Origin of the sequence: Albidovulum sediminis (assembly GCF_025380365.1) — a bacterium.
GTDB lineage: Bacteria > Pseudomonadota > Alphaproteobacteria > Rhodobacterales > Rhodobacteraceae > Albidovulum > Albidovulum sediminis.
Genome location: NZ_JAOCQF010000002.1, coordinates 514,710 through 570,748 on the forward strand (window position 1 = coordinate 514,710; position 56,039 = coordinate 570,748).

Annotated in this window: 52 protein-coding genes and 1 tRNA gene (2 of these 53 cut by a window edge); 35 read left to right on the plus strand and 18 right to left on the minus strand. The window is 68.4% G+C overall.

Annotation, left to right across the window (positions count from 1 at the left end):
* Window positions 1-349: the beginning of a tryptophan--tRNA ligase gene (trpS, locus tag N5I32_RS14225; RefSeq protein WP_261496536.1), read on the minus strand. It extends 686 nt beyond the left edge of the window; the window shows 349 of its 1,035 coding nt (coding positions 1-349); its start codon is at window positions 347-349; the stop codon falls past the left edge of the window.
* Window positions 350-436: 87 nt separating this feature from the next.
* Here trpS and N5I32_RS14230 point away from each other — a divergent pair, with 87 nt between their 5' ends.
* Window positions 437-1,123 carry a rhomboid family intramembrane serine protease gene (locus N5I32_RS14230; RefSeq protein ID WP_261496537.1) on the plus strand — a complete coding sequence of 229 codons (687 nt, stop codon included), beginning with the start codon at window positions 437-439 and terminating at the stop codon, window positions 1,121-1,123.
* Here the strand turns inward: N5I32_RS14230 and murJ are convergent.
* Genes murJ through N5I32_RS14245 form a run of 3 tightly spaced genes read right to left on the minus strand, consistent with a single transcriptional unit; the run spans window position 1,114 to window position 6,588 of the window.
* A complete protein-coding gene (gene murJ / locus N5I32_RS14235; RefSeq protein ID WP_261496538.1) occupies window positions 1,114-2,658 on the minus strand; it encodes a murein biosynthesis integral membrane protein MurJ in 1,545 nt (514 codons plus the stop codon). The genes N5I32_RS14230 and murJ overlap by 10 nt on opposite strands.
* Complete coding sequence (locus tag N5I32_RS14240) at window positions 2,658-5,444, minus strand: [protein-PII] uridylyltransferase (RefSeq protein ID WP_439648199.1); 2,787 nt, start codon at window positions 5,442-5,444, stop codon at window positions 2,658-2,660. The genes murJ and N5I32_RS14240 overlap by 1 nt, the downstream gene beginning before the upstream one ends.
* On the minus strand, window positions 5,428-6,588 hold the full coding sequence (locus N5I32_RS14245) for a penicillin-binding protein activator (RefSeq protein ID WP_261496539.1): 1,161 nt from the start codon (window positions 6,586-6,588) through the stop codon (window positions 5,428-5,430). The genes N5I32_RS14240 and N5I32_RS14245 overlap by 17 nt, the downstream gene beginning before the upstream one ends.
* A gap of 90 nt (window positions 6,589-6,678) precedes the next feature.
* Between N5I32_RS14245 and rsmI the strand changes: the two genes are divergently transcribed.
* The 3 genes from rsmI (at window position 6,679) to gshB (ending at window position 8,916) form a co-directional block, all read left to right on the plus strand.
* A complete protein-coding gene (gene rsmI / locus N5I32_RS14250) occupies window positions 6,679-7,539 on the plus strand; it encodes a 16S rRNA (cytidine(1402)-2'-O)-methyltransferase (protein ID WP_261496540.1) in 861 nt (286 codons plus the stop codon).
* Window positions 7,536-7,889 carry a YraN family protein gene (locus N5I32_RS14255; protein WP_261496699.1) on the plus strand — a complete coding sequence of 118 codons (354 nt, stop codon included), beginning with the start codon at window positions 7,536-7,538 and terminating at the stop codon, window positions 7,887-7,889. The genes rsmI and N5I32_RS14255 overlap by 4 nt, the downstream gene beginning before the upstream one ends.
* A gap of 79 nt (window positions 7,890-7,968) precedes the next feature.
* Window positions 7,969-8,916 (plus strand): glutathione synthase, encoded by a 948-nt coding sequence (gene gshB, locus N5I32_RS14260; protein ID WP_261496541.1) that lies wholly within the window; start codon window positions 7,969-7,971, stop codon window positions 8,914-8,916.
* A 7-nt stretch (window positions 8,917-8,923) separates the two neighbouring features.
* Here gshB and N5I32_RS14265 read toward each other — a convergent pair whose 3' ends face one another.
* Together N5I32_RS14265 and N5I32_RS14270 are read right to left on the minus strand one after the other, a co-directional pair.
* On the minus strand, window positions 8,924-10,438 hold the full coding sequence (locus N5I32_RS14265) for a YifB family Mg chelatase-like AAA ATPase (RefSeq protein WP_261496542.1): 1,515 nt from the start codon (window positions 10,436-10,438) through the stop codon (window positions 8,924-8,926).
* Between the two features lie 68 nt (window positions 10,439-10,506).
* Window positions 10,507-11,379 (minus strand): glutathione S-transferase, encoded by an 873-nt coding sequence (locus N5I32_RS14270; RefSeq protein ID WP_261496543.1) that lies wholly within the window; start codon window positions 11,377-11,379, stop codon window positions 10,507-10,509.
* 153 nt (window positions 11,380-11,532) lie between these two features.
* Between N5I32_RS14270 and coaBC the strand changes: the two genes are divergently transcribed.
* The 9 genes from coaBC (at window position 11,533) to N5I32_RS14315 (ending at window position 20,107) form a co-directional block, all read left to right on the plus strand.
* On the plus strand, window positions 11,533-12,735 hold the full coding sequence (gene coaBC, locus N5I32_RS14275; RefSeq protein WP_261496544.1) for a bifunctional phosphopantothenoylcysteine decarboxylase/phosphopantothenate--cysteine ligase CoaBC: 1,203 nt from the start codon (window positions 11,533-11,535) through the stop codon (window positions 12,733-12,735).
* 52 nt (window positions 12,736-12,787) lie between these two features.
* Window positions 12,788-13,255, plus strand: a complete 468-nt coding sequence (dut, locus tag N5I32_RS14280; RefSeq protein ID WP_261496700.1) for a dUTP diphosphatase — start codon at window positions 12,788-12,790, stop codon at window positions 13,253-13,255.
* 10 nt (window positions 13,256-13,265) lie between these two features.
* Window positions 13,266-14,336, plus strand: coding sequence for a HesA/MoeB/ThiF family protein (locus N5I32_RS14285; RefSeq protein WP_261496545.1), 1,071 nt, complete (start codon window positions 13,266-13,268; stop codon window positions 14,334-14,336).
* 64 nt (window positions 14,337-14,400) lie between these two features.
* Window positions 14,401-16,425 (plus strand): M3 family metallopeptidase, encoded by a 2,025-nt coding sequence (locus N5I32_RS14290; RefSeq protein WP_261496546.1) that lies wholly within the window; start codon window positions 14,401-14,403, stop codon window positions 16,423-16,425.
* 207 nt (window positions 16,426-16,632) lie between these two features.
* Complete coding sequence (locus tag N5I32_RS14295) at window positions 16,633-17,010, plus strand: hypothetical protein (protein ID WP_261496547.1); 378 nt, start codon at window positions 16,633-16,635, stop codon at window positions 17,008-17,010.
* Window positions 17,011-17,086: 76 nt separating this feature from the next.
* Window positions 17,087-18,166 (plus strand): NAD(P)/FAD-dependent oxidoreductase, encoded by a 1,080-nt coding sequence (locus N5I32_RS14300; protein ID WP_261496548.1) that lies wholly within the window; start codon window positions 17,087-17,089, stop codon window positions 18,164-18,166.
* Between the two features lie 2 nt (window positions 18,167-18,168).
* Window positions 18,169-18,831, plus strand: a complete 663-nt coding sequence (locus N5I32_RS14305; RefSeq protein ID WP_261496549.1) for a DUF938 domain-containing protein — start codon at window positions 18,169-18,171, stop codon at window positions 18,829-18,831.
* 95 nt (window positions 18,832-18,926) lie between these two features.
* Window positions 18,927-19,262, plus strand: coding sequence for a carboxymuconolactone decarboxylase family protein (locus N5I32_RS14310; protein ID WP_261496550.1), 336 nt, complete (start codon window positions 18,927-18,929; stop codon window positions 19,260-19,262).
* An 86-nt stretch (window positions 19,263-19,348) separates the two neighbouring features.
* A complete protein-coding gene (locus N5I32_RS14315; RefSeq protein ID WP_439648205.1) occupies window positions 19,349-20,107 on the plus strand; it encodes a glycoside hydrolase family 25 protein in 759 nt (252 codons plus the stop codon).
* Window positions 20,108-20,166: 59 nt separating this feature from the next.
* Here N5I32_RS14315 and N5I32_RS14320 read toward each other — a convergent pair whose 3' ends face one another.
* Together N5I32_RS14320 and N5I32_RS14325 are read right to left on the minus strand one after the other, a co-directional pair.
* Window positions 20,167-22,668, minus strand: coding sequence for a GcvT family protein (locus N5I32_RS14320; protein ID WP_261496552.1), 2,502 nt, complete (start codon window positions 22,666-22,668; stop codon window positions 20,167-20,169).
* Between the two features lie 125 nt (window positions 22,669-22,793).
* Window positions 22,794-23,426, minus strand: coding sequence for a TetR/AcrR family transcriptional regulator (locus N5I32_RS14325; RefSeq protein WP_261496553.1), 633 nt, complete (start codon window positions 23,424-23,426; stop codon window positions 22,794-22,796).
* 125 nt (window positions 23,427-23,551) lie between these two features.
* Between N5I32_RS14325 and N5I32_RS14330 the strand changes: the two genes are divergently transcribed.
* The 7 genes from N5I32_RS14330 to N5I32_RS14360 all read left to right on the plus strand — a co-directional run bounded on the left by N5I32_RS14330 (window position 23,552) and on the right by N5I32_RS14360 (window position 30,546).
* Window positions 23,552-24,802, plus strand: coding sequence for a Zn-dependent hydrolase (locus N5I32_RS14330; RefSeq protein ID WP_261496554.1), 1,251 nt, complete (start codon window positions 23,552-23,554; stop codon window positions 24,800-24,802).
* A gap of 132 nt (window positions 24,803-24,934) precedes the next feature.
* Window positions 24,935-25,447 (plus strand): hypothetical protein, encoded by a 513-nt coding sequence (locus N5I32_RS14335; RefSeq protein ID WP_261496555.1) that lies wholly within the window; start codon window positions 24,935-24,937, stop codon window positions 25,445-25,447.
* Window positions 25,448-26,902, plus strand: coding sequence for a dihydropyrimidinase (gene hydA / locus N5I32_RS14340; RefSeq protein ID WP_261496556.1), 1,455 nt, complete (start codon window positions 25,448-25,450; stop codon window positions 26,900-26,902).
* Window positions 26,903-27,700, plus strand: coding sequence for an ABC transporter ATP-binding protein (locus tag N5I32_RS14345; protein WP_261496557.1), 798 nt, complete (start codon window positions 26,903-26,905; stop codon window positions 27,698-27,700).
* Window positions 27,701-27,832: 132 nt separating this feature from the next.
* The gene (locus tag N5I32_RS14350; RefSeq protein ID WP_261496558.1) at window positions 27,833-28,696 is read left to right on the plus strand and encodes an ABC transporter permease; all 864 of its coding nucleotides are present in this window, start codon (window positions 27,833-27,835) and stop codon (window positions 28,694-28,696) included.
* The gene (locus N5I32_RS14355) at window positions 28,693-29,544 is read left to right on the plus strand and encodes an ABC transporter permease (RefSeq protein ID WP_261496559.1); all 852 of its coding nucleotides are present in this window, start codon (window positions 28,693-28,695) and stop codon (window positions 29,542-29,544) included. The genes N5I32_RS14350 and N5I32_RS14355 overlap by 4 nt, the downstream gene beginning before the upstream one ends.
* Window positions 29,545-29,565: 21 nt before the next feature.
* The gene (locus N5I32_RS14360; protein WP_261496560.1) at window positions 29,566-30,546 is read left to right on the plus strand and encodes an ABC transporter substrate-binding protein; all 981 of its coding nucleotides are present in this window, start codon (window positions 29,566-29,568) and stop codon (window positions 30,544-30,546) included.
* Between the two features lie 64 nt (window positions 30,547-30,610).
* Here the strand turns inward: N5I32_RS14360 and N5I32_RS14365 are convergent, their stop codons facing one another.
* On the minus strand, window positions 30,611-30,886 hold the full coding sequence (locus tag N5I32_RS14365; protein ID WP_261496561.1) for a YMGG-like glycine zipper-containing protein: 276 nt from the start codon (window positions 30,884-30,886) through the stop codon (window positions 30,611-30,613).
* A gap of 174 nt (window positions 30,887-31,060) precedes the next feature.
* On the opposite strand from N5I32_RS14365, the gene N5I32_RS14370 reads away from it, so the two are divergent.
* The 5 genes from N5I32_RS14370 (at window position 31,061) to N5I32_RS14390 (ending at window position 36,757) form a co-directional block, all read left to right on the plus strand.
* On the plus strand, window positions 31,061-31,207 hold the full coding sequence (locus N5I32_RS14370; protein ID WP_261496562.1) for a hypothetical protein: 147 nt from the start codon (window positions 31,061-31,063) through the stop codon (window positions 31,205-31,207).
* Between the two features lie 98 nt (window positions 31,208-31,305).
* A complete protein-coding gene (locus N5I32_RS14375; protein WP_261496563.1) occupies window positions 31,306-32,616 on the plus strand; it encodes a helix-turn-helix transcriptional regulator in 1,311 nt (436 codons plus the stop codon).
* 65 nt (window positions 32,617-32,681) lie between these two features.
* Entirely contained in the window at window positions 32,682-32,951 is a 270-nt protein-coding gene (locus N5I32_RS14380) for a YiaA/YiaB family inner membrane protein (RefSeq protein ID WP_261496564.1), read from the plus strand.
* Window positions 32,951-35,644: a sensor histidine kinase gene (locus N5I32_RS14385; protein WP_261496565.1), complete on the plus strand. Its 2,694-nt coding sequence runs from the start codon at window positions 32,951-32,953 to the stop codon at window positions 35,642-35,644. Before N5I32_RS14380 ends, N5I32_RS14385 begins: the two co-directional genes overlap by 1 nt.
* A gap of 57 nt (window positions 35,645-35,701) precedes the next feature.
* A complete protein-coding gene (locus tag N5I32_RS14390) occupies window positions 35,702-36,757 on the plus strand; it encodes a FliM/FliN family flagellar motor switch protein (protein ID WP_261496566.1) in 1,056 nt (351 codons plus the stop codon).
* Between the two features lie 99 nt (window positions 36,758-36,856).
* Here the strand turns inward: N5I32_RS14390 and N5I32_RS14395 are convergent, their stop codons facing one another.
* The 3 genes from N5I32_RS14395 to N5I32_RS14405 are packed head-to-tail and all read right to left on the minus strand — an operon-like array spanning window position 36,857 to window position 38,161.
* Window positions 36,857-37,282, minus strand: coding sequence for a protein tyrosine phosphatase family protein (locus N5I32_RS14395; RefSeq protein ID WP_261496567.1), 426 nt, complete (start codon window positions 37,280-37,282; stop codon window positions 36,857-36,859).
* Between the two features lie 10 nt (window positions 37,283-37,292).
* The gene (locus N5I32_RS14400; RefSeq protein WP_261496568.1) at window positions 37,293-37,724 is read right to left on the minus strand and encodes a DUF6691 family protein; all 432 of its coding nucleotides are present in this window, start codon (window positions 37,722-37,724) and stop codon (window positions 37,293-37,295) included.
* Window positions 37,724-38,161 carry a YeeE/YedE family protein gene (locus N5I32_RS14405; protein WP_261496569.1) on the minus strand — a complete coding sequence of 146 codons (438 nt, stop codon included), beginning with the start codon at window positions 38,159-38,161 and terminating at the stop codon, window positions 37,724-37,726. Before N5I32_RS14405 ends, N5I32_RS14400 begins: the two co-directional genes overlap by 1 nt.
* 169 nt (window positions 38,162-38,330) lie before the next feature.
* Between N5I32_RS14405 and N5I32_RS14410 the strand changes: the two genes are divergently transcribed.
* On the plus strand, window positions 38,331-38,654 hold the full coding sequence (locus tag N5I32_RS14410; protein WP_261496570.1) for a TraR/DksA family transcriptional regulator: 324 nt from the start codon (window positions 38,331-38,333) through the stop codon (window positions 38,652-38,654).
* Between the two features lie 131 nt (window positions 38,655-38,785).
* Entirely contained in the window at window positions 38,786-40,864 is a 2,079-nt protein-coding gene (locus tag N5I32_RS14415; RefSeq protein ID WP_261496571.1) for an enoyl-CoA hydratase-related protein, read from the plus strand.
* A 22-nt stretch (window positions 40,865-40,886) separates the two neighbouring features.
* On the opposite strand, the gene N5I32_RS14420 is transcribed toward N5I32_RS14415, so the two are convergent.
* Window positions 40,887-41,102 (minus strand): hypothetical protein, encoded by a 216-nt coding sequence (locus tag N5I32_RS14420; protein ID WP_261496572.1) that lies wholly within the window; start codon window positions 41,100-41,102, stop codon window positions 40,887-40,889.
* A gap of 144 nt (window positions 41,103-41,246) precedes the next feature.
* Between N5I32_RS14420 and N5I32_RS14425 the strand changes: the two genes are divergently transcribed.
* Window positions 41,247-41,507 carry a DUF2312 domain-containing protein gene (locus tag N5I32_RS14425; RefSeq protein WP_261496573.1) on the plus strand — a complete coding sequence of 87 codons (261 nt, stop codon included), beginning with the start codon at window positions 41,247-41,249 and terminating at the stop codon, window positions 41,505-41,507.
* A gap of 28 nt (window positions 41,508-41,535) precedes the next feature.
* Here the strand turns inward: N5I32_RS14425 and N5I32_RS14430 are convergent, their stop codons facing one another.
* Complete coding sequence (locus N5I32_RS14430; protein ID WP_261496574.1) at window positions 41,536-42,408, minus strand: hypothetical protein; 873 nt, start codon at window positions 42,406-42,408, stop codon at window positions 41,536-41,538.
* A gap of 89 nt (window positions 42,409-42,497) precedes the next feature.
* Here N5I32_RS14430 and N5I32_RS14435 point away from each other — a divergent pair, with 89 nt between their 5' ends.
* The 3 genes from N5I32_RS14435 (at window position 42,498) to N5I32_RS14445 (ending at window position 45,960) form a co-directional block, all read left to right on the plus strand.
* Window positions 42,498-44,186, plus strand: coding sequence for an ABC transporter permease (locus N5I32_RS14435; protein WP_261496575.1), 1,689 nt, complete (start codon window positions 42,498-42,500; stop codon window positions 44,184-44,186).
* Window positions 44,187-44,233: 47 nt separating this feature from the next.
* A tRNA-Thr gene (locus tag N5I32_RS14440) sits at window positions 44,234-44,309 on the plus strand.
* Between the two features lie 607 nt (window positions 44,310-44,916).
* Window positions 44,917-45,960 (plus strand): AraC family transcriptional regulator, encoded by a 1,044-nt coding sequence (locus tag N5I32_RS14445; protein WP_261496576.1) that lies wholly within the window; start codon window positions 44,917-44,919, stop codon window positions 45,958-45,960.
* An 18-nt stretch (window positions 45,961-45,978) separates the two neighbouring features.
* Here N5I32_RS14445 and N5I32_RS14450 read toward each other — a convergent pair whose 3' ends face one another.
* On the minus strand, window positions 45,979-46,935 hold the full coding sequence (locus tag N5I32_RS14450) for a formylglycine-generating enzyme family protein (RefSeq protein ID WP_261496577.1): 957 nt from the start codon (window positions 46,933-46,935) through the stop codon (window positions 45,979-45,981).
* Window positions 46,936-47,019: 84 nt separating this feature from the next.
* A complete protein-coding gene (locus N5I32_RS14455) occupies window positions 47,020-48,426 on the minus strand; it encodes an arylsulfatase B (protein ID WP_261496578.1) in 1,407 nt (468 codons plus the stop codon).
* A 236-nt stretch (window positions 48,427-48,662) separates the two neighbouring features.
* Here N5I32_RS14455 and N5I32_RS14460 point away from each other — a divergent pair, with 236 nt between their 5' ends.
* Window positions 48,663-49,607 (plus strand): helix-turn-helix domain-containing protein, encoded by a 945-nt coding sequence (locus tag N5I32_RS14460; protein ID WP_261496579.1) that lies wholly within the window; start codon window positions 48,663-48,665, stop codon window positions 49,605-49,607.
* Window positions 49,608-49,703: 96 nt separating this feature from the next.
* Here N5I32_RS14460 and N5I32_RS14465 read toward each other — a convergent pair whose 3' ends face one another.
* Both N5I32_RS14465 and N5I32_RS14470 read right to left on the minus strand, forming a co-directional pair.
* Window positions 49,704-50,816 (minus strand): BamA/TamA family outer membrane protein, encoded by a 1,113-nt coding sequence (locus N5I32_RS14465; protein ID WP_261496580.1) that lies wholly within the window; start codon window positions 50,814-50,816, stop codon window positions 49,704-49,706.
* A gap of 2 nt (window positions 50,817-50,818) precedes the next feature.
* Window positions 50,819-51,631, minus strand: a complete 813-nt coding sequence (locus N5I32_RS14470) for a hypothetical protein (protein WP_261496581.1) — start codon at window positions 51,629-51,631, stop codon at window positions 50,819-50,821.
* 593 nt (window positions 51,632-52,224) lie between these two features.
* On the opposite strand from N5I32_RS14470, the gene N5I32_RS14475 reads away from it, so the two are divergent.
* From N5I32_RS14475 to N5I32_RS14485, 3 genes are all read left to right on the plus strand, one after another.
* Window positions 52,225-54,261, plus strand: coding sequence for a DEAD/DEAH box helicase (locus tag N5I32_RS14475; RefSeq protein WP_261496582.1), 2,037 nt, complete (start codon window positions 52,225-52,227; stop codon window positions 54,259-54,261).
* Window positions 54,262-54,424: 163 nt separating this feature from the next.
* Entirely contained in the window at window positions 54,425-55,510 is a 1,086-nt protein-coding gene (locus N5I32_RS14480) for a transporter substrate-binding protein (protein WP_261496583.1), read from the plus strand.
* Window positions 55,507-56,039, plus strand: partial view of an ANTAR domain-containing response regulator gene (locus N5I32_RS14485; protein WP_261496584.1) — the 5' portion only. It continues 82 nt past the right edge of the window; the window shows 533 of its 615 coding nt (coding positions 1-533); it begins with the start codon at window positions 55,507-55,509; its stop codon lies off the right edge, out of view. Before N5I32_RS14480 ends, N5I32_RS14485 begins: the two co-directional genes overlap by 4 nt.

The following is a 56,039-nucleotide window of genomic DNA, read 5'->3' on the forward strand; positions in this document are numbered from 1 at the left end:
ACTGGGTCATGCGGCCCATCCAGCCCATCCGCGCGACGCAGTTGAAGATCCAGGCCAGTTGCGCGTGGCCGGGCACCTGGCTCTGGTTGAACAGGATCGACCGTTTCGGGTCGATGCCGGCGGCGATGAAGCCCGCCGCCGCCTCGCGCGTCTGGGCGCGCAGCTTTTCCGGGTCCTGCCAGACGGTGATGGCGTGCAGGTCGACGAGGCAGTAGATCGTCTCGATCCCCTCGTTCTGCTTCTCGACAAAGCGCTTGAGCGCGCCGAGGTAGTTGCCCAGCGTCAGCCCGCCGGACGGCTGGATGCCCGAAAAGATGCGCGGGGTGAATTTGGAGGTCGCCTCGGCCATGGTCCGTCCCACTCGTCCGTCTGGAAATTTTCGCCCCGCTCGCGTATCGCAGGGGGGAAGTCCCGTCAACGCCGTAAGGAGATCGCGATGCGGCCAGGATACGACGAAGCGCCGCTGAACCCTCTGCCGGGGGTGGTGTGGCTTCTGCTTCTGCCGCTTGTCGCGATGGAGGTGGCGGTGGGCCTCGGGGCCGCGGGCCTGGCCGGGGGCGCGGCGGGCGAGGGCTGGCGCAACGACGCGCTGCAACGCTTTGCGCTGCCGCCGCAACTGCTTGAGGCGATGATCGATCAGGGACAGTATCCGCCCGACGCGCTCTGGCGCTTCGTCACCTACATCTATGTCCACGGCAGCTTTACCCATGCGATCTTCGTCGCGGTCTTCCTGCTTGCGCTCGGCAAGATGGTGGCCGAGGTCTACAAGGCCTGGGCGGTGATGGTGATCTTCTTCGGGGCCGGGATCTTCGGCGCTCTCGTCTACTCCGCCGTTCCGGGCATCAGCTATCCGCTTTTCGGCGGCTATCCGGCGGTCTACGGGCTGATCGGCACCTTCACTTTCATGCTCTGGGCGCGGCTCGGGGCGGAAAACGCCAACCGCGCCCGCGCCTTCACGCTGATCGGGTTCCTTCTGGGCATCCAGTTGCTGTTCGGCATGCTCTTCGGCGGCACCCCCGACTGGATCGCGGATCTCGCCGGCTTCGGCTTCGGCTTCGGCGCCTCCTTCGTCGTTGGCCCGGGCGGGCCCGCCCACCTTCTGGCGCGGATCCGTCAGCGCTGACGCGAAAGCCCCGCGCGCAGGTCGGACGGACGGAAGGCCCCGGAGAGGAGCGCGGCGGCGCCGAAGCTGGCCATGCCGCCCAGGACCAGCAGGAAGAGTGCCAGGATGCGCACATGCTCCCTGCCCAGCATGTCGGCCATCAGCCAGGTCAGCGCCCAGAGGCATAGCCCCATGATCGCGGCGGACAGGACCGTGCGCGGCAGGCGCCGGCGCAGCCGGTCGTCGGCGCGCGCCGCCTCGCCCATTTGGCGCGTCCCCCACCACAGTTGCCCCGTCATCGCCCAGCCTGACAGCGTGGTGCCCCAGGCCGCCGCGCTGAACCCGATCAGCGGCGCAAGGCCGATGGCAAGTGCGGCATTGATCAGCATCGAGTGGACGGCAAAGCGGAAGGGTGTCCGCGTATCCTCGCGCGCGAAGTAGAGCGGTTGCAGCACCTTCTGAAGCACGAAAGCCGGCAGGCCCAGGCCGTAGATCGCGAGCACCTGCGCGGTGGGCAGCGTGTCGGAGGCAAGGAACTCGCCCCGCTCGAACAGGACGGCAATCAGCGGAACCGGGATGACGACCAGCGCGACCGCCGCCGGGATGGTAAGGAAAAGCGCGAACTCCATCGCGCGCGACAGAGCGTGGCGGCCGCCGCCGGTGTCGCCGTTCTTCAGCCGCCGCGACAGGTCGGGCAGCAGCACGATGCCGATGGCGATGCCGACGACGCCGAGGGGAAGCTGGTATAGCCGGTCGGCGTAGTTCAGCCAGGCGATCGCGCCGTCGAAGAAGCTGCCGACCTGCCGGCCGACCAGCAGGTTGATCTGCACCACGCCGCCGGCCAGCACCGCGGGCGCGGCGATGGTGAGAAGGCGCCTGAGTTCGGGCGTGAAGCGGGGCCGGCGGAAACGCAGTGCAAAGCCCATCCGCGCCGCGGCGAGCCAGACCAGCCCCAGTTGTGCAAGCCCGGTCAGCGGGGTTGCCCAGGACAGTGTCAGCCCCATGTCCCAGCCGCGGTGCCGGGCGAGGACCATGGCGGCGATGAAGATGAGGTTCAGGAGGACCGGCGCGCCGGCCGCCGCCATGAACCGCCCGCCCGCATTCAGAAGGCCGGAGAGGAGCGCGGTCAGAGAGATGAAGAGGATGTAGGGAAAGCAGATGCGCCCGAACTCGACGGCGAGGGGCAACCGCTCGTCCCCGGCAAAGCCGCCTGCCATGGCAAGGACAAGCCAGGGCATCGCCACCATCGCCAGAGCCGAGACGGCCAGCACGACGATGGCAAGCCCGGTAAAGGCATCCTCGGCAAAGCCCTTGGCGTCCTCGCCCGCCTCGAGCTTCTTGGAGAACATCGGCACGAAGGCGGTGTTGAAGGCGCCCTCGGCGAAGAAGCGGCGGAACATGTTGGGCAGCGAGAAGGCGACCAGGAACGCCTCCGCCACCGGGCCGGTGCCAAGGTAGGCGGCGATCAGCATGTCGCGCAGGAAGCCCACCACCCGGCTGAGCAGCGTCCAGGCCCCGACGGTCAGGAAGCCGCGGACAAGGCGGATCGGTTTCATCAGGCCTGCGCCCTTTCGGCGCCCTCGGTGATGGCCTGCCTCAGCTTGCGCTCCAGGCTGTCGCGCTTGGCCTTGGTGTGCAGCTTCAACCCGAACATGTCCTTGACATAGAACGTGTCCACGACCTGCGCCCCGAAGGTCGCGATCACGGCGCTGGCGATGTAGATGTTGTTGGCCGCCAGCGTCCGGGTCAGGTCGTAAAGCAGCGCCGGCCGGTCGCGGGTGTCGACCTCGACGATGGTGTAGATCTCCGAGCCTTCGTTGTCGAAGGTGATGTGGGTCGGGAAGCGGAACTGGCGTTCGCGCTTCTTGATCTTGTCGCGGGTCTTGAGCGCCTCGCGCGCGACGACCTCGCCCTTCAGCGTGCGCTCGATGGTGGTGCGCAGGCGCGGCAGATGCTCGGTCTCGTAGGGGTGCCCCTCGGCGTCCTGCACCCAGAAGACGGCGGTCGCGTAGCCGTCCTTCGAGGTGTAGGTGCGCGCGTCCACCACGTTGGCGCCAACCAGCGCCAACGCGCCGGCAAGGCGGGAAAAGATGCCGGGGTGGTCGGCAAGCGCGAAACAGGTCCGGGTCGCGTCCCGGTCAAGGTCGGGCTTGATGTCGATGCGGATCTCGTCGTCGCCGATGCCGCGCAGCAGGCGGGCGAAAACCGCCTGGGTTTCGGTCGAAAGCCCTTGCCAGTAGGGGCCGTAGTGGCGCGCCGTTTCCCGGCGCAGATCCTTCGCGTCCCAGTCCTTCAGCACCTCGCGCAGCGCGCGCTTCTGTTCATCCTCGCGCTTCTCGCGGTTGACCGATTCCAGCCCGGCCACCAGCGCGTCGGAGGTTTCGGCGTGAAGGCGGCGCAGCAGCATGGCCTTCCAGTTGTTCCAGGTGTTGGGCCCCACGCCGCGGATGTCGCAGACCGTCAGCACCGTCAGGAGGTCGAGCCGCTTCTTCGTCTTCACCACCTTGGCGAAGTCGCGCACCGTGCGCGGATCCGAGATGTCGCGCTTTTGCGCCATGTCGGACATGAAGAGGTGATAGCGCACCAGCCATTCGACGGTCTCGCATTCCTCAGCGTTCAGGCCGAGCCGCGGCGCCACCCGCCGCGCGATCTGTGCGCCCAGGATCGAATGATCCTCCGGCCGGCCCTTGCCGATGTCGTGGAGAAGCAGCGCAACATAAAGGACGCGCCGGTTCACCCCCTCTTCGAGGATGGCGGAGGACAGCGGCAGCTCCTCGATCAGCTCGTTGCGCTCGATCTGGGCGAGGGTGGAGATCGTCTGGATCGTGTGTTCGTCCACCGTGTAGTGGTGGTAGACGTTGAACTGCATCATCGCCACGATCGGCTCGAACTCGGGGATGAAGGCCGACAGCACGCCAAGTTCGTTCATCCGCCGCAGCGCCCGTTCGGGGTTGCCGTGTTTCAGCATCAGGTCAAGGAAGATGCGCGTCGCCTCGCGGTCCTCGCGCATGTCGTCGTCGATCAGGTGCAGGTTCGCGCGCACCACCCGCATCGCGTCGGGGTGGATCAGGTAGCCGGTTCGCAGGCCCTCCTCGAAGATCCTGAGCAGGTTCAGCTTGTCGGACAGGAATTCGCGCTCGTTGCCGATGGTGATACGGCCGCGGTCGATGCGGAAGCCCCCGCGCAGCTTCTTGCGGCGGCGGAACAGGCCCGCCAGCGTCGCCTCGCGCTTGACGTGGCGCGCCTCGAGCACGGTCAGGAAGACGCGCGTCAGTTCGCCCACGTGAGTCGCGTGGCGGAAATAGTCCTGCATGAAGTGTTCGACCGCCCGCCGCCCGCCGGTGTCGCGGTAGCCCATGCGCGCCGCGACCTCGACCTGTAGGTCGAAGGTCAGCTGGTCGGCCGCGCGCCCCGCGATCAGGTGCAGATGGCAGCGCACCGCCCAGAGGAAGTTGTCCGCCGCCTCGAAGGCATCGAATTCGTCGGCGCGCAACAGGCCGACGTCGACCAGTTCCGCCGGGCTGCGGACGCCGTGAATGTACTTGCCGATCCAGTAGAGCGTCTGCAGGTCGCGCAGGCCGCCCTTGCCCTCCTTCACGTTGGGCTCCAACATGTAGCGCTGACCGCCCTGCCGCTTGTGGCGCTCACCCCGCTCCTGAAGCTTCGCCTCGATGAACTCGGGGGCGGTGTTGCGGAACAGATCGTTGCGCAGGCGCTTGCGCAGCTCTTCGGCCAGGGGCTCGTGCCCGCAGATGAACCGCCGTTCCAGCAGGGCGGTACGAATGGTGTAGTCCTCGCGCCCGAGCCGGAGGCAGTCCTTCACCGTGCGGCTGGCGTGGCCGACCTTCAGGCGCATGTCCCACAGGATGTAGAGCATGGACTCGATCACGCTTTCGGCCCAGGGGGTCATCTTCCAGGGCGTCAGGAACAGAAGGTCCACGTCCGAGAACGGCGCCATTTCGGCCCGGCCGTAACCGCCCACGGCCAGGACGGCGATCTTTTCGGCCTCGGTCGGGCTGGCCAGCGGATGCAGGAGGCGCGTCGCAGCCAGAAAGGCCGCGCATACGACCGCATCGGTCAGGGCGGCATAGGCCTGCGTGATCGCACGCGCCTCGCCCGGGGATGCGCGGAACGTCGCCTCGATCGCGTGCAGGCCCTGCTGCCGGCCGGCCACCAGCGCCTTGACGATGGCCGCACGCCGCGCCCGCGGGTCGCTTTCGCCGGCCAGTTCGGTTGCGGCGGCGGCAATGAAGGCCTCGCCGTCCCAGAGCGTCAGGTGCCCGAGAAGCGCTTGGGCATGGGGGGCGGGCGGAAGGGCCGCCGCTTCAGAAACCGGCGCCACCGAAGCTTCTCGGCGCGGGGTCAAGCACGACGATCTGGCCGTTGCGGATCTCGGCCACCGCAAGGGCGCGCTGGTTGGTTCCGTCGGACAGCAGCCGGAAGACGCCGTTCACCCCGGCAAATCCGGCCCCCTGGGTCAGCGCAGAGGCGGAGAGCGCATTGGGCGCGCCGCTGCGGGCCAGCGCGCCGATGGCGGCAACGCCGTCATAGGCAAGCCCCGCGACCGGCAGCGGGATCGACCCGTAGCGGGCGGTGAAGCGCGCCTGGAAGCTGGACGAGGGCCCGGGGTCAGGCAGCGCGAACCAGCCGCCCTGCAATCCCGAAAGCGTCAGGTTCGCCGGCGAGGTGTCCCAGCGGGTCAGCCCGATCAGCTTGATCGCAGTGGTGTCGAGCCCGCTTTCCGGAAGAAGCTGCGCCAGAAGCTGCAGCGCACCGCCGCTGTCGGCCGTCAGGAACACCGCGTTCGCGCCCGCCGCCTTGATGCGGGCGACGATCTGCGGTGCGGCGGTGATGATGCCCTGCTGAGAGAACTCGTAGCTTGCCGTTCCCGCATGCGTCGCCGGGGACCGGGCGATGGCCGCCTCGATCGCCCGGCGGCCGGTGTCGCCCGCGGCGGTCTGCTCGTGCAGGACGAAGATCCGGTTGCGCCCCTGCGCCGCGGCGAAGCGGACCAGCCGTTCGGCTGTGTTGGGGAAGGTCTGGCCAAGGACAAAGACGTTGCCGCCCGCGATGTCGGTCACGTTCGAGAAGGCGAGCACGTTGACGCCCGATCCCGCCACGGCCTTGCCCGCGGCATTGGCCGATTCCGCATAGACCGGCCCGAGGATCACCGCGGCCCCTTCGCTGACCGCCCGTTGCGCCGCCGCCGCCGCGCCCGCGGCGTCCGAGCCGGTGCTGTAGACCCTCAGATCGACCGAGGCGCCTTCAAGGTCGGACGCTGCCATCTCGGCCGCTTGGCGCAGGTTCTGGGCCAGCACCTCGTCCGAGGCGTTGCCCGATCCGGACGGCACCAGAAGCCCGACCGGCACCGGCTTGCCCGGCGCCACCGAGCCGCCACCGGGCATCGGCCCGCAGGCTGCCAGCGGAAGAAGCGAGAGCGCCAGCCAGGCCATGGGCTTGCGGGCGAATCCTAAAACGGCGAACATGGAACCAACCTCATCCTGGCGCAGCCTGTCGTTGCGCCGACCCTATGCGTTTCGCGGGGTGAAGTAAACTTTGCAGCGGGCCCTGAAAGCATGACCGGCGAAATCCAGAAACTTGCGCCGGGGCTCTATTTCGTCTCCACCCCCATCGGCGCTGCCCGCGACATCACGCTGCGCGCGCTCGACATTCTAGCCTCTGCCGACGTGATCGCGGCCGAGGACACGCGGACCCTTCGGCATCTGATGGAGATCCACGGCATCCCGATTGCCGGCCGGCCGCTCGTCGCCTACCACGACCACAACGGAGAGGAGGCGCGCCCGCGGCTTCTGAAGGCGCTGGCAGAGGGCAAGTCGGTCGCCTACGCTTCCGAGGCGGGCACGCCGCTTGTCGCCGATCCCGGTTTTCAGCTGGGGCGCGCGGCGGCGGCGGCGGGGCATATGGTCACCGCGGCGCCGGGCGCGTCGGCCGTGCTCTGCGCGCTGACGGTCTCGGGCCTGCCAAGCGACCGCTTTCTCTTCGCGGGTTTCCCGCCATCGGCCGAAGGCGCCCGGCGACGCTGGCTGGCCGAGTTGGCCGCGACCCCGGCGACGCTGATCCTTTACGAGTCGCCGAGGCGCGTTGGCGATTTGTTAACCGAACTGGCCGCAGGATTCGGGCAGGACCGGCAGGCCGTCGTCTGCCGCGAACTGACCAAGAAGTTCGAGGAGGTGCGGCGGGGGACGCTGGCGGAACTGGCCGCCGACTTCTCGGCCCGGACGGTCAAGGGCGAGGTCGTCGTACTGGTCGACCGCGCGCCCGAACGGGCGGTCGACGCCGCCGACATGGAGGCGATGCTGTGCGAGGCGATGAAGACGCTTTCGGTGAAGGACGCGGCCGCCATGGTGGCAGAGGCGCTGAAACTGCCGAAGCGCGACGTCTATCAGGCGGCGCTGAAACTGCCGCGCGACGGATAAGGGGGCGCGTCGCGCATCTGGCGGGACACTCCGCCGAGGATCAGGTGGCGCGGCACTATTCGGCGGCCGGGGCGACCGTCGCGGCGCAGTGCTGGCGCGGCAGGGCCGGCGAGATCGACCTGATCGTGCGGGAAGGCGCCCGCGTGGTGTTCGTCGAGGTCAAGTGCTCGGAAACCACGGCGGGTGCGGCGCAGATGCTGCTTCCGCGCCAGATCGCCCGACTGTTCGCGGCCGCGCAGGAATTTGTCGCGGCGGAACCGGCCGGGCAGGACACCGAGATGCGCTTTGACGTGGCGCTTGTCGATGCCACAGGTCACATCGACGTGATCCGAAACGCGCTGGGCGCCTGACGCCGGGCGTTCGCGGGCGATTGCATCCCGCCGCCCCTTGCGCCATCACTCCGCCAGACGCTTCGGAACGGGGGACGCCATGGCTCTCAAGGTCGCAATCCAGATGGACCCGATCGGTCCCATCAACATCGACGCCGATTCCTCCTTCCGCATCGGGCTTGAGGCGCAGGAGCGGGGGCACACGCTTTTCTACTACACGCCCGACCGGCTTTCCTACCGCGAGGGGCGCATCCTGGCGCGCGGCTGGCCGCTGGCGCTCCGGCGCGAGAAGGGCAACCACTACTCGCTCGGGCCGGAAACCGAGGTCGACCTGGCCGACTGGGACGTGGTCTGGCTGCGCCAGGACCCGCCCTTCGACATGAGCTACATCACCAACACCCACCTGCTGGAGCGTCTGACGCCCGGCACGCTGGTCGTCAACGATCCCTTCTGGGTGCGCAATTGCCCCGAAAAGCTGCTGGTCCTCGACTTTCCGCACCTGACCCCGCCGACGCTCATCGCGCGCGACCTGGCGACGATCCGGTCGTTCAAGGCCGAGCACGGCGACATCATCCTGAAGCCGCTTTACGGCAACGGCGGCGCGGGCGTGTTCCGGCTGGACCCGAACGACCGCAACCTCGCCTCGCTGCACGAACTGTTCACCGGCATCAACCGGGAGCCGTTGATCGCGCAGAAATACGTCCCCGCCGTGGTGAAGGGCGACAAGCGCATCATCCTTGTCGACGGCGTGCCGGTGGGCGCGATCAACCGCGTCCCGGCCGAGGGGGAGACACGGTCGAACATGCATGTGGGCGGGCGGCCGGAGAAGGTGGGCCTCACTGACCGCGACCGGGAGATCTGCGACGCGATCGGCCCGACCCTGCGGGAGAAGGGCCAGATCTTCGTTGGCATCGACGTGATCGGCGACTGGCTGACCGAAATCAACGTCACCTCGCCCACCGGCATCCAGGAGCTTGAGCGATTCGACGGCACCAACACCGCTGCGCTGATGTGGGACGCGATCGAGGCGCGGCGTTTGGCGCGCTGAGCGGCGGTCACAACGCCTTGGCGAGCGTCAGGCGATAGCTCACCGCCTCGGCCACATGCGGCTTGCCGACCGTCCCCGCCCCGTCAAGGTCGGCGATGGTGCGCGCCACGCGCAGCACCCGGTGATAGCCGCGCGCGGACAGGCCGAAGCGTTTGGCGACCTTGACCAGCAGGTCGCGCCCCTCGGCATCCGGCGCGGCGATCTCTTCCAGCAGCGCGCCCTCGGCCTCGGCGTTGACGCGCACGCCGGGATGGCCGCGGAAGCGGTCGGTCTGGCGCGCCCGCGCTGCTGACACTCGGATGGCAACAGCGGCGGAACTTTCCCCGCCCGCCGGCAGGTCGAGGTCGGAGAAGGCAACCGGCGGCACCTCGACGCGCAGGTCGATCCGGTCCATCAGCGGCCCGGACAGCCGGCCCAGGTACTCCTCGCCGCAGCCGGGGCTTTTCGCGCAGGCGCGGGCCGGGTCCGACAGGTAGCCGCAGCGGCAGGGGTTGGCGGCGGCCACCATCAGGAACCGGCAGGGGTAGCGGACATGGGCATTGGCGCGGGCGACGACGACCTCGCCCGTCTCGATCGGCTGGCGCAGGGTTTCCAGGACGGGGCGGGGAAATTCCGGCAGTTCGTCCAGAAAGAGGACGCCGTTGTGCGCCAGGCTGATCTCGCCCGGCTTGGCACCCCGGCCCCCGCCGACGATGGCGGCCATCGAGGCGGTGTGATGCGGTTCTCGGAAGGGGCGGGTGCGGCTGATGCCGCCTTCGTCCAGCAGTCCGGCGAGCGAATGGATCATCGAGGTTTCCAGCGCCTCGACCGGCGAGAGCGGCGGCAGGATGCCGGGAATTCGCGCGGCCAGCATCGACTTGCCCGATCCGGGCGTGCCCACCATCAGCAGGTGATGCCGCCCCGCCGCCGCGATCTCGAGCGCGCGCTTGGCGCGTTCCTGTCCCTTCACGTCGCGCAGGTCGCGGGCGCCGGCCTCGGTGCGGACCTCGCCCGGGGTTGCGGGGGGGATCGGCGATTGCCCTGTGAAATGGCCCAGCACCTCGGCCAGCGAGGCCGCGGCGAAGACCGGCGTCGCGGACACCCAGGCCGCCTCGGGGCCGCAGGCCTTGGGGCAGAGAAGCCGCCGCTCCTCCTCGGCCGCGGCCATCGCTGCGGGAAGCGCCCCCGCGACCGCGACCAGCCGCCCATCGAGCGACAACTCGCCCAGCGACACCGTCGCCTCGGCGTCCTCGTGCGGGATGATGTCGATGGCGGCCAGAAGGGCGACCGCGATCGGCAGGTCGAAATGCGATCCTTCCTTCGGAAGATCGGCGGGCGAGAGGTTCACCGTGATCTTCTTCGACGGCAGCGCGATCGACATCGAGGTGAGCGCGGAGCGCACGCGGTCGCGCGCCTCGCTCACCGCCTTGTCGGCAAGGCCGACGATGGAAAAGGCGGGCAGACCGTTCGCCACCGCGCACTGGACCTCGACGATCCGCGCCTCAACCCCCTCGAAGGCCACCGTGAAGGTGCGCGCCACCATCGCTGCCGTCTCCCGTTCCGAATTGGTTAACGGGTAGGAGCGGAGAGTTGAGGAAAGGTTAACGCGCCTCAGGCGGCGCGGGTCATTTCCATGAACGCGGGCCAGGCTTCAGGGTCGTGCATCGTCTTGTCGCGGCAGAAGGCATTGCAGAAGCCCCAGACGCGGCCGTCAAGGTGCAGGAAGTGGGTCACCGGCTTTCCGGAATAGGGGCAGGCGGCGTTGACCGAAGGGCCGTCGCAGGCCACCGCCGGAAGCACCACAGGGCCAGGCCAGGGACGCTCGGCATAGGGTTTGTAGTAGCTTGGCTGCACCAGGTTCTCGGCCTTGCCCATCGCGCGCCAGCGGCGGAAGGACGGGTCAGAAAGGTGCGCGTCGACATAGGCCTGCGCGGGGGCGGACACCGGCAGGTTGTAGGTGGCGATCCGCGTGGCCACGGGGGCGAAGAAGGCGTCCGCCGCGGTGTAGCGACCGAACAGCCAGGGCCCGCCGGCACCGAAGCGGCTACGCGCGCGCGCCCAGATCGCCTCGATCCGCGCGAGGTCGGCCAGAACCTCGGCGCGCGGCGCGCTGTCGGCGTAGCTTTTCAGCAGGTTCATCGCACAGTCGCCCCTGAGCGCGGTGAAGCCCGCGTGCATCTCGGCCACCATGTAGCGCGCCATGATCCGCGCCGCCGGATCTTCGGGCCAGAGCCCCGCGTCGGGGTGGCGTTCGGCCAGCGTTTCGAGGATGGCGATGCTTTCGCCGATCACCTCGCCCTCGGGCGTACGCACCGCGGGAACCAGACGCGCGGGCGCGAAATCCGCCAGCAGGCGCTGCACTTCGTCGGTGTAGAGAACGCAGATGCGGACCTTCACCGGGATTGCGAATTTCTCGAAGAAAAGCCAGCCCCTGAGCGACCAACTGGAATAGCTGCGGTCCCCGATGGCAAGTTCGTAGGTCATCTGCATCTCCGTGTTTCGCGGCACCCTAGCGGCCGAAGGGCGTGCGCGCACGCGAGGATTTGTGCGCCCTTCCATCACGGAAGGTGATGGATGCCCCGGCTTGTCATCCCGCGCCCCCGCGCCTAATCCTGATGCAGGCAAGGGAGAGGGCCGATGCTGACGAGCAAGCGTATCCTTCTGGTGATCGGCGGCGGCATCGCGGCCTACAAGGCGCTCGACCTGATCCGGCGCCTGCGCGAGCGGGGCGCCTCGGTGACGCCGGTCCTGACCCGGGCGGCGGAGGAGTTCGTGACGCCGCTGTCGGCCGGCGCGCTGGCGGGGGCGCAATGCTACCGCCACCTTTTCGACCTGACCGACGAGGCGGAGATGGGCCATATCGAGTTGAGCCGCGCCGCCGATCTTGTGGTTGTCGCGCCGGCGACGGCGGACCTGATGGCGAAGATGGCGGGGGGGCATGCGGACGACCTCGCCTCCACCCTCCTGATGGCGACGGACAAGCGGGTGCTGGTGGCGCCGGCGATGAACGTGCGGATGTGGCTGCACCCCGCCAACCAACGCAACATCGCGGCGCTGAAGGGTGACGGCATCCTGTTCGCCGGTCCGAACGAAGGGGACATGGCCTGCGGCGAATACGGGCCGGGCCGCATGGCCGAACCGCTGGAGATCGTCGCGGCGGTCGAGGCCGCGCTGGGCGAGGGGCCGCTGAAGGGGCGGCATGTGGTGGTGACCTCGGGCCCCACGCATGAACCCATCGACCCGGTGCGCTACATCGCCAACCGGTCTTCGGGCGCGCAGGGGGCCGCGATCGCCGCGGCGCTGCGCGATCTGGGCGCGCGGGTCAGCTTCGTCACCGGGCCGGCCAGCGTCCCGCCGCCCGGCGGTGTCGGGGTGGTGCGGGTCGAGACCGCGCGCGAGATGCTGGAGGCGGTCGAGGCCGCGCTGCCCGCGGATGCCGCGGTCTTTGCGGCCGCGGTCGCCGACTGGCGGGTGGCCAATGCCGCCGGGTCGAAGATGAAGAAGGACGGATCGGGCCGCGCACCGGCGCTGGAGTTCGCGGAAAACCCCGACATCCTCGCCACCGTGGCGCGGATGGGGGCGGGGCGACCGGCGCTGGTGGTGGGCTTTGCCGCCGAGACCGACGATGTCGTGGCCCATGCGGCGACCAAGCGCGCGCGCAAGGGCTGTGACTGGATCGTGGCCAACGATGTCTCGGCCGCGACCGGCATCATGGGCGGGGCGGAGAACGCGGTGACGCTGATCACCGCGGAGGGGGCAGAGGAGTGGCCGCGGCTTCCGAAGGACGAGGTGGCCCGGCGGCTGGCCGCGCGCATCGCCCGTGCACTTTGCGCGGGCTGAGGCTGCGGAAGCCTCCGGCGGGAGTATTTGGGCCAGAATGAAGGGGACAGCGATGGTTCCGGTGATCCGGGTTCTGCGCGAGGATTGGGCCGATCCATCGGTGCCGCTGCCGTCCTACGAGACGGCGGGGGCGGCCGGGGCGGACATCCGCGCGAACCTGCCGCCCGACCTGCGCGCCGGGGGCTTCACGCTGGCGCCGATGCAGCGCGCGGTGGTGCCGACGGGGTTGCGCGTGGAGATCCCGGAGGGGTTCGAGGCGCAGATCCGTCCCCGCTCGGGCCTGGCGCTGAAGCACGGGATATCGCTTCCCAATACGCCGGGCACCATCGACAGCGACTATCGCGGGCCGCTCGGGGTGCTGCTGATCAACTTCGGGGCTGCGCCCTTCGTGATCGGTCATGGCGCGCGGATCGCGCAGATGGTGGTGGCGCCGGTGGTCCGGGCGCGGTTCGAGACGGTGGAGGCGCTGGGCGACACCGCGCGCGGGGCGGGCGGCTTCGGATCGACGGGGTCGGCATGAGGGGGCGGGCATGACGGTTCTTCTCCTCGCAGCGGCGCTGGTGGGGTTCGGCCTGGTCCTCAGGCTGCCCGCGCGGGTGGTCTGGGTCATGCTGGGCACGCTCTGGCTGTCGGTCCTGCTCCTGCATCTGGTTCTGCCGGAGGATCATGCGCTGACCCGCGCGCTGGGTGGCAGCTTTGCCCACTGGCTGGTGGGGGGCGGGGTGGTCGCGCTTGTCCTGCTTTACCGCAAGGGGCTCGCGGCCCTGCGCGGCCGGGCGCGGCCGGCGCCCGTTTCGGCCATGCAGGGCGGGGCGGGCACGCAGGGCGGGCAGGGCACGTTCAGCCCGGCGGAGCTGGATCGCTACGCCCGCCACATCGTCCTGCGCGAGGTGGGCGGGCCGGGGCAGAAGCGGCTGAAGCAGGCGCGCGTCCTGGTGGTCGGGGCCGGCGGGCTGGGCTCCCCCGCGCTCCTCTATCTCGCCGCCGCCGGGGTGGGCACCATCGGGGTGATCGACGACGACACGGTGTCAAGCTCGAACCTGCAGCGGCAGGTCATCCACACCGACGACCGCATCGGCATGCCCAAGGTCTTTTCGGCGGAAGCGGCGATGAAGGCGCTCAACCCCTTCATCGCGGTCCGGCCCTACAACCGCAGGCTGACCGGGGCCGAGGCGCCCGCGCTTTTTGCCGACTACGACCTGATCCTCGACGGGTCGGACAACTTCGACACCCGTTATCTGGTCAACGCCGCCGCCGTTCAGGCGGGTCGGCCGCTGATCTCGGCCGCGATCACGCAGTGGGAGGGGCAGATCTCGCTCTACGACCCCGCCCAAGGGGCGCCATGTTATGCCTGCGTCTTCCCCGAACGCCCCGCCGACGGGCTGGCGCCGGCCTGCGCGGTCGCCGGCGTGATGGGGGCGCTGCCGGGCGTCATGGGCGCGATGATGGCGGTCGAGGCGATCAAGGAGATCACAGGCGCAGGCGAGGGCTTGCGCGGGCGGATGCTCATCTACGACGCGCTGTTCGCCGAGGCGCGGGGGATCGCGCTGAGGCCGAACCCCGGCTGCACGGTCTGCGGCGGGCAGGCCGGGGCGGGGTGACCCCGCGCCGCTCTGGCAATCCGCCGACAGCGACCCTAGCTTGCGCCTGACAAGGAGGCCCGACATGACCAATCCCCTGACCGCCCCGTGGACCGGGGACTTTGCCCTGCCGCCCTTCGCGACCCTGCGGGACGCGGACTTCGCCCCGGCCTTCGAGGCGGCGCTGGCCGAGGCGCGGGCGGCGGTGGCGGCGATCGCGGAGAACGCCGAGGCGCCGACCTTCGCCAATACGGTCGAGGCGCTGGAGATGTCGCAGGAGACGCTGTCGCGCGTGGCGGGGGTCTTCTACAACCTCGTCGGCGCTGACAGCACATCTGAGCGCGAGGCGCTGCAAAGGGATCTCGCGCCGAAGATGGCGGCCTTTGCCTCCGAAGTGACGATGAACCCCGCGCTTTTCGCGCGTGTCGAAACGCTCTGGCAGGCCCGTGACGCGCTTGGGCTTTCGGAAGAGCGGGCGCGTGTGCTCGACCTCACCCGCCGCCGCTTCGTGCGCGCGGGGGCGACGCTCGAAGGGGACGCGCGCGACCGGATGAAGGCGGTGCGGGAACGGCTGGCGGTGCTGTCGACCGAGTTCACCCAGAACCTGCTGGCTGATGAGCGCGACTGGTTCATGCCGCTGGCGGAGGACGACCTCGAGGGGTTGCCGGATTTCGTCGTGGCTTCGGCCCGCGCGGCGGCGAAGGAGCGCGGGCAGGAAGGCTATGGTGTGACGCTCAGCCGGTCGCTGATCGTGCCGTTCCTGCAGTTCTCGCCGCGCCGGGCACTGAGGGAAAGGGCGTTCGAGGCCTGGGCGGCGCGCGGCGCGAACGGTGGCGCCACCGACAACCGCTCGCTCGCGGCGGAGATCCTGAAGCTGCGGGAGGAGCGGGCGCGGCTTCTGGGGTACGAGAGCTTCGCGGACTACAAGCTTGAGACCGAGATGGCGAAAACGCCCGACCGCGTGCGAACGCTGCTGATGCGGGTCTGGGACCCGGCGCGGGCGAAGGCGATGGGGGATGCGGCCGTCCTGACCGCGATGATGCACGAGGACGGGATCAACGCCGCGCTCGAACCCTGGGACTGGCGCTATTACGCGGAACGGCGGCGGGCGCGGGACCATGCGATCGACGAGGCGTCGCTGAAGCCCTACCTCGCGCTGGACGCGATGATCGGCGCGGCCTTCGACTGCGCCACGCGCCTGTTCGGGCTGGCGTTCCGACCGCTCGACGTGCCGCTTTATCATCCCGACGCCCGCGCCTGGGAAGTGTCGCGCGACGGGCGCCACCTGGCGGTGTTCATCGGCGACTATTTCGCGCGGCCGTCCAAGCGGTCCGGGGCCTGGTGTTCGGCCTTCCGCCAGCAGCGCAAGCTGGGCGGCGAGGTGCGGCCGGTGGTCGTGAACGTGTGCAACTTCGCCCGGCCGTCCGACGGCGCGCCGGCGCTTTTGTCCTGGGACGACGCGCGGACGCTGTTCCACGAATTCGGCCACGCGCTGCACCAGATGCTGTCGGACGTGACGTTCGAAAGCATCTCCGGAACCTCGGTCGCGCGCGATTTCGTCGAACTGCCCAGCCAGCTTTACGAGCATTGGCTCGAAGTGCCCGAGGTGATCGAGCGGCATGCGCGCCACGTTGCGACGGGGCAGCCGATGCCGCGCGACATGCTGGACCGGCTTATGGCCGCGCGCAACTTCGACCAGGGATTCGCGACCGTGGAATATGTCGCCTCGGCGCTGGTCGATCTGGCTTTTCACGAGGGGGCGGCACCCGACGATCCGATGGCGGCGCAAGCGGCGGAACTGGAGCGGATCGGGATGCCCGCCGCGATCCGGATGCGCCACGCGACGCCGCACTTCGCCCATGTCTTCGCGGGCGACGGCTATTCGGCCGGCTACTACAGCTACATGTGGTCCGAGGTGATGGACGCGGACGCCTTCGAGGCGTTCGAGGAGGCCGGCGATCCATTCGATCCGGAGACGGCGAATCGGCTGGAGAAATGGGTGCTGTCTGCGGGCGGCTCGCAGGAGGCGGAGGCCCTTTATACCGGCTTCCGCGGGCGAATGCCCGGCGTGGAGGCGCTGCTGCGCGGGCGAGGACTGGCAAAATCCTGAGGTTCTGGGTCTGATTGCTGCGATTTGTTCAACAGTCTGACTCTCAGATTTGTGACTATCTCCGGTTGCGTTCAAATGTGGCCGAAATACGGCAGCGTGTAATGCGTAGCCCTGATCTTGTGGAAATCGACGCGATTTCGTGTTTAGATAGACAGATAACGGTGGAATGCCGGCGGCTGGACATTCTTGAGGGAAGGTGGGCAGATCATGAAGACAGGCAGGCGTGTTCTTGCGGTGGCGGTGGTCGGTCTTCTGGCCGCGGGTCCGGCTGTGTCCGGGACGGTCGGCTTCAGCTCGGTACAACCGCGCATCTTCGGATACGGCGCGACCCCTTCCACGGCATCGCAGCCCGTTCACAACATCCTTCTCGGCAAGCCGGCCATCGCAAGCCTGTTCGCGCTGATCTCCGGGCTCAAGCTCGACGCCGTCTCGGCCTCTGCCTTCCAGCGCTTCTCGGCGCTGAACGACAAGGGCACCGCTAGGCCGGGCAGCGAGGTTTCCGCAGTGCCGCTGCCGCCGGCAGTCGCCATGCTTCTGGCGGCACTGGCGGGTCTCTTCGCGCTGCGGCGCAAGCGGTCGGCCTGACAGCGGGACGCTGAATCGGATCAGGGCCGCGATTGCGGCCCTTTTTCTTTTCCTCGGGCGGTGACATGGTGCGCCCATGTCGACGGATTTCCTCATCATCGGCGGCGGCATCGCGGGCGTTTCGGCGGCCGCGCGCCTGTCGCATCTGGGCTCGGTCGTGCTGGCCGAGGCCGAAAGCGCGCTGGCCTGGCATGCCTCGGGCCGGTCGGCCGCGCTCTATGAACCCGGTTACGGCACCGGGGCCGTCACCGATCTGACCCGCGCGAGCGGCCCCTACCTGGCTGAGGCGAACGGCGGGGTCCTGTCGCCCCGCGGTCTTCTCATGGTTGGTGGCGACGAGGGTGCGGCAGAGTTCGCGCGCGAAGCCGAGGCGATGGGCATGGCGCCGCTTTCGGTGGAGGAGGCGCGCGCAATCGTGCCGATCCTGTCGCCCGACCGGGTAACCATGGCCGCGCATTCCGACGCCGCGCGCGACATCGACACCGACCGCCTGATCCAGAACTTCCTGCGCGAGGCGCGCGGCAACGGTGCGCGGATCGAAACCGGCGCGCGGGTCACGGCAATCTCGCGAACGGCGGGCGGCTGGCAGGCGGAAACGCCCAAGGGCCCGCTTTCGGGGCGCATTCTGGTGAACGCGGCAGGGGCCTGGGCGGACGGGATCGCGGCGATGGCCGGCGCCGCGCCGCTGGGCCTTCGCCCGTTCCGCCGGTCAATGGCGCGCATCCCGGCGCCGACCGGGCATGACGTTGCGCGCTGGCCGATGGTCTTCGGCGCGGGCGAAAGCTGGTACATGAAACCAGATGCCGGCGCGCTCATCGTCTCGCCCGCCGATGAGGACCTGATGGAGCCGCATGACGCCTGGGCCGACGACATGGTTCTGGCCGAGGGGCTGGCGCGCTATGAGGAATTCGTAACCGCCCCCGTCACTCGGCTTCTCGCCTCCTGGGCGGGGCTTCGGACCTTCGCGCCCGACCGGGTGCTGGTGATCGGAAGGGATCCGCTGGTGCGGGATTTCTACTGGTTGGCGGGGCAGGGCGGCTACGGCTTCCAGACCAGCCCGGCGGCCAGCCGCCACCTTGCCGATCTGGTCGAGGGCTGCGCGCCCGAGATCGGCGCCACCGCGACCGCCGCCCTGTCCCCGTCCCGGTTTGCCTGACAATGCCCCCACGCCCCTTGCACCTTGCCTACAGTTCCCCCGCCACCGACGGCGACGGCGACGACCGCCGGATCGCGGCGTCGGCAGAGCGTAACACCGCGCCAATCCTGGCCGTCCTTGGCCGCCACGCGCCGCGCCAGGGGCGCGCGCTGGAACTGGCGGCGGGCACGGGGCAGCATTCGGTCGCATTCGCCGAGGCCTTCCCCGGCCTGCACTGGCAGCCCTCGGACGGGGCGGCGGACGCGCTGGCCTCGATCGCGGCATGGCGCAGGGTGTCGGGCCTTGCGAACCTGGCGGAGCCGGTCCTTCTCGACATCGCCGAACCGGACTGGGGACTGCGGCATTCGGGCCAGGATCTGGTCTTTGTCGCCAACCTGCTGCACCTCATCAGCGAGGCGGAGGCCCTGTCGGTTCTTCACGGCATGGGACAGGCGCTTCAGCCGGGCGGCACCGCGATGGTCTACGGTCCCTTCCGCCGGAACGGCGCCCTGACGAGCGAGGGCGACCGGACCTTCGACGCTTCGTTGCGCAGGCAGGACGCCGACATCGGCTACAAGGACGAAGCCTGGGTCACCGGGATGGCGGCCGGGGCAGGGCTGACCCTGCGTGCGGCCGAGGACATGCCCGCCAACAACCTGTGCCTTGTCTTCGGCAAGGCGGGCTGAGGGTTTTTGTATTCCGGTTTCTGAATGAATTGACCTTGATCAAGGCAGGCGTCCCCTGAACGTGGAACCGGAGATCCGGCAACTCAGGAGTTCCCATGACCTACAAGCAGAAGATCGACGACATGCGCGCGGAGTTACGCGTGCTCAACCGGGCGGTCCCCGCCGCGATGGTCGGCTTTTCGACGCTGTCCAAGGCAGTCAAGGACAACGGGCCGCTGAGCGTCAAGGAAAAGGAATATGTGGCGCTGGGCATGGCGGTTGCGCTGCGCTGCGAACCCTGCATCAACTTCCACGTCGAGGCCTTGATGAAGGCCGGCGCCACGCGCGAGGAACTGGGCGACGTGCTGGCCATGGCGATCCAGATGGGCGGCGGCCCGGCCGTCATGTACGCCGGGCATGCGATTGCCTGCTGGGACGAACTCGCCGCCTGACGGCGGCACGCCCGGTGACAATGCCGCCCTGAGGTTGTATGCTGCGGTCAAACGCGGACAACACGCGGGGCGTCAACATGCGGGCAGTGACCAGGATCGTTTCATCGGCCGTCCTTCTGGCGGCGCTTTCCGCCTGCGGGGGTGGCCATCCGCGCGGCATCCCGAGCCGGTTCGACGACGTCGACCCCTACGCCTGGCGCCAGAACGCGCCCGACACCTACCCCGTGCACGGCATCGACGTGTCGCGCTGGCAGGGCCAGATCGACTGGCACCGGGTATCCGGGTCGGGCGTTGCCTTCGCCTTCATCAAGGCGACGGAGGGCGGCGATGTCGCCGACCCGCTGTTCGCCCATCACTGGCAGGGCGCCACCGCCGCGGGCATCCCCGCAGGGGCCTACCATTTCTATTATCACTGCCGGGGCGGGGCGGAGCAGGCGCTCTGGTTCCTTGAAAATGCCCCGCCGCGGGCGGGCACGCTTCCTCCCGTGCTCGACATCGAATGGACGCAGTCCCGCAACTGCCCGCGCCGTCCCGACCCCGAGACGGTCCGGGCCGAGGCGCAGGCGTTTCTCGACGTGGTCACCGCGGCCTGGGGCAAGCGGCCGGTGATCTACACGACGGTGGACTTCTGGACCGAGAACGAGATGTGGCGGCTGGGCGGCTATCCGTTCTGGCTGCGTTCGGTCGCGGGCCATCCGCAGGAAACCTATGGCCACCGGCACTGGACCTTCTGGCAGTACACCGGAACCGGAAGGGTTCCCGGCATCGCCAACGAGGTCGACCTGAACGCCTTCGCGGGAAGCGAGGCGGAGTGGCAGGCCTGGCTGGCCGCGGCCACGCTCTGACGTGAAAGGGGCCGGTTGCCCGGCCCCTTCCCGATCGCTTCCGGACAGGTTCTGCCCGGTCAGCCGTTGACGCGGATACGCTCGTTCTTCGGGTCGAAGGGGCTGTCCTCGACCACCACCGCGTCCCATTCCTGGCGCAGCATCCGGACCTTGAGCTTCGTGCCCACCGCGGCGAGGTCGGGGCGGACATAGCCCATGCCGATCTGCTTGCCGAAGGCGACCGACCAGCCGCCCGACGTCAGGCGACCGATCTTCTCGCCGTTCAGCAGCAGCGCCTCCTTGCCCCAGGGGTCGGTATCCGACGGCCCGTCGATCAGGAGCGTGACGCACATGGCGCGAATACCGGTGTCGAGCATCGCCTGCTTGCCGTGGAAGTCCTTGGAAAGGTCGATGAAGCGGTCAAGGCCCGCTTCGGCCGGGGTGGCGTCGCGGCCCAGTTCGGTGCCGAAGGCGCGGTAGGATTTCTCCTGACGCAGCCAGTTCTGCGCGCGCGCGCCAACCAGTTTCATCCCGTGCTTCTCGCCCGCGGGGATCAGCAGGTCCCAGAGGTAGCGCTGCATCTCGATCGGGTGGTGAAGTTCCCAGCCAAGCTCGCCCGTGTAGGCCACGCGGATCGCGTTGACCGGGCACATGCCCAGTTCGATCCGCCGCGCGGAGAGCCAGGGGAAGCGCTTGTTCGACAGCGCCGTTTCCGGATCGGCGTCCTTGATGATCTCCTTCAGGATGTCGCGCGACTTCGGCCCGGCGATCGCAAAGACGCCCCACTGGGTCGTCACGTCGTGGACGTCGACCCAGCCGCCGCCGTTGGCCATGAAGTCCTCGACCGATTTCTTCAGGAAATCGGCGTCATAGGCCGTCCACGCCCCGGCAGAGACGAGGTAATAGTCGTTCTCGCCGTTCCGGACGATGGTGTATTCGGTCCGCGTCGTGCCGGCGCCGGTCAGCGCATAGGTCAGGTTGATGCGGCCGATCGCGGGCAGCTTGTTGCAGGTGAACCAGTCGAGGAACGCGGTCGCACCCGGCCCGCGCACGATGTGCTTGGTGAAGGCGGTCGCGTCGATCAGGCCGGCGGTTTCGCGGATGGCTTTCGCCTCGTCCACGGCATACTGCCACCACGCGCCACGGCGGAAGCTGCGGCTGTCATGGTCGAAGGTCGCGGGCGCGTCCTTTGGCCCGTAGTAGTTCGGCCGTTCCCAGCCGTTCACCTGGCCGAACTGCGCGCCAAGCGCCTTCTGCCGGTCGTAGACGGGCGCCGTGCGCAGCGGGCGGCAGGCCTCGCGCTCCTCATCCGGGTGATGCAGGATGAAGACGTGCTCATAGCACTCCTCGTTCTTGCGCGCCGCATATTCGGTCGTCATCCAGCCGCCGTAGCGCTTGGGATCGAGGCTGGCCATGTCGATCTCGGCCTCGCCCTCCACCATCATCTGCGCAAGATACTTGCCGGTGCCGCCCGCGGCGGTGATGCCGAAGGAAAAGCCCTCGGCCAGCCACATGTTCCTGAGGCCCGGCGCCGGGCCGACCAGCGGGTTGCCATCGGGCGTGTAGCAGATCGGGCCGTTGAAATCGTCCTTCAGGCCCACGGTCTCCGACGACGGAAGCCGGTGGATCATCGACATGTATTCTTCCTCGATCCGCTCGAGGTCGAGCGGGAAGAGGTCGGCGCGGAATGTTTCCGGCACGTCGTAGAGGAAGCGCGCGGGGGCGTTGCGCTCATACGGGCCGAGGATCCAGCCGCCGCGCTCCTCGCGGACATACCACTTGGCGTCGGCGTCGCGCAGGACGGGGTGCTCCGGGTTGCCGGCGGCGCGCCACGCCTGAAGCGCGGGGTCGGGCTCGGTCACGATATACTGATGTTCGACCGGGATGGCGGGGATGCGGATCCCGAGAAGCCGGGCGGTGCGCTGGGCGTGGTTGCCGGTCGCGGTGACGACATGTTCGGCGGTGATGACCACCTGTTCCTCGCCGGGGACGAGGTTGCCGCCCTTCTCGACCATCTTCGAGCAGGTCACCCGCCATTCCGAGCCGGTCCAGAAATAGCTGTCGACCTGCCACTTGCGCTCGATCGTGCAGCCGTGCTGGCGCGCGCCCTTGGCCATCGCCTGCGTCACGTCGGCGGGGTTGATGTAGCCGTCCTGCGGATGGAAAAGCGCGCCCTTCAGATCCTCGGTCCTGACCAGCGGCCAGCGGTCCTTGATCTGCGCCGGCGTCAGGAACTCGTGGTAGACGCCCGCGGTCTCGGCAACCGAGGAATAGAGCATGTACTCGTCCATCCGCGCGTCGGTCTGCGCCATGCGCAGGTTGCCGACGACCGCGAAGCCCGCGTTGAGGCCGGTCTCGGCCTCAAGGGTCTTGTAGAAGTCGACCGAGTACTTGTGGATATGGGTGGTCGCGTAGGACATGTTGAACAGCGGCAGCAGCCCCGCCGCGTGCCAGGTCGAGCCCGAGGTCAGCTCGTCCCGCTCCAGGAGCATCGTGTCCCATCCGGCCTTCGCAAGATGATAGGCGATCCCGCATCCGACGGCGCCGCCGCCGACGACAAGGGCTTTGACATGGGTTTTCATGGGCCGACTCCTCGGGTCATATGGTTGGACCCTATCTGCCAGAGGCGCGGTGATCGTGATAGGTCAGCCCGACGCTTGCTGGCGGAAAAGCGACACCGGCCACGGTCGCTTTCGGTGCGGCGCCCTCAGATCGCCCCGATCCCGCGCAGGATGATCGACTTGACGGTTTCCTTGGCGGCCTTCCACTGCCGGTCCGACAGCGGCCGGCCGCCGTTCAGCGTCTCGATCTGGTGGCCGAAGTCGGCGTAGTGCTGGGTCGTCGCCCAGAGCATGTAGAGCAGGTGGTGGGGGTCGATCGGCGCCATCTTGCCCTCGTCCACCCATTTCTGGATCAGCCGCGCCCGCCCCGCCGTCCATTCCCTGAGCGTCGTTTCCAGATAGTCCTGGATCACCGGCGCGCCGTGCATCACCTCGCTGGCCCAGACCTTCGATCCGAACGGATGGCTGCGCGAGATTTCCATCTTGGCGTCGACATAGGCGCCGATCGCCTCGACCGGGCCGGGCGCCTCGTCGAAGCTGTCGGCGGCGTGCAGCCAGATCTCGAAGATCTGCCGGACGACCTTGCGGTACAGCTCCTCCTTGGTCGGGAAGTAGTAGTGCAGGTTGGCCTTGGGCAGCCCCGCCATGTCCGCGATCAGTTGCATCGTGGCACCACCGAACCCCGCCTCGGCAAAGACTTTTTCCGCCGCGGCAAGGATGCGCGCCTCGTTCTCCTGCCGGATCGCGCCGCGCTTGGTTATGCGTTCGCCTTCGGGCATCGGCTCCAAGATTTTCGTTGACCACCTGGTCAGGTTGTGATGCTCTCGACCTTGACCATATGGTCAGGAAGCGAGTCGCCGCAAGGGGCATCAAGACCCCGGAACGGCATCCAAGGGAGATGAGAATGGCGACACCCGGGGAAAACCTCCGCATCGATTCCGCGCGGCTGTGGGACAGCCTGATGGAGATGGCGCAGATCGGTCCGGGCATCGCCGGCGGCAACAACCGCCAGACCCTGACCGACGCCGACAGCGAGGGGCGCCACCTTTTCCGGCGCTGGTGCGAGGCGGCGGGCATGACCATGGGTGTTGACACGATGGGCAACATGTTCGCCACCCGCGCGGGTGAGGATGCGGACGCCGCGCCTGTCTACATGGGCAGCCACCTCGACACCCAGCCGACGGGGGGCAAGTACGACGGGGTGCTGGGGGTTCTGGGCGCGCTCGAGGTGGTGCGCACGATGAACGACCTCGGCATCAGGACGAAGCATCCGATCGTCGTCGTCAACTGGACGAACGAGGAAGGCACGCGCTTTGCGCCCGCCATGCTCGCCTCCGGCGTCTTCGCGGGCGTGATCGCGCAGGATTATGCCTATGACCGCCGCGATGCGAAGGGCCTGCGTTTCGTCGACGAGCTGGAGCGGATCGGCTGGAAGGGCACCGAGAAGGTCGGCGCGCGCAAGATCCACGCGCTGTTCGAGTTGCATATCGAGCAGGGGCCGATCCTCGAGGCGGAAGGCAAGGAAATCGGCGTCGTCACCCATGGCCAGGGCCTGCGCTGGATCGAATGCACGGTGACCGGCAAGGGCCAGCATACCGGCTCGACGCCGATGTACCTGCGCCGCAACGCCGGGCGCGGGCTTGCGCGGGTGACCGAGCTTGTCCACGAGATCGCGATGAAGCGCCAGCCGAACGCCGTCGGCGCCATCGGCCACATCGACGTCTACCCCAACAGCCGCAACATCATCCCCGAGAAGGTCGTCTTCACCGTCGACTTCCGCAGCCACATCCTGTCCACGCTGGAGGAGATGGTGGCGGAGTTCAACGCCCGCGCGCCGGGCCTGTGCGCCGAGGTGGGCGTGAAGTTCTCGTCCCAGATCGTCGGCCAGTTCGACCCGCCCGCCTTTGATGCGGATTGCGTGAAGGCCGTCCGCGGCGCGGCCGAGAAGCTGGGCTACAGCCACATGGACATCGTCTCGGGCGCGGGGCACGACGCCTGCTGGATCAACCGCGTCGCGCCGACCGCGATGATCATGTGCCCCTGCGTCGACGGGCTATCCCATAACGAGGCCGAGGAGATTTCGCCTGAGTGGGCGGCGGCGGGGACGGATGTGCTGCTCCACGCGGTGCTGGAGACGGCGGAGGTTGTGGGGTGACCACCTCCTTGCTCTCCTACTCGCTTGGCTTCGGGGGCTTCGGCGGCGGAGCAGGACGTGGCTTCGGGGGCTCACCTCTAATACCTTTGTCTATTGGTTCTGGCGGCTTCACCACGATCTCTGGTCTCCAATATGGCAGATGACAGCGAAAAGCTAATCCGTGAGGCTAACCGTCTCGCTGAACTCCAACTAACCTCTCAGGTAGAGGTTATGCTAGCTGCCGACCAGCGTGCAACGACATTTGCTGGAATCATGATCGCCGCTGTAGCTGTGATAGCCCAAAGATATGAGTCTGATCACTCTTTCTGGCACGATGACCTTGGACTTGTTTTGCTTGGGCTTTCAGCGGGCTTGGCCGCTATTTCTGCCCGTTCGATCAAGGTGCATGTCGCAGGGAATGCTTTTTCGAACTTTGACGAAGATATTCAGAACAAGCGTGAGATTGGTCTTCTTTTGCGTGATTTGGGCAAAATCTATGACGATTGCTCGAAGTCGAACAAGATAAAACTGCGAAGCAACGCACGGCTTTTCAATGCGGCTCTTTACTTAGGGATACTCGGGTTCGTCGTTACAATATGGCCGAGTATTTCTTCGTTGGTCACATCAGTCTTTGAAACGCTTGTGAACTTGAAAGGGGGTGCGTAAATGACCACAGTCATCAAAAACGGCACCGTTGTCACCGCCGATCTGACCTATCGGGCGGATGTGGCGGTCGAGGGCGGCAGGATCGTCGAGATCGGCCAGGGCCTCAGGGGCGACAGGGAGCTGGATGCGACCGGCTGCTATGTCATGCCGGGCGGGATCGACCCGCACACGCACCTGGAGATGCCCTTCATGGGCACCTACTCGGCCGACGATTTCGAAAGCGGCACGCGGGCGGCGCTTGCGGGGGGGACGACCATGGTCGTCGACTTCGCGCTGCCGTCGCCGGGGCAGGGGCTGCACGATGCGCTGCAGATGTGGCACAACAAGTCCACGCGCGCGAACTGCGACTATTCCTACCACATGGCGGTGACCTGGTGGGGCGAGCAGGTCTTTGACGAGATGAAGAGCGTGATCGAGAAGGAGGGCATCACCACCTTCAAGCACTTCATGGCCTACAAGGGCGCCCTGATGGTCAACGACGACGAGATGTTCGCCTCGTTCAAGCGGCTGGCGGAGCTCGGCGGCATCGCGCTGGTTCATGCCGAGAATGGCGACGTGGTGGCCGAGTTGCAGCGCCGGCTTCTGGAGGAGGGCAACACCGGGCCCGAGGCGCATGCCTATTCCCGTCCGCCGCAGGTCGAGGGCGAGGCCACCAACCGCGCCATCATGATCGCCGACATGGCCGGCGTGCCGCTTTACGTCGTTCATACGAGCTGCGAGGAGGCGCATGAGGCGATCCGGCGTGCGCGGATGCAGGGGAAAAGGGTCTGGGGGGAGCCGCTGATCCAGCACCTGACGCTGGACGAGGGCGAATATTTCAACGCCGACTGGGACCATGCCGCGCGCCGCGTCATGTCGCCGCCCTTCCGCAACAAGAAGCATCAGGACAGCCTCTGGGCCGGGTTGCAGTCGGGGTCGCTTTCGGTTGTCGCCACCGACCACTGTGCCTTCACGACCGAGCAGAAGCGCTTCGGGGTGGGGGATTTCACCCGGATCCCGAACGGCACCGGGGGCCTTGAGGACCGGATGCCGATGCTCTGGACCCATGGGGTCGCGACCGGGCGGTTGACGCCGAACGAGTTCGTGGCCGTCACCTCGACCAATATCGCCAAGATCCTGAACTGCTACCCGAGGAAGGGGGCGGTCCTGGTCGGCGCGGATGCCGACCTGGTGGTCTGGGACCCGGAGAAGGAGAAGGTGATCAGTGCCGCGTCGCAACAGTCGGCGATCGACTACAACGTCTTCGAAGGCCACCGGGTGAAAGGGCTGCCCCGCTACACGCTGACGCGCGGGCAGGTGGCGGTGAACGACGGCAAGGTCGAGACCCGCGAAGGACACGGCGAATTCGTCCGGCGCGAGGCGAATGCGCCGGTCAACCGGGCCCTGTCCACCTGGAAGGACCTGACCGCGCCGCGCCCCGTGCAGCGGTCGGGCATTCCGGCGAGCGGGGTCTAGATGAAGGATACCGCCACCACGGCGCCGGTGATCGAGGCGAAGGGACTGGGTCTGACGTTTCAGACGAGCGATGGCCCGGTCCATGCCCTGAAGGACGTGAGCCTTGCGATCGGAAAGGGTGAATTCGTCAGCTTCATCGGCCCCTCGGGCTGCGGCAAGACCACCTTCCTGCGCTGCATCGCCGCGCTGGAGCGTCCGACCGAGGGGGTGCTGACGGTCAACGGGATGTCGGCGGATGCCGCCCGGCAGGCACGGGCCTATGGCTATGTGTTCCAAGCGGCGGGGCTTTACCCGTGGCGCACGATTGCGGGAAATGTGAAACTTCCGCTGGAGATCATGGGCTTTTCCAGGGAAGAGCAGGAGGAGCGTGTTCGAAAAGTACTCTCCCTCGTCGATCTGGAAGGGTTCGGGAAGAAGTTCCCCTGGCAGTTGTCGGGCGGCATGCAGCAGCGCGCCTCGATCGCCCGCGCGCTGGCCTTCGATGCCGACATCCTGCTGATGGACGAGCCTTTCGGCGCGCTGGACGAGATCGTGCGCGACCGGTTGAACGAGGAGTTGCTGAAGCTCTGGGCACGGACGCAGAAGACCATCGGCTTCGTCACCCATTCGATCCCCGAGGCGGTCTATCTCTCGACGAAGATCGTGGTGATGAGCCCGCGGCCGGGGCGGATCACCGACGTTATCGAGAGCACGCTGCCGAAGGAGCGGCCGCTCGACATCCGCGACAGCCGCGAATTCATCGAGATCGCGCACCGGGTGCGTGAAGGGCTCAGGGCGGGGCATGGCGATGAGGTGTGAGCGGCGTCCGGTCCGGGCGCGGGACTGCCTGCAGCCGCCGAACGGACGCGGGGGGCCGTCTGCCCCCCGGTCGCCGGCGTGGCCGGCGACTCCCCCCGAGGATACTTCGGAAAAGAAGAAGGGGCGGGGCGCATGAGGTCGGTCCTGCCCATTCTCGCCGTGCTCTTGGCCATCGTCGTGCTGTGGTACGGGGCGGCGATCTGGCTGAACAGCCAGTGGACTTACGATCAGGCGGGGCGCGCCGGGGTGGAGGTCAGCTTCGGCGAGGTCGTGGCCGACACGATGGTGCAGGAGCGCCCGGTCCTGCCCGCGCCGCATCAGGTGGCGGCGGGGCTGTGGGAAGGGGTGGCGGGGCAGAAGGTCACGTCGAAGCGGAGCCTCGTCTATCACGGCTGGATGACGCTGTCGGCCACGCTGGTGGGCTTTGCCATCGGCACGGGCCTGGGCGTGCTGCTGGCGGTGGGCATCGTCCACAACAGGGCGATGGACATGTCGGTGATGCCCTGGGCCATCGCCAGCCAGACGATCCCGATCCTGGCCATCGCGCCGATGGTGATCGTGGTGCTGGCTTCGGTCGGGATCACCGGATTGCTGCCCAAGGCGGTGATTTCGGCCTACCTGTCGTTCTTTCCGGTCGTTGTCGGCATGGTCAAGGGGCTGAGGAGCCCCGACGGGATGCAGCTCGACCTGCTCAGGACCTATAACGCCAGCCCCATGGCCACGCTCTGGAAGCTGCGGCTGCCGGCCTCGATGCCCTATCTCTTCGCCTCGCTCAAGGTGTCGATGGCGGCCTCGCTTGTCGGCGCGATCGTCGGCGAACTGCCGGCGGGGGCGACGTCGGGGCTGGGCGCGCGGCTTCTCTCGGGGAGCTATTACGGCCAGACGATCCAGATCTGGGCGGCGCTGTTTGCGGCCGCGATCCTTGCGGCGGGGCTGGTCATCATCATCGGCGGGATCGAGCGGGCGACCTTGCGGCGCATGGGGATGGGGCAATGATCTGGCTCTGGAGCGCGATCCTGTTCTGGCTGGCGGCCTGGGCCTTCAACGCCTGGGCGGCGCGCCAGCCCTTCGCGCGAACACGGGCCGGGCGGCTGGCGATACCGGCGCTCTTCGGCGCGACGCTTCTGGTCCTGTGGGAGGGGGTCGTGCGCGGGCTTGAGGTGCCGGGCGTGATCCTGCCCGCGCCTTCGGTCATCTGGGGCACGATCACCGCCTCGGTGCCGATCCTCTGGCAGGATTTCGTGCAGACGATCCTGAAGGGTGGGCTTTCGGGCTATGTCATCGGTTGCGGGGCGGCGGTGCTGACCGCGATCGCCATCGACCGGAGCCCCTTTCTGCAGCGCGGCCTGCTGCCGGTCGGCAATTTCGTGGCGGCCCTGCCCATCGTGGGGATCGCGCCGATCCTTGTCATGTGGTTCGGGTTCGACTGGCAGTCGAAGGCGGCGGTCGTCGTCGTCATGGTTTTCTTCCCCGTCCTCGTGAACACCGTGGCCGGGCTGGCCGCGACCGACCGGATGCAGCGCGACCTGATGGCCACCTATTCGGCCAGCTACTGGCAGACGCTGATGAAGCTGCGCCTGCCCGCGGCCATGCCCTTCATCTTCAACGGGCTGAAAATCGCGACGACGCTGGCGCTGATCGGGGCAATCGTTGCGGAGTTTTTCGGCTCTCCCATCAAGGGGATGGGGTTTCGCATCTCGACCGCCGTGGGACAGCTTGCGCTGGACATGGTTTGGGCGGAGATTGCCGTGGCGGCCCTCGCCGGTTCGGCATTCTACGGGCTTGTGGCGCTGATCGAGAAGGGCGTCACGTTCTGGCATCCGTCGCAGCGCGCGCGGAGCTGACAACAGGGGAGCAAGGCAATGATGAAATGGACGGTTTCGATGCTGGCGGCGGGGCTGATGGCCACCGCGGCGCAGGCGGCCGACGATGTGACGCTGCAACTGAAATGGGTGACCCAGGCCCAGTTCGCGGGCTACTACGTCGCCAAGGACAAGGGCTTTTACGACGAGGAAGGGTTGAACGTCACGATCCTGCCGGGCGGGCCGGACATCGCGCCGACCCAGGTCGTTGCGGGTGGCGGGGCCGACGTGGTGATCGACTGGATGCCCTCGGCCCTGGCCGCGCGGGAAAAGGGGCTGCCGCTCGTCAACATCGCGCAGCCGTTCAAGTCCTCGGGCATGATGCTGACCTGCCTGAAGGAGACGGGAATCACCGCGCCGGAGGACTTCAAGGGCAAGACGCTGGGCGTCTGGTTCTTCGGCAACGAATACCCGTTCCTGTCGTGGATGGCCACGCTCGGCATCCCGACGACGGGCGGGGCCGACGGGGTGGAGGTGCTGAAGCAGGGCTTCAACGTCGATCCGCTGTTGCAGAAGCAGGCGGCCTGCATTTCGACCATGACCTACAACGAATACTGGCAGGTGATCGACGCCGGCATCAGCGCCGACGACCTCGTCACCTTCAAGTACCAGGACATGGGCGTGGCGACGATGGAGGACGGGCTTTACGTGCTTGAGGACAATCTCAAGGACCCGGCGTTCGAGGACAAGATGGTCCGCTTCGTGCGCGCCTCGATGAAGGGCTGGAAATACGCCGAGGAGAACCCGGACGAGGCCGCGATGATCGTGCTCGACAACGATGAGACCGGCGCGCAGACCGAGGTGCACCAGAAGCGGATGATGGGCGAGGTCGCGAAGCTGACCGCGGGATCGAACGGCGCGCTGGACCCGGCCGATTACGAGCGCACCGTCAACACGCTGCTCGCCGGTGGTTCGGACCCGGTGATCTCCAAGGCCCCCGAGGGCGCCTGGACGCACCAGATCACCGACAAGGCGCTGCAATAAGGGCCAGCAGACGACATCCGGCGGCGCGGGGCAGAGACTGTCCCGCGCCGTTTTCTTTCAGGCGTTACGGGCAGCGGCGGACGTAGTAGGTGCCATCGCCGCGTGCATAGGCGCATTCATCCGTCGCCTCGTTGCGCGCGACAAGCGTTCCGATGGCCGCCCCTGCGAGGACGCCGAGGATGATCCAGTCATCGTCATTGCTGAGCGCGTCGGCCGTCAGGCCGCCGATGGCTGCGCCGGCAAGTCCGCCAGCCACCATCCGGTCGCGCCGGTTCCAGTCCTCGCAGGCGGTCAGGAACACCAGTGCCGCCGTGGCTGCAAGCAGGATCGGTCTGTTCATTTCCTCCTCCTTTCCGGGTGAATTTTGGGATTATACTCCAATTGCCGCCCACCGACTTGATCTGGCGCATTGCCGAGAGCCGCGTATAAGCTGCAACCTGCTCATGGTGCCGGATCTTGAACCAGGGGCGCCGAAGGGTTTGAACGGGGGGATGCCATGCATCGGAGTTGCGGAATGGGCGGGGTCTCGCGTACGGTGGCGGTCCTGGCATTGGTGCTGGGCGTCGCGGCTTGCAGCCGGGACAAGGTGGAACTGACCCAGTGCGAGGAAGGCGTGTCCGAGATCGCGCGCACCGCCGATGTGGCGCCGCCAAGCTGCTAGGCCGTAAAGCCGCCCTCAAACACCTGTTCTTCAAGGAATACCCTGTTAAGATCGGGTGAGTGGCGTTAACAAGGGCGCCGGAATCCTGGGGGGTGGCCATGCCGCGCGGGGCGCTGACGGGGTCGCGGGTGCGTGAGCGGCGAATGCTTGCGGGCCTCAAGCAGGCCGATCTCGCGCGGGCCGCGGGGATATCCTCGGCCTATCTCAACCTGATCGAGCACAACCGGCGGCGCGTCGGCCCGGAGATCCTGGCGCGTCTGGCCGACATTCTGGGCGTGGATGCCTCCGCGCTCGCCGAAGGCGCCGAAAGCGCGCTGTTCGAGGCGCTGCGCGAGGCGGCGGCGGGGGCGCTCGTCGCCGAGGCCCAGCCCGAGATCGAACGGATCGAGGAATTCGCCGGCCGCTTTCCGGGGTGGGCAGCACTTCTGGCGGCAAGCCAGCGGCGGCTTGGCAATCTGGAACGCACTGTCGAGGCGCTGACGGAGCGGATGGCGCACGATCCCCACCTGTCGGCCTCGCTGCACGAGGTGCTCTCGGCGGTCACCTCGGTCCGGTCCACCGCGGCAATCCTTGCGGAAACCGAGGATATCGCGCCCGAGTGGCGGGCGCTGTTCCATCGCAACCTCGGGGCGGACTCACTGCGCCTGTCGGAGGCAGCGGCAGCCCTTGTCGCCTATCTCGACGTGACCAAGGAGGTCGATACCGGCCCGTCCTCACCTCAGGAGGAGGTGGAGGCCTGGTTCGCGGCCAGGGGCTATCATGTCGCAGCCCTGGAAGGGGCTGCGGCGCCGTCGCCGGAAAGCCTGATCCAGGGCGCGGCGGAACTGGCGACGCTGCCCTCGCGCAGGCTGGCCACCGAAAGGCTCGAACAGTACCGCGCCGATGCGAAGGCGATGCCCTTGCGGGCCTTCCGCGCGGCGGTCGCGGCGCAGGGGCAGGAGCCCTCGGCGTTGGCGCGCATCTTCGGAACGGGCCTCGGCGCCGTGTTCCGCCGACTTGCAAGCCTGCCGCCTGAGGAGGGCGCGCGACCGGTCGGCCTTGTCGTCTGCGATGCCGCCGGCGCCTTCACCTTCCGCAAGCCCGCACCCGGGTTTGCCCTGCCCAGGCACGGGGCGGCCTGCCCGCTCTGGCCGCTTTACGAGGCGCTGGCACGCCCCGGCGTGCCCTTGCGCGCGGTGATCGAGATGGCAGGCCGCGTGCCGCAGCGCTTCGAGGTCTTCGCGATCGGTGAACTGCGCCACCCGCAGGGCTTTGACGGTCCGACGGTTGCCGAGGCGGCGATGCTGGTGCTGCCGGCGGCCACCCAGCGATCGGATGCCGAGCGGCCCGTCGGATCCTCCTGCCGGGTCTGCCCGCGTCCCGCCTGCGCGGCCCGGCGCGAGCCCTCGATCCTGGCGGAAGGGGTCTGAGCGGTTTTCTTTGACAGGCCGGCCCCGCTGTCGCGATGATCCCGGCAACGGGAGGAAGGATCAGGATGAGCCGCAAGCCGAGACCCCTGTTTCTGGAACGTCAGAACTACCGCCGCCGCCGCATGGCCGACGCCGCGCGCATCCTGCCGCTGCTGGGGTTTGTCCTGGTGCTGGTGCCGATCCTGTGGCTGCCGGCACAGACCGAAACGCCCGACACCGTCCGCGGCAGCATCTACCTCTTCGCGATCTGGTTCCTGCTCATCGCGGCAGCCTTCGTGCTGTCGCGCACGCTCAGGGACGAGGATGATCCGCGCGGGCCGGAGGACGAGGGCTGATGGTTCCGTTCAACATCCTCGTCGCGGTGTGCCTGATCTACGTGGGCATCCTGTTCCTGGTGGCCTGGGCGGCCGAGCGGCGCGCGGCGCGCGGAAGCGCGCGCTGGCTGCGCTCGCCCATGGTCTACACGCTGTCGCTGTCGATCTACTGTACCGCCTGGACCTTCTATGGCGCCGTCGGCTATGCCGCGCGCTCGGGGCTGGAGTTCCTGACGATCTACCTCGGCCCGTCGCTGGTCATGGTGGGCTGGTGGTGGCTGGTGCGCAAGCTGGTCCGCATCGGCCGGACGCAACGCGTGACCTCGATCGCGGACCTGATCTCTTCGCGCTACGGCAAGTCGAACTTCCTCGGCGTGATCGTGACGCTGATCGCGGTGGTGGCCGCGACGCCCTACATCGCCCTTCAGTTGCAGTCGGTCACGCTGTCCTTCGCGGTCTTCGCGTCGGGCACCCCGGAAGGCTGGGCGATGCCCGGCCAGGGGGCGACTGCCCTTTGGGTCGCGGGGGGGCTTGCGATCTTCACCATCCTCTTCGGGACGCGCAACCTGGACGCGAACGAACGTCATCACGGCGTCGTCATGGCGATCGCGCTCGAGGCGGTGGTCAAGCTGGTGGCGTTGCTGGCGGTGGGGATCTTCGTCGTCTGGGGCGTGGCGGGAAGCTGGGCGGAGGTCTTCGCGCGCATCGACGCCTCGCCCATCGCGGACTGGCCGCTGAAACCCGCGCGCTGGATCGGGCTGACGATGGTCTCGGCCGCCGCGGTCGTCACGCTGCCGCGGATGTTCCAGGTCATGGTGGTCGAGAACTCCGACGAGCGGCACCTGGCGACGGCGTCCTGGGCCTTTCCGCTCTATCTGCTGTTGATGAGCCTGTTCGTGGTGCCGATCGCCGTCGTGGGCCTGTCGGTCCTGCCCGCCGGCGCCAATCCGGACCTTTTCGTCCTTACGCTGCCCTTGGCCTTCGATCAGGGCAAGCTGGCGATGCTGGCCTTCCTCGGCGGGTTCTCCTCGGCCACGTCCATGGTGATCGTCGCCGCAATCGCGCTGGCCACGATGGTCTCGAACCATGTCATCGTCCCGCTCTGGCTGGCCTTCCGGGAAGGCGGCGCGCGGGCGCCGGGCGACGTGCGGGGGCTTGTCCTGACATCGCGGCGCGTCTCCATCGCCGGTATCCTCGCGCTCGGCTACACCTACTACAGCCTGTCGGGCGGGTCGGCGGCCCTGGCGGCCATTGGCCTGATCGCCTTTGTCGGCGTGGCGCAGATCCTGCCGGCAATGCTGGGGGCGGTCTTCTGGCGCGGCGCCACCGGGCGCGGTGCGGCGATGGGCCTGGTCACGGGATTTCTGGTCTGGATCTACACGCTCTACCTGCCCTCGTTCGGGGAAGAGGGCCTTCTGTCCCATGCCGTCCTGACCGAGGGGCCGTGGGGGGTGTCCTGGCTGCGCCCGCAGGCGCTTTTCGGGTCCGAGGCACTCGACCCGCTGCTGCATGCGGTCTTCTGGTCGCTTGGCCTGAACAGCCTTGCGTTTCTGGCGGGATCGCTCCTGACCTTTCCCACGCCCCTTGAGCGGCTTCAGGGCCTGGCCTTCGTGAACGTCTTCGACCAGGCGCAGGGGCAGGGCGGCTGGTCGCGCGGCGGGGTCGAGGCGGAGGACCTTCTGGCGATGTCGCAGGGCATTCTCGGCGCTGAGGAGGCGCAGGAATTCTTCCGCGCCGAGGCCGCGGGGCAGGGCCGGGTCGGCTTCCTTCCCGACACCACGCCCGACTTCATCGAGCGGCTCGAACGGCGTCTGGCCGGTTCGGTGGGATCGGCCACCGCGCATGCGATGATCGCGCAGTTCGCGGTGGGGGCGGCGGTTTCGGCGCAGGACCTGATGGCGGTCGCCTCCGAGGCGCAGCAGATCATGGAGTATTCCGCCCAGCTCGAGGCGAAGTCCGAGGAACTGGCCCGCACCGCCCGCCAGCTCCGCGACGCCAACGAGAAGCTGACCGAGATCTCGGTCCAGAAGGACGCGTTCCTGAGCCAGATCAGCCATGAGTTGCGCACGCCCATGACTTCGATCCGAGCGTTCTCGGAAATCCTGATGGATGAGGATCTTCCGCCCGAGATGCGGCGGAAATACGCGGGCATCATCCAGGACGAGGCGATCCGCCTGACCGGGCTGCTGAATGATCTGCTGGATCTGTCGGTGCTGGAAAACCGCAAGGTGCAGCTCAACATCCGCGCTGCCAACCTGCATGACCTGATCGACCGCGCGCTCCAGGCGGCGGGGTCGACACGGCCCGAACGGTCGTTCCTGATCCACCGAGACATCGCGGCCGAGCATCAGCCGGTGATCACCGACACCGACCGTCTGGTGCAGGTGTTCATCAACCTGATCTCGAACGCCCGGAAGTATTGCGATGCGGAGCGCCCGGAACTGACGATCAAGGTGCGCCGCAAGGGCAGCCGGATCGAGATCGACTTCATCGACAACGGTGCGGGCATCCCGAAGAAGTCGCAAGGCCTCATCTTCGAGAAGTTCGCACGTCTGACCGACACCAGCCGTGCGGGCGGGGCCGGGCTGGGCCTGGCGATCTGCCGGGAGATCATGGTCAACCTCGGCGGCTCGGTCGCCTATCTGCCGGGGCAGGGCGGCGCCGCCTTCCGCGTCACGCTGCCCGTGCGCAAGAGCGTCGAGCAGGCCGCCTGAGCCATGTCAATCATTTGCTAACCCTTCCTTGCGACACCTCTCTCAGGGGCGCGAGGCATGGGCATGGCGGAGGTCGCGGCATCGGTTCTGCAGCGGAAGGTTGCGGCGGGGGGCGAAGGTACCGCCACGGCTGCGGCCGCACACGCGCTGGGGCAGGCGCTGGCACGGGCGGCGCACGGGCTTTTTGCCCTTCCGCTGCGCGTGCAGGCGCAGGCAGAGGCGGTGCGGTCGCTGGCCGAACTGCCGGAGATTCTTGAGGATCAGGCGCTGCTGGCGCTTCTGGACGGGCCGGGTGAGGCGATCGGGCTTTGTGCACTGGGTCCGGGGCTCTTGTCGGCGCTGATCGAGGTGCAGACGACGGGGCGCCTCGCCGCGGCGGCACCGGCCGCGCGCCGCCCGACGCGCACCGATGCGGCGATGATGGCGGGTTTCGTCGATGCGGCCCTTGCCGGATTGAGCGAGGAGGTCGCGGGAACCGAAGACGCGGTCTGGGCGGAAGGGTTCCACTATGCCTCCTGCCTCGACGATCCCCGGCCGCTGCCGCTCCTGCTCGAAGACGGGGCGATCCGGGTCTTGCGGCTCGGCCTGCTTCTGGGCGAGGGGGGTGAGCGGCAGGGGACGCTCCTTCTGGCCTTGCCGGCGGAGGGACGCGGCGCGCGCCACGCCGAGGCGGCCGGCCCCACGCCCGAGGCGCGTGACTGGTCCGCGCGGCTGGAACGCGCGCTATTGGCGGCCCCGGCCGAGGCGGAGGCGGTCCTTGCCCGCATCCGCGTGACGGCCGATGCCATGCTTGGCCTGCGGCCGGGCATGCTGCTGCCCGTTCCCGCCGACTGCGTCGCGCGCGTGTCGCTGGAGGTGGGCGGGGGCGGCGCTTTCGCACGCGGGCGGCTTGGGCGCTTCCGCGGGGCGCGGGCGTTGCGGATCGAGGAGGGGCTGGCGGGCGAACCACCCGGGCCCGCGATCGAATCGCGCCCCCTCGCGCCGCCGCTGGAAGGGCTGGGGACGGGGGGGCGCAGCGCAGATGCGGGCGCCGGCGCGGCCCGCCGCGCCGCAGCGCCCGCGCCCGGCGCGGCACCCTCCGGCCGGGCCTTCCCGACCCGTCAGGCGGGCTGACCCGGAAGGTCCGGTCGGGGCGCGGATGCGCGGTGGCGCCACGTGGCGATGTCGGAACCGGGTGCGGACAGCGCGACCGACAGGCCGGCCGCGCGAGGTTCAGCGTTTGGCCAGATCGTCCAGACGGGCGCGGAACGGCTCGAGGTTGTAGCCCCACCTGGCGGCGCGGGCGATCAGTTCCTCGGTCGGGATCCTGCCGGCCTGGGTCATCGCCCAGGCGATGGAGGAGCGGTTGCCCGACGCGCAATAGGCGAAGACCGGCCCCGCCGTGTCGTCCTGCACGCGGGCCTGAACGGCGATGTTTTCCGGCGTGAAGGCGCCCGGAACAAGCGGGTTCTCGATGAATTCCATGCCCGCGGCCTCGACCGCGGCGCGCAGGTCGGCGGCGCGCAGGCCGTCGGGATTCTCGGCGTCGGGCCGGTTGCAGATCACCGCGGCAAAGCCGGCCGCGCGCAACGCGGGCACGTCCTCGGGCGTGATCTGGGGCGAGACGGCATAAGCCGGGGTCAGGTGGCGGATATCCATGATCTTCTCCTCAGCCGGCGGCGAGTCGGTCGATCCGCACCCGCAGTACAGGTGCCGCGACCATACCCGCCAACATCGCCACAAGGAAGAGCAGCGCGTTCCAGCCGCCGAAGGTCAGGACGGCAATCGACGGGCCGGGGCAAAGTCCCGCCAACCCCCAGCCAAGCCCGAAGGCGAGCGAACCGATGACAAGCCCGCGGTCGACATCGTGCAAGGGTGGTGGCGTCAGGCTGCCGCCGTAGACGGCCGTGCCGCGGCGCCCCGCCGCGCGCCAGGCGACGATCATCGGAAGGATGGCGCCGGCAAGCACGAAGGCCAGCGTCGGGTCCCACTGCCCGAAGATGTCGAGCCAGCCGATCACCCGCGCCGTGTCGGTCATGCCCGAGACGAGAAGACCGCTGCCGAAGAGACCGCCGCAGAGAAAGGCCGCGCCCAGACGCATCACGACACCCCGAGGAGATGGCGGAAGAGGACGACCGACACGCCGCCTCCGACCAGGTAGAAGACGGTGGCGACAAAGCCCCGGAACGACAGGCGCGAAAGCCCGCACACGCCGTGACCCGAGGTGCAGCCGTTGGCCAGACGAGTGCCCACCCCGACGAGAAGCCCTGCCGCAGCCAGGATCGCGGGGCTGGAGGTCAGATGCGTCTCGGGCCGCCCCAGAAAGTACCAGAGCCCCCCGGGCACCAGCACGAGGCCGGCCAGAAAGGCGATGTTTTCCACCGCGGCCCCCGCCCCCGCGCGCCATTCGCTGCCGTCGGCGAGGCCGCCGAGGATGCCCGAGGCCCCCAGGATCCTGCCGTTCAGAAGCAGATAGGCCGCAGCGGCGATGCCGATCATCAGCCCCCCGGCAAGCCCCCAGATCCAGTCTGCCTGCATGTGAATTCTCCCTGTTTGCGCAACTGTTATGCCTTTGTCCGAACGCATTGCAATGGGTGAATGCGTAGGTGCCGGACAGGTGATGGCGCCGGAGCGTGCGGATTGACTTGCATCAATGTCGCGACTGTCGGAGCCTGAGTAACTGGGACAATGGACCAAGGAGACGCCGATGAAATCCGTCGCTACCCGCAAGGCAGAACTCGAATCGCGCCGCGCCGCGCTTCTGGCGCGCATCGCGGAGATCGGACAGGAGCTTGACGCCCACGAATCGAAGGACTGGGAAGAGCTTGCCGTGGAGCGGGAGGGGGACGAGGTGCTCGAGGACCTGGGGCTCTCGGCGCAGCACGAGATGCGCATGATCGACGCCGCGCTGAAGCGGGTCGAGGAGGGCGAATACGGCTATTGCGTGAAATGCGGGGCCGAGATCGCCGAGGAACGCCTGGATGTGCTGCCGGCCACGCCCTTCTGCCGGGATTGCGCGCCGCGCCGCTGAACGCCCCAGCGCGCGATTGCGAAACGCTTGCACGACGCTAAGCTTTGTCCAAAGCGGCCGGGCCGCCGCGCGCAGGGTGACTGGATGCGCGCCGACGGAGCAGGTCCGGCAAGGGCGGAGCGTGAAGGGTCATGACAGAGCGGGTGATCGCGGCGACGAGCGGGGGGATCGCGACCCTCCTGATCGCGAATCCCCCCGTCAATGCGCTCTCGCGCGAGGTGCGTGCGGATCTGCTTGCGGCGATCGAGGCGGCCGAGGCGGACCCCGCCGTAATGGCGATCGTCCTCGCGGCCGACGGGCGCACCTGGTCGACCGGGATCGATCTGCGCGACCACGACCGCCCGCAGGAGGCCCCGACGCTGGCCGATCTTTGCGACGGGGTCGCGGGATGCCTGAAGCCTGTTGTGGCCGCGCTCTCCGGCGCTGTTCTGGGCGGCGGGCTGGAACTGGCGCTGGCAGCGCGCGCGCGCGTGGCCGCGCCCGACACGCGGCTCGGGCTGCCGGAGGTGGCCTTCGGGCTGTCGCCCGGCGGGGGGGCGACGCAGCGGTTGCCGCGTCTGGTGGGCGCGGGGGCGGCGCTGACGATGCTGCTGTCCGGACAGGCGGTGACGGCAGAGCGCGCGGCCGCTCTCGGCCTTGTCGACGCCGTGGCGGACAATCCCCTGGCCGGCGCGCTGGCCCGGGCGCGGGACCTGGCGCTGGGCATGGCCCCCGCGGGGCGCCCGACCCCCACCGATGGCGTGCAGGAAGGCCGGGCGTTCCTCGCCGCCATCGACGCGGCACGCAGCATTCCGCGCGCACCCGAACCCTCGGCACCCGGCCGGATCATCGATTGCGTCGAGGCTTCCCTGCTCCTGCCCGCGCACGAGGGCTTTGCCTATGAGCGCGTGGTGTACGAGGAACTGCGCGCGAGTGCAGTCTCGGCGGCGCTGCGCCATGTCCTCCGGGCAGAGCGGCGGCTGCCCATCCACCCGGACCTCGCCGGGATCGAGATCGTCCCGCGCCGCACCGTGGCGGTGGCCGGCGAGGGGGCGCTTGCGGCCGACCTGGCCTGCGACCTTCTGGGCCGCGGCCTGCGCGTGACGCTGTTCGATGCCGATACCGAAGTGCTGACCCGGACCATTGGCCTTGTCGCGCTGGCCTATGAGCGCGAAGAGGCGCAGGGGCGCCGGACGGCGACCGCCCGACGCGAGGAATGGACGCGGCTCGACGGCGCGACCGAGGCGCGCGACCTCGACGGGATAGACATCATCCTGGACCTGTCGGAACTGGCCGGGCGAAATGCGCGGACGCGGATGGCGGATTTCGGCCGTGTCGCCGCCGAGGGCGCGATCCTCGCCACCGCGGCGACCGGCCCCGACCTCGATGCCGCGATCTCGGTCTCCGGGCGTCCGCGCGCGGTGGTCGGGCTCAGGCCCGCCGGGCCCGCTTCGGACCGGCTGTTCGAACTGGCCGCCAGCCCGATCACCGACCGCGAGATCCTGGCGGCGACCTTGGCGCTGCTGCGCGGGGCGGGGCGGCGGGTGGTGCGCACGGGCCTGACCGACGGCAGCCTGGGTGAGCGGCTGACCGGCGCGCTGCGCTTTGCCGCTGACCGGCTGCTCGAGGAAGGCGCCACCCCCTATGCCATCGACGCGGCGATGATGGCGGACGGCTGGTCGGTCGGGCCCTATGCGGCGCTCGACCGGCAGGGATTGATCGCCGACCTCGAATGGCGCGCCCGCCTTGAGACCGAGGATGAACATCCGCTCGGCAATGCCGGGATCGGGCTGGCGCTGCTCGAACTCGGGCGCGGCGGCATCTCCACCGGCGCGGGCTACTACCGCTATGACGCGACCGGCGTCGGACGGCCGGACCCGGACGTTCTTGCGGTGCTGGTGCAGCAGCGCGGCGAGGCTGCGCGCCCGCTGCCCGAAGCGACGATTCGCGCGCGGCTGATGGCCGCATTGGCCAACGAGGGCGCCCGCCTGATCGTGGAAGGGGCCGCCCGGCGGCCATCGGACATTGATCTGGTGATGATCGCGGGCCACGGCCTGCCGCGCTGGGGGGGCGGCCCGATGCAGGTTGCGGACCGCGCGGGGCTGCTGTCGGTGCGCAACCAGCTCCGCACGCTAGCGCAGGGCGGGGACGAACGCTTCTGGCGCCCGGCCCCCATCTGGGACGAGATGATCCGGATCGGGAAGCGGTTCGACGACCTGAACGGGGCCTGACGGGGGGCTGACGGGGCAGGCGTCAGCCGAGGGCGATGCCGATAACGACCATCATCAGGCCAAGCGCCGAAAGCAGGAGTGCTGCGAAGTTCCAGACGATGACCCGCTGCAGCTTCGCGCGCAGCGCGGTCTCGTCAAGCCCGGCGCGGCGCGCCTGCGACACGGCGACGATGCAGCCGACCAGACCTGCCAGCCCCAGCAGCGTGACGCCCGCTCCGCCCCAGATCAGCCAGCCCATGCAAGCCCCCCTTCGCCCGTTGGTGACGCACTAGCGCGCGGCGGCGCCAACGGCAAGGCCACGCGCGCCCCGGACGCCCCGGCCCCCCTTGAAGCGCCTGCCGCGAGGCATTAGTCAAGACGCCTGTCCTAAGGGAGCCCAACGATGAACCAGCCCGTGTCCGACGCCACCTACAACGTTGCCGCCGACGAACTCCGGCAGTTCATCGAACAGTACGAGCATCTCGAGGCCGAGAAGAAGGACATCGTCGAGCAGCAGAAGGAGATCATGGCCGAGGCGAAGGCGCGCGGCTATGACACCAAGGTGATGCGCAAGATCATCGCGCTGCGCAAGCGTGACCGCGACGACGTGGCCGAGGAAGAGGCGATTCTGGAGATGTACAAGGCCGCACTGGGCATGGGCTGAACAAAGCCCCGCCCGCCTTGCGCCCCGCTCAGGGCCAGAGGAATTCCACCTGCGGCAGGCCGGCGATCGCCGCCACATCGCCCTCGTAATCTGCCGTCATCTGATCGACCAGCTGCTGGGTCCATCCGGGCACTTCGACTGCCTCATCGGATGCGCCTTCGCGCAGATGGCTGGCCAGCGCCTTTTCGGTAAGCGCGCGGCGCGTCTCGACGTCCGCCGGTGCGGACGCAAGGCGCGCGCGCAGGGCAGCCAGCCCTTCGGCGGTCAGGAGAGTGGACAGGAAATCATCCTCCCCCTCGATCGGCGTGGCGCGGTCAAGCCCGGCCATGCGCCTCAGCACCTCGGGCCAAACGAAGGCCAGATCCTCGTCGCACCACAGGACAAGCCGCGCATCTGGGACACGGTCGACGATGCGCTCGATCACCGTCTGCCAGCGCATTTCGAGCGGATGCGCCGCGCCGATGACGTCCTTGTAGGTCTGGCCCCGCTGCAGTCCGACCAGCGCGGGCACCAGCGTTGCCGGGTTGCGCAGGCCGATGTGAAACTCGCACCGCCCCTCGGCGAAGATGCGCGACAGGGCGGCGACGTTGCGCGCGGCGTTCGCGTATAGCCCGTCCTCGCCGATCGCGTGCATCGGGATCGACATCAGGAAGTCGTGGCTGAAGATCAGCCTTTCGGCCGGGGTGCCGTCCAGCAGATCCTCGATGATCATCTGGCCCGCGTCCTGGCCCAGCATCCCGCCGGACAGCGACTGCATCGCGCGGCGCAGGACCGGGCGGAACTGCGCGGGCGAAGGGACGGCGACACCACGCTCCACCAGAAGCCCGCGGTTCTTCAGGAGCGTCTTCAGAATCCGCCCTTCGTCGGTGCAATGCGCGCCGATGTGATAGATCACCCGCATGCCCGAAGGATCTCCGCCCGTGACTGCCCGCGGCGGACACTATACGGGCTTTCTGGACAGGAAAACCGGTTTCAGCTAACCCCGGCGCCATGACCAGCCTGTCCGCCGATCCCGAAAACGCCCCGACCGCGCCCCGCAAGATCCGCGTGGCGGGCAGCGGGCTCTGGTCGCTGGCGGCCCTTGCCATAGCAGCACTCGTGCTGTTGCCGATCCTGTCGGTCGTGGCCATCGCCTTCCGGCCGAGCGAGAACATCTGGCCGCACCTCATCTCCACCACCCTGCCGCGCTACCTGGGCAACACCGCCGTCCTGACGCTTGGCAGCGGGGCGCTTGCCGCGGCGGTGGGGACCGGGGCCGCCTGGCTGGTCACCATGTACCGCTTTCCCCTGTCGAGGCTTCTGGAGTGGCTGCTGCTGCTGCCGCTGGCGATCCCCGCCTATGTCGGGGCTTACGTGCTGGTCGACTTCCTCGACTATTCGGGGCCGGTCCAGACCGCCCTGCGCGAGGCGATGGGCTGGACCTCGCCGCGCGACTACTGGTTCCCCGAGATCCGCTCTCGGACGATGGCGGTCGTGGTGCTGGCGGCGGCACTTTATCCCTATGTCTACATGATGGCCCGCGCCGCCTTCCGCGAACAGTCGGCGGGCAGTTACGAGGTCGCGCGTGCCCTTGGCGCGGGCCCCGCGGGCCTCTTCCTGCGCGTGGGCCTGCCGCTGGCCCGCCCGGCCATTGCCGCGGGGGCCGCCATCGTGATGATGGAGACGGTGAACGACTTCGGCGTGGTCGATTTCTTCGGCGTGCAGACGCTGACGACGGGCATCTTCTCGGTCTGGCTCGAATCGCGGAATGCGGGCGGGGCGGCGCAGATCGCCTGCGTGCTGCTGACCGTCATCCTGGTCCTTGTCGCGCTGGAAAAGACGAGCCGGCGCCATTCGCGATACTACCACTCCGCCCGCCAGCCGCGCCCGGTCAACCGCGTGGCGCTGACGGGGGGCGCCGGATGGCTGGCGATGTTCCTGTGCCTCGTCCCCTTCGGGATGGGTTTTGTCCTTCCCCTTTCGGTCATCTCTGCCCATGCCGTGGCCAATCCGGAGGCCTGGGTCGGCAAGGGGCTGCTCAGGGCATTCCTGAACACGATGACGGTGGCGGGATCGGCGGCGGCGCTGACCGTCCTGGCGGCGATCGTCATGGTCTATGGCGTGCGCCTGACCGGGCGGCGGTTGCCGCGCCTGCTTCTGCCGGCCACCACCATCGGCTATGCCGCGCCGGGGGCAGTCCTGGCTGTCGGCATCCTCATCCCCATGGCGGCCTTCGACCATGCGCTGGCCGACCTCGTGCTGGCCCTGACGGGGACCGATCCGGGGCTTCTCGTCACCGGGACGGCGGCGGCGATCGTGCTCGCCTACGCCGTCCGCTTTTTCGCCATTGCGCAGGGCGCGCTCGACACCGCGTTCGGGCGCGTCTCGCCCTCGCTGCCGATGGCCGCGCGTTCGCTCGGTCGGACGACGGGCGGCGCCCTGCGCGAGGTCTACCTGCCTCTGATGCGCGGATCGGTGGGGACGGCGCTGCTGCTGGTCTTCGTCGACGGGGTCAAGGAACTGCCCGCGACGCTCTTGCTCCGGCCCTTCAACTTCGAGACGCTGGCCACCCGCGTGCACGAGAAGGCGAGCCTCGAGAACCTCGGCGACGCTTCCCCGCCCGCGCTTCTGGTGATGGCCGTCGGGCTTCTGGCCGTGGGCCTGATGGCGCGCGCCCAGCACCGCGGCACGGGGCGCTGAGCCTTCCCCTTGCGTGACGGGGCCAAGGCGTCTATCTCAACAGCCATGCCCCTATAGCTCAGCTGGTAGAGCATCTGATTTGTAATCAGAGGGTCGGCGGTTCAAGTCCGTCTGGGGGCACCAGATTTCCCGCGAAACGCCGATGTTCCGCCCGCGCGCACCCCTGCGGCGGTCGCCCCGCCTGTCCGAAAATGGCTAATGCGTGCGGCTCAACAAATGCAGTATGCTGAAACTCCGGCGCGATGTAGCATCGTGGCGGGACAGGCGATCCGCGCAACGGACGACGGGGTTCGGACAGGGGCGCGGTGTTGCATGGCCTGCGATCCGTCTGCGTTCGGCCGTGACCGCGACGCGATGTGGCGCCGGAGAGGGGGAGAGAACCGCGGGGAGGCGGGTTCCTTTCCAGGCAGGCGAAGCGCACTCGACCTTGGGGCGCGCATCGGCATGGGCAATCCCGTGGGCGCGGCCGCCTTGCCGCGACGGCTCCGGGTCCGGGGTGCCCTTGCCGGCCCCTCAGCGGTCACCTGCGCATCGCGGGGGTCGGCCGGAGGATGGGAAGGACGGGGAAGATGGAAGCCAGGGTCCGCAGACTTCGGACAATTGCGAAACACACCCGCCGGGCGCCGATGCCCCGGAGCCGGCATCTTCCCGGCCAGCCTGTTCCGGCCGGAACCGCGGCCTGAAGCGCCGCCCGGACCAGATGAAGGCAGGGGGAGCGCGCGCCGTGGGAATGCAGGTTCCGTTTATTTCGACACGAACGCTGATCGGACTGACAGAGCCGATCGAAAGGATCGTCGGCACGCGCGCGATGAAGCGCAGCCTCGGCGAGGCCGAGCTGCCGGAAGTCGCGCTTTACAGCCTGCGCCACCATATCCCGCATGCAAGCCAGCTTCTCTTCTTCGACTCGGTCTCGAAAGAGGCGGGCGAGGATATCGGGATCGCAATCGGGCGTCATGCCTCCATCGCGACCTTCGGCAAGTTCTCAGGCTATGTGACGGCCCCCGAAACGCTGCATGACGCCCTGCGGCTGGCCTGCGCGATGCTGCCCTTCAACTGCTCGTTCGACCGATCCACGGTCGAGTGCAAGGGCGAACTTGCGTATTTCAGATACTACGCGGCCCTGCGGGGGGCGCCGGGGTACCGGCATTACGCCGTCCTGGCCGCGCGGATCATGCTGTCGATCGGAGAGCCCTATTTTTCCGGCGGGGCGGTCCTCACCCATGTCGAGTTCGACTTTCCCAAGCCGCCGAACGCTGCCGATTACGAGGCGCTTTTCGGGTGCGAAGTCCGCTTCATGCAGCCGACGATGGCGTTGGTGATGCGCCGCGCCGCCCTGTCGAAAGGGCGCCGCGTCGCGCCGACACGGCTGGTCACGATGAAGGACATCGTGCTCGAGGTCACGTCGGGCCCGCCGCGGGACGTGTTCTCCTCGATCGAGGCCCTCGTCAGGCTGGGGGTCGATGAAGGCAACGTCGAGATGGAAAAGATTGCGGGCCAGCTTGGCTATGGAGAGCGCACGATGAGACGGAAGCTGGACGAGATCGGGATTTCCTACCGCGACCTCGTCCTGAAGACCCGCATGGACCGCGCGCGCGAACTGATCGCCGAGACGCAGATTCCGATCACCGAGATCGCCGTCATGCTGGGCTATTCGGACGCCGCGCATTTCGGCCGGGCCTTCCGACGGATGACCGGAATGGCGCCGGGCGATGCAAGGCGCAGCGGCATCGGTCAGCAGTTCAGGATGCACGGGCGCAACGAGCCGTTGCACTAGCCGGAGGCGAGTCCGCGATCACGCCCGCAGGACGCAGCGGAAACCGACGTGGCAGGTCGTCGTGTCGACCGGATGCGCAAGCCGCGCGGCTGGGCGGTACCTCTGGCAATAGTTCGGCGCGCAGAGATGCGACCCGCCCTTGAGCACCTTGCGCGGGGTCTGCCGGTTCGGACCCGCGCTGCCCCCGCTCGTCTCTTCCGGCCCGCCGCGGGGGTTTCTGGCCACGCAGCAGGGCCGTTCGATCCTGGCGTGGTCCTGATACCAGTCGGCGGTCCATTCCCAGACGTTGCCGATCATGTCGAACAGGCCGTATCCGTTTGCCGGAAAGGCACCAACGGGGGAGGTCCAGAGATAGCCATCCTCCATCGTGTTCACCCGCGGGAACTCTCCCTGCCAGGTGTTGGCCATGTGAACGCCGCCCGGCACCAGTTCGTCACCCCAGGCGAACTCGGCGCCGTTTAGGCCGCCGCGGGCGGCGAATTCCCATTCCGCCTCGGTGGGCAGGTCCTTGCCGGCCCAGGCCGCATAGGCGGCAACGTCCTCGAACGAGACATGCACCACCGGGTGGTCGGGAAGGTCGTCGATGGAACTGCCGGGCCCGCGCGGGTGGCGCCAGTCCGCGCCCGGCACATAGGCCCACCAGGAATAGGGCAGGCCCATGTTGACGGGCCGTTCCGGCATCTGTACGACGGCCGAGGCCGGAACCAGCAGTTCCGGCGCCGCGTCGGGATAGTCCGCAGGGTCGGCGGGCCGTTCGGCCAGGGTCACATGCCCGGTCGCTTCGACAAAGCGGGCGAATTCCCGGTTGGTGACGCAGGTACGGTCGATCCAGAACCCGTCGACGGACACCCGATGCGCCGGCGCCTCTTCGGGATAGTTGCGGTCGGATCCCATGAGAAAGGTCCCGCCCGGGATCCAGATCATACCCTCGCGCGCCTGCCGCGCCGGTTCGGCCAGGGATGAAGGTGCGGTCATGTCGTTCACGTCGGGTCCTCTGCACCGCAAAGACGAATGGGATCGCGCCAGCCGGGGTTTCGGCTGGCGCGGGGGGCTTGGGCGTTAGTCGCCGATGGAGAACAGCTCCTGCGTGTCCGCCATTTCCGGCGGCACGTAGTAGGTCAGGCGGATCGCCTCCCGGATCAGGAGTGGCGGCGCCATCTCCTTCGCCAGTTGGACGATGCGGGCCTGAAGCTGGGTGACGACCTCGGGGTTCGCCTCGGCGATGTTGGTGCCTTCACCGGGGTCGGCCGACAGATCGAAAAGCTCGATCGAACCGGGCAGGGCCGCAACCCATACCAGTTTCATGTCGCCCTGGCGCACCGCGCCCGACAGCGGATCGATGTTGTAGACGATCTCCGTCCGCGGGGAAGCGGCCCCCTGGCTGAGCGTGGCCCACACGTCCATGCCGTCCAGCGGCTTTTCACCGTTCAGTTCGATTCCTGCAAGTCCGGCGATGGTGGGCAGCATGTCGACGACATGCATCATGCCGTTCACATTGCCCGGCTGGATCTTGCCCGGCCAGTTGGCGCAGGCGGCGACGCGGGTGCCGCCCTCATAGACCGTGCCCTTGCCGGCGCGGAAGGGTCCGTTGTCGGCGGGCATGTTGCCCTGCACCGGCGTGTCGCCCGAGAACATGCTGTCCCGGGTGCCGCCGTTGTCGCTGTGGAACACGATCAGGGTATTGTCGCGCATACCCTTTTCCTCCAGCGCCGCCACGACCTTGCCGACCTCGTCGTCGACAACAGCCATCATCGCTGCGAAGAGCCGGCGGTTCTCGTCCGGGATGTCGGCGAACCGGTCGATGTATTCCTGGGGCGCCTGCCACGGCGTGTGCGGCGCGGTGAAGGCGAGGTAGAGGAACAGCGGCGACGACGTGTCATGGTCGTTGATGACCCGCACCGCCTCGGCTCCGAACAGGGTGTTGTCGAAACCCTCTTCCTCGATCGGGGTGTTGTCGCGGTACCAGTCCGGAACGCCATGCGACGCATGTTCGAAATGGTCAATCTCGCCGACCGTCGCGCCATAGAAGGAATCGAACCCGCGCTGCGGCGGCAGGAACTCGACCTTGGCGTGGCCGATGTGCCATTTGCCGGACATCGCCGTCTTGTACCCGGCTTCCCTCAGGTATTCCGGAAGCAGCTTTTCATCGAGCGCCAGACCGTATTGGCCGGCCCCCGGGATAACCCCGATCTGGAGCCCGTAGCGCAGCGGATACCGGCCGGTCATCAGCGCGGCCCGCGTGGGCGTGCACATCGGCTGGGTGTAGAACTGTTCGAGCCGCGCGCCCTCAGCCGCCAGGGCGTCGAGGTTCGGCGTCTTGATGTCGGTCGCGCCGTTGAAGCCGACGTCGGCAAAACCCGCGTCATCGATGACGATGTAGACGATGTTGGGTGCCGTTCCGTCGGCCGCCGCGGCGGGGTGGAACATGCCGTCCGCCAGAAAGCCTGCCGCGGCGCCCGCGCTCACGAAGCTTGCGCCTCCGATCAGGACCTGTCTGCGCGTGTGGCCTGACGCATCTTCCGGCAGAGGGACCCCCGTCTGGGGGCGAGAGTGAGCGTCGGTCATCTGAGAGTCTCCGTTTCGTGCAAATCCTGGGGCTAAGCCCCCATTCAAATGAAATAGGCCCAAGTGTCAAAAATGGCTATGCAGTTTCTATCATAATCTGAGATAATGACCTGAATTCGGCATGTGGGAATCGGCGAATGGACCGTGCTTCCTTCCTGGTTAGTCGGAGCTTCGCGGATGCGGAGGAGATGTCGCATGCGCTTCGCCATGTGAACGTCAGCGCCATTCAGATCGGAAAGGGCGCGTTCAAATCTCATCTCACGCAGATCGGCCTGCGGGATTGGAGCTTTCAGTATATCCGGTTTATTGCCGGAGAGGCGAGTTGCGAGGGCAATTCTTCGGCGGATCGCCATTCGATCATGGTGCCGATCGCGATCAAGGCGGGGTGCCGGTTGCTCGGGCAGAAACTGACGCCGGCGCACATCGGCCTTTACGCCCCCGGCTCCGAGCATGCGGACAAGTCGTCAGCCGGACTGGCGGAATGCGTGCTGACGCTGCCCGAGGGTTTCCTGGCCCGCGCGGACCGGATGGGCGTGCGCATCGACCTGCCGAAGGCCGGGTCCGTGGTTCGCGACATCCCTGCCGAGCCTCTGGCGCGCCTGCGGTCCATACTGACCGAGCTTTCTGATAGTATTAATTATTTACAAATAGATAAATGCGATTTGACGGCCCTGACCGACCAGCTTGACGAGGCGCTTCATGCCGCGCTGACGCATCGTGGCGCTACCCCGTCGGCGGGAAGGCCGATGATTCCGAGGCCCGGCGTTCTGCGCAGGTTGCGCGATATCGTCGGCGACAACGACCATGACTCCCTCGACATCGCGGAGATCGCGGAGACGCTTGGCGTCAGCTATCCGACCTTGAACCGCATCTTCCTCGAATGGTTCGGCGTTGCGCCGAAGCGCTATTTCTATCTCAAGCGCATGCACAAGGTCAGATCGGCGCTGCGCAAAGGCGACTATCCGAGCGTGAGCGCCGCGGCGGTCGGCCTTGGGTTTATCGAGCTTGGAAGATTCTCGGTCGGATATCGCGCGCTTTTTGGCGAATCTCCTGCGGAAACCCGGGCAAGATCGCGGAATTGATTACATATTAATAATGTTATTATGAAATCAATTAAAGCACAAATCAACCGATCAAATAATCGAAGAAAGAATTGTATTCCGGACGGAAGGCTGATTTCAGAATCTCTGCCCGACGCTGACGTAAAGAAGGCTTTCCCCCCGCTCATTCGCGGCAAGGTCGATGGCATAATCGAGCGGGAATGTTTTCGACAACCGATAGCGAATGCCGATCCCCGCAGCTGTCCGGTAGGACCCCGCCGCCGCCGCGCCGAGGTCCGGGCCGACCGCGCCGGCACCGGCAAAGACGACATATCCCAACCGCTTGTAAAGCTGCCCGCGATACTCCGCCTGGAACGACAGAAGGGCGTCGTCGATGAACTCGGTCGAGGAATAGCCGCGGAAGGAATCGGTCGCGCCCAGGGAGCAGGCATCGAAGAAGGGCGCGTCCGAGGTGGCCGAACACGCCGTGACGCGCCCGGCAAGGACGCCGTCGCCCAGGAGGGTCCGGTAGCCCGCGGCCTTGACCACGGCCTTCCAGTAATCCCGGTCGCCGGCGTTGAGGAATGTCCCGTAGGTCACCTCGCCCGAGACAAGCGCGCCGGTGGTCGGATACATGCTGTCGTCCCGGCTGTCCCAGGTCAGGAACAGCTTGCCCTTGGCAAGCTCCAGGTCCGCGTCGAGCGCGAGATCCGGGGGCAGCACGCCAAGGCGCGGCGACAGGACCGTGTTGGCATAGGACAGCCCGGCTCCGGCCGTGAGGTTGTCGCGGAAACCGTAGCCGAACTCGACTTCGACCGCGGAGACCGACTGGGTGATCGGCACCGGGGTGCCGGCGGCGTAGAGGTCGTAGTTCAGATCGGCATCGGCGCCGCGGACGGAGAAGTTCAGCTGGTCCGAGCGCAGCTTGGTGCCCAGGCCGAAGCCGTAGCCCCGGCTGTCGTTGCTGGTCTTGAACGCGCCAAGACCGACGAACGACGTGCCGGAGCCGGGATCGGCCTTGAACAGATAAGCCCCGCCCAGGGCAAGCCCGCTGCCCAGCGACGGGTTCTCGAACGGGATTGGGGCCAGCACGAAGGACCCGTTGCGCAGGCCGACCGTCTCGGCGGTGCCGAGATCGACCGGCCCGGTCGGCTCCGAAGGTTCGACCGGCTGTGCGCCGGCCTGCGCGAAGACAAGCGCGGCCAGGACCGCGAGGGCCCCGAGACGCAGGCCTTGTCCGGGCGCGCCCATCTTCAGAACCCGAAGCTGACACCCATCAGGGCGCCCTGCTGCTCGACATCGTAAAGGAAGTCGCCGTCGCTGCGGTCGACGCTCAGGTAGCGGTAGCCGCCGATCAGTTCGGTCCGGTCGCTGATCCGGTAACCGATGCCGGCGAAGATGTCGGAGGTGAAGTCGGACCCGCCGCCGCCGGCGAAGGCCCAGCCGGAGAAATAGGTCCGGTCGCTCAGGTCGGTCTTCCAGTTCACGCCGGCGATCGCATCGACCCAACTGTTGGAGACAGAGGCCGAAGCGGCGGGCAACGTCCCGGCGCTGAGGTTCAGATCGACGTTCACATCCCAGTAGCGAAGGCCGGCGCCGACGCGGACCTCGCTCGAGGCGCTTTTCGACACGACGTAATCGCCGCCAAGGGTGACGACGACGTTCCGGATATCGGCGCTGGTGCCCCCGAACAGTCCGCCGGGCGTCTCGCCGCCAGCGCCGAGGTTGACGTACATGACATCGCCGAAGATGCCGTAGTTGTCCTTGCGGGCGCTGAACACCCCCATCAGACCGAAGTCGAGATTCTCGAGGATGTCGCTGAAGGAGGAGTCGACCTCGGCGTCAGGCAGGCCGGCGATGGTCGAGACGGTGCCCGACAGACCTGATCCCCAGAGATAGGGCGTGAAGCGCATCTCCCACCCCGACGCCGTGTCCTGCGCCGCGGCCCCATGGGCCGTCAGAAGCCCGAGCACCAGAGCCGCCCGGCCAAGGCCGCTGCGCGATGGCTTTGCCAGCCGGAGCCACGCCGTCGCGATGCTGTCGTGCTGGCGGTTCGTCTTTTGCATGTCTCATTCCCCTTCCGATACGTCTTGTCCCGCCGGGCCTGGCGGAACACGGGGCCCCGTCCGGCCCGATAATTCTTTCCGGCGCCCTGGTGCGCCGGGCGATGCCGCAGCCGGTTTTGGCCGGCGTGATGCGATGCGCGGGCGCCCGGACGCATCCCGGCCCGCCGATGCGCGGCCCGTGCGCAGGGCTGTCGCCCCTGCCGCCCGTGAACGCGTCCGAACCGCTTCCGACTTCGTGAAAGGCGCTCTCCCCAGCAACCTGAACTCGCAAGGCCGTGATACGCGCGGATCAGCGGGGGCATTGGCCATTTTCGGACAGTTGCGCGTGGTTTTCCGGACGCTACGGGCCTGCGCGCGCGCGTACGAGCGCCGGATGGGCGAAGGATCGTCCTTCGGGTGCGCGGTGCAGGGGTGGCCGCGGCGCTTCGTCCTGAAATGGCCTGCCCCCGCCCGTCGGCGCGAACGGGCTTTGACTCTTGCCCGACCGGGCGCTAGGGCGAAGGCTCGACCGGTGCAACGCGGCGCGGCAAGATGCCCGCAACGTCAGGGCCGGGCGACCGGCATGACCCCAGGGACCCAGATCAGGCAGACGGATGACCCAGACAGAGATCGCCGCGCCTCTGGCCGCAGCGTTGAACGACCGAGGGTATGCGACCCTCACCTCCGTGCAGACGGCCGTGCTGGCCCCCGGTGCGCGGGGACGCGACCTTCTGGTCTCCGCGCAGACCGGATCGGGCAAGACGGTCGCGTTCGGCATCGCCGTGGCGCCCGACCTGCTGGGGCCGGGGGATGTGCTTCCCCGGAGCGACGCCCCTCTGGCCCTCGTCATCGCGCCGACGCGCGAACTGGCGCTGCAGGTCGCCGCGGAACTCGGCTGGCTCTACGCGGCCGCCGGTGCCCGGATCGCAAGCTGCGTCGGCGGCATGGACTACCGCAGCGAACGGCGTTCGCTGGCGCAGGGGGCGCATATCGTCGTCGGTACGCCCGGGCGCCTGCGCGATCACATCGAGCGCGGCAGCCTTGACCTGGCGCACCTGCGCGTCGCCGTGCTGGACGAGGCGGACGAGATGCTGGATCTCGGCTTCCGCGAGGATCTGGAGTTCATCCTGGGCACGGCGCCGGAAGGCCGCCGCACCCTGATGTTCTCGGCCACCGTGCCCGCCGCCATCGAGAAGCTGGCGCGGGATTTCCAGCGCGATGCCCTGCGCGTCGCCGCCATGGGCGAGGCGCGCCAGCACGGCGACATCGCCTATCGGGCGTTGTCCGTGACCGCACGGGATCGCGAGAACGCGATCTTCAACCTCTTGCGGTTCTACGAGGCGCGGACGGCCATCGTCTTCTGCAAGACGCGGGCCAACGTGAACCACCTTCTGGCCCGTATGGGCAACCGCGGCTTCCGCGTCGTGGCGCTGTCGGGCGAGTTGTCGCAGCAGGAGCGCACCCACGCCCTGCAAGCCCTGCGCGACGGGCGTGCGCGGGTCTGCATCGCGACCGACGTCGCGGCGCGCGGCATCGACCTGCCGGGGCTGGAACTTGTCATCCACGCCGATCTGCCGACCAACCCGGACACGCTCCTGCACCGGTCGGGCCGGACCGGCCGTGCCGGCGCCAAGGGCGTTTCGGCGCTGATCGTCACGCCTGCGGACTACAAGAAGGCGCAGCGCCTGTTGCAGGGCGCGAAGGTGACCGCCGACTGGGGCAAGGCGCCGTCGGCTGACGATGTCCGGGCGCGCGACGACCTCCGCATGCTGGATCATCCGGCGCTGGGTGCGACGCTGGAGGACATGACCATCGCCCGCGATCTGCTGGCCCGGGTCGGCGCCGAACAGGTCGCCGCCGCCTTCGTCCAGTTGTGGCGCGAAGGCCGCCCGCCGCCCGAGGAACTGACCGAAACCGCCCCGCCCTCGGATGCGGCGCCGCGCGCCCCGCGCGAATTCGGGGCTTCGGTCTGGTTCGCGCTGTCGGTCGGGCATGCCGGCCGGGCAGAGGCGCGCTGGCTGCTGCCGAAGATCTGCGACGCGGGCGGGATCACCCGCGACGACATCGGCGCGATCCGCGTGCGCGAGCGGGAGACCTTCGTTCAGATCGCGACCGCGGCCGCGCCCCGCTTCGGCGAAACGACCGAGATCGAACCGGGGCTGGTGATGAACCGTCTTCAGGGGGAACCGACCGCGGAGCGCGGCTTCGCGGACCGCGCGGGGCAGAAGCCCGCGCGCCCGGGCCGGGATTTTTCCGCGAAGGCACGGCCCGCAACCGCCCCAAGGCCCGCGCCCGCCGCAAGGCCCGCGCCCGCCGCAAGGCCCGCGCCCGCCGCAAGGCCAGTGACGGACGACCGGCCTCCGCAGGCCGCGCCGCAGCAAGCACCCACCCCTGCCGCGCCCGAGGCGCCATCGGGCGGAAAGCAGCGCGTCAAACCCCGCTGGAGCGCCGAGCAGAAGGCATCGCGGCCAGTCAAGGCCGGCCCGGCGCCCGAAGCCGGCGACAGTCCCGCAAGGCCCGGACCCAAGACCGGACCCAAGACCGGGGGCAAGCCCGCGGGTGCCGGGGGCAAGCCCAAGGGCAAATACGCGCAGGCGCGCCGCCCGAAACCCGGCGAGGCACCTCCGCGTCGACCCAAGGGCAAGCGGTAATTCCCCGCCGCGCCGGTTCCCCCGTTTCCTGCGCAACCCCTCTTGACTGGCGTGGTCGCAAGTATACGCTTGACCCACAGCTGGTGAGAAGCCGAGTGGCAAGCAGGCCCTGACTGCCGACCCCATGGTCGGCCGCAGGGCCTTTGGCGTTTTGGGGGATGCCTTGGGCAAGGACAAGCGGCCGATAGAGGTGGGGTTGCTCTACTCCCGTTCGGGGGGCTATTCGCTCTTTTCCGAGGCGTGCCGTTCCGGCGCCCTGGCCGCGATGGCGCGCATCAACGCCGATCCTGCCTACGACATGTGCCTGCTGCCGATCGAGCGCGACCCCGGTGGGGACGTCGACCTCTATGGCCCGCTGTGCGAGGATCTGCTGCGCAACACGCGCGCGCGCCATATCGTCGGCTGCGTCACCTCGTGGAGCCGGAAGGAGGTCATCCCGGTGCTGGAAAAGCACGGCGGGACGCTTTGGTACGCGCTGCCCTACGAGGGGTTCGAGGCCTCCGATCATGTCGTCTACACCCATGCCTGCCCCAATCAGCACCTCCTGCCGCTCCTGGACTGGGCGTTGCCCGCGCACGGGGCCCGGGCCTACCTGACCGGATCGAACTACATCTGGGGATGGGAGATGAACCGCCTCGCGCGGGAGCGGATCACCGCAGCCGGCGGCGAGGTGCTGGGCGAACGCTGCCTTCCGCTCGGCTCCCGCGAGGTTGGGCGCATTCTCGAGGAAGTGCGCGCCACCCGCCCCGCCTTCATCCTGAACAACCTGGTCGGCCCGTCGTCCTACGAATTTCTGGCGCGGATGCACCGGCTGGCGTCCGAGGACGCCGATTTCTCGCCCGCGCGGTGTCCGATCCTGTCGTGCAACCTGACCGAGGCGGAACTGCCCGCGCTGGGTGCGGCCGCCGAAGGTCTGGTCTCCGCCGGGCCCTATTTCCGCACCGGCGGGGCAGGCGGCTTCGGGTCGTCGCTCGAGGCGGCGGCGCACGCCGCGGTCCTCGAACTTGCCCGGCTTCTCAACGGCCGGCCGGATGCCGAAACCGCAAGCCTCCCCGCGCTGCTGGAGAATGCACAAGGGCCGGCGATGATCGACCGCGCCACCCACCACACCTCGCTGCCGGTGGTGATCGCGCGGGTTCAGGACGGGATCTTCCGCACGGTGAAGGCGCTGCCCGCCGTGCCCGGCGACCCCTACCTTGCGCGCGCCCGCACCCCGGCGGCCGCCCCGATCCTCAGGGTGGTGTCATGAGGCGCCCGATGCGCATCCAGAACCTTGGTGGCGCGACGGCCGTGATCCTGCATCGCCCGCACCCCACGGTGCAGGCGCTGGACCGGCAGTTGCGCGCGATCGGGCTGCAGGTGTCGCAGGCCTGGCCCGACCTCGGCCCCGCGGCGCTGGGCGCGGATTTCGTGTTCTTCGACGCCGACATGGGGCATGACGAACAGTTTCCCTGGGCGCCGGGGCAAAGCCCGATGCCAATGGTCGCCCTGATAGGTTCGGAGGCGCCGGGGCGGATCGAATGGGCGCTGAGGGCGGGGGCGCATGCGCAGCTTCTCAAGCCCGTGGGCGACAATGGCGCCTATTCCGCGCTCCTCATCGCGCGCGATGCCTTCGACGCGCAGCGGTCGCTTTCGGTCGAGATCGCCGACCTGCGCCGCCGGCTGGACGAACGTCAGACCGTCGTGCGCGCCGTCACCCTGCTGGCCGCCCATGGCGCCCGTGACGACGCCGCCGCCTACGGCCGGCTGCGCCAGATGGCGATGGCCTGGCGTGTCAG

Coding starts and splice junctions, on each gene's coding strand:
- N5I32_RS14230 (WP_261496537.1), top strand. CDS start 437: ATGCGGCCAGGATACGACGAAGCGCCGCTGAACCCTCTGCCGGGGGTG.
- murJ (WP_261496538.1), bottom strand. CDS start 2,658: ATGAAACCGATCCGCCTTGTCCGCGGCTTCCTGACCGTCGGGGCCTGG.
- N5I32_RS14245 (WP_261496539.1), bottom strand. CDS start 6,588: ATGTTCGCCGTTTTAGGATTCGCCCGCAAGCCCATGGCCTGGCTGGCG.
- rsmI (WP_261496540.1), top strand. CDS start 6,679: ATGACCGGCGAAATCCAGAAACTTGCGCCGGGGCTCTATTTCGTCTCC.
- gshB (WP_261496541.1), top strand. CDS start 7,969: ATGGCTCTCAAGGTCGCAATCCAGATGGACCCGATCGGTCCCATCAAC.
- N5I32_RS14265 (WP_261496542.1), bottom strand. CDS start 10,438: ATGGTGGCGCGCACCTTCACGGTGGCCTTCGAGGGGGTTGAGGCGCGG.
- N5I32_RS14270 (WP_261496543.1), bottom strand. CDS start 11,379: ATGACCTACGAACTTGCCATCGGGGACCGCAGCTATTCCAGTTGGTCG.
- coaBC (WP_261496544.1), top strand. CDS start 11,533: ATGCTGACGAGCAAGCGTATCCTTCTGGTGATCGGCGGCGGCATCGCG.
- dut (WP_261496700.1), top strand. CDS start 12,788: ATGGTTCCGGTGATCCGGGTTCTGCGCGAGGATTGGGCCGATCCATCG.
- N5I32_RS14285 (WP_261496545.1), top strand. CDS start 13,266: ATGACGGTTCTTCTCCTCGCAGCGGCGCTGGTGGGGTTCGGCCTGGTC.
- N5I32_RS14290 (WP_261496546.1), top strand. CDS start 14,401: ATGACCAATCCCCTGACCGCCCCGTGGACCGGGGACTTTGCCCTGCCG.
- N5I32_RS14295 (WP_261496547.1), top strand. CDS start 16,633: ATGAAGACAGGCAGGCGTGTTCTTGCGGTGGCGGTGGTCGGTCTTCTG.
- N5I32_RS14300 (WP_261496548.1), top strand. CDS start 17,087: ATGTCGACGGATTTCCTCATCATCGGCGGCGGCATCGCGGGCGTTTCG.
- N5I32_RS14305 (WP_261496549.1), top strand. CDS start 18,169: ATGCCCCCACGCCCCTTGCACCTTGCCTACAGTTCCCCCGCCACCGAC.
- N5I32_RS14310 (WP_261496550.1), top strand. CDS start 18,927: ATGACCTACAAGCAGAAGATCGACGACATGCGCGCGGAGTTACGCGTG.
- N5I32_RS14320 (WP_261496552.1), bottom strand. CDS start 22,668: ATGAAAACCCATGTCAAAGCCCTTGTCGTCGGCGGCGGCGCCGTCGGA.
- N5I32_RS14325 (WP_261496553.1), bottom strand. CDS start 23,426: ATGCCCGAAGGCGAACGCATAACCAAGCGCGGCGCGATCCGGCAGGAG.
- N5I32_RS14330 (WP_261496554.1), top strand. CDS start 23,552: ATGGCGACACCCGGGGAAAACCTCCGCATCGATTCCGCGCGGCTGTGG.
- N5I32_RS14335 (WP_261496555.1), top strand. CDS start 24,935: ATGGCAGATGACAGCGAAAAGCTAATCCGTGAGGCTAACCGTCTCGCT.
- hydA (WP_261496556.1), top strand. CDS start 25,448: ATGACCACAGTCATCAAAAACGGCACCGTTGTCACCGCCGATCTGACC.
- N5I32_RS14345 (WP_261496557.1), top strand. CDS start 26,903: ATGAAGGATACCGCCACCACGGCGCCGGTGATCGAGGCGAAGGGACTG.
- N5I32_RS14350 (WP_261496558.1), top strand. CDS start 27,833: ATGAGGTCGGTCCTGCCCATTCTCGCCGTGCTCTTGGCCATCGTCGTG.
- N5I32_RS14355 (WP_261496559.1), top strand. CDS start 28,693: ATGATCTGGCTCTGGAGCGCGATCCTGTTCTGGCTGGCGGCCTGGGCC.
- N5I32_RS14360 (WP_261496560.1), top strand. CDS start 29,566: ATGAAATGGACGGTTTCGATGCTGGCGGCGGGGCTGATGGCCACCGCG.
- N5I32_RS14365 (WP_261496561.1), bottom strand. CDS start 30,886: ATGAACAGACCGATCCTGCTTGCAGCCACGGCGGCACTGGTGTTCCTG.
- N5I32_RS14370 (WP_261496562.1), top strand. CDS start 31,061: ATGGGCGGGGTCTCGCGTACGGTGGCGGTCCTGGCATTGGTGCTGGGC.
- N5I32_RS14375 (WP_261496563.1), top strand. CDS start 31,306: ATGCCGCGCGGGGCGCTGACGGGGTCGCGGGTGCGTGAGCGGCGAATG.
- N5I32_RS14380 (WP_261496564.1), top strand. CDS start 32,682: ATGAGCCGCAAGCCGAGACCCCTGTTTCTGGAACGTCAGAACTACCGC.
- N5I32_RS14385 (WP_261496565.1), top strand. CDS start 32,951: ATGGTTCCGTTCAACATCCTCGTCGCGGTGTGCCTGATCTACGTGGGC.
- N5I32_RS14390 (WP_261496566.1), top strand. CDS start 35,702: ATGGGCATGGCGGAGGTCGCGGCATCGGTTCTGCAGCGGAAGGTTGCG.
- N5I32_RS14395 (WP_261496567.1), bottom strand. CDS start 37,282: ATGGATATCCGCCACCTGACCCCGGCTTATGCCGTCTCGCCCCAGATC.
- N5I32_RS14400 (WP_261496568.1), bottom strand. CDS start 37,724: ATGCGTCTGGGCGCGGCCTTTCTCTGCGGCGGTCTCTTCGGCAGCGGT.
- N5I32_RS14405 (WP_261496569.1), bottom strand. CDS start 38,161: ATGCAGGCAGACTGGATCTGGGGGCTTGCCGGGGGGCTGATGATCGGC.
- N5I32_RS14410 (WP_261496570.1), top strand. CDS start 38,331: ATGAAATCCGTCGCTACCCGCAAGGCAGAACTCGAATCGCGCCGCGCC.
- N5I32_RS14415 (WP_261496571.1), top strand. CDS start 38,786: ATGACAGAGCGGGTGATCGCGGCGACGAGCGGGGGGATCGCGACCCTC.
- N5I32_RS14420 (WP_261496572.1), bottom strand. CDS start 41,102: ATGGGCTGGCTGATCTGGGGCGGAGCGGGCGTCACGCTGCTGGGGCTG.
- N5I32_RS14425 (WP_261496573.1), top strand. CDS start 41,247: ATGAACCAGCCCGTGTCCGACGCCACCTACAACGTTGCCGCCGACGAA.
- N5I32_RS14430 (WP_261496574.1), bottom strand. CDS start 42,408: ATGCGGGTGATCTATCACATCGGCGCGCATTGCACCGACGAAGGGCGG.
- N5I32_RS14435 (WP_261496575.1), top strand. CDS start 42,498: ATGACCAGCCTGTCCGCCGATCCCGAAAACGCCCCGACCGCGCCCCGC.
- N5I32_RS14445 (WP_261496576.1), top strand. CDS start 44,917: ATGCAGGTTCCGTTTATTTCGACACGAACGCTGATCGGACTGACAGAG.
- N5I32_RS14450 (WP_261496577.1), bottom strand. CDS start 46,935: ATGACCGCACCTTCATCCCTGGCCGAACCGGCGCGGCAGGCGCGCGAG.
- N5I32_RS14460 (WP_261496579.1), top strand. CDS start 48,663: ATGGACCGTGCTTCCTTCCTGGTTAGTCGGAGCTTCGCGGATGCGGAG.
- N5I32_RS14465 (WP_261496580.1), bottom strand. CDS start 50,816: ATGGGCGCGCCCGGACAAGGCCTGCGTCTCGGGGCCCTCGCGGTCCTG.
- N5I32_RS14470 (WP_261496581.1), bottom strand. CDS start 51,631: ATGCAAAAGACGAACCGCCAGCACGACAGCATCGCGACGGCGTGGCTC.
- N5I32_RS14475 (WP_261496582.1), top strand. CDS start 52,225: ATGACCCAGACAGAGATCGCCGCGCCTCTGGCCGCAGCGTTGAACGAC.